55 protein-coding genes (1 of these 55 only partly in view) are annotated in these 56,784 nt (G+C 71.7%); 38 read left to right on the top strand and 17 right to left on the bottom strand.

Annotation, left to right across the window (positions count from 1 at the left end):
* The 5 genes from H9623_RS13780 to H9623_RS13760 form a co-directional block, all read left to right on the top strand.
* Positions 1-253: the 3' portion of a non-heme iron oxygenase ferredoxin subunit gene (locus H9623_RS13780; protein WP_030152220.1), read on the top strand. 89 nt of this gene lie to the left of the window's left edge; 253 of the gene's 342 nt are visible here — the last part of the coding sequence; its start codon lies beyond the left edge, outside the window; it ends in the stop codon at positions 251-253.
* 35 nt (positions 254-288) lie between these two features.
* Complete coding sequence (gene sufC, locus H9623_RS13775) at positions 289-1,053, top strand: Fe-S cluster assembly ATPase SufC (RefSeq protein WP_193720610.1); 765 nt, start codon at positions 289-291, stop codon at positions 1,051-1,053.
* Positions 1,054-1,111: 58 nt separating this feature from the next.
* On the top strand, positions 1,112-2,410 hold the full coding sequence (locus tag H9623_RS13770; protein WP_193720609.1) for a cysteine desulfurase: 1,299 nt from the start codon (positions 1,112-1,114) through the stop codon (positions 2,408-2,410).
* A 77-nt stretch (positions 2,411-2,487) separates the two neighbouring features.
* The gene (sufU, locus tag H9623_RS13765; protein ID WP_193720608.1) at positions 2,488-3,033 is read left to right on the top strand and encodes a Fe-S cluster assembly sulfur transfer protein SufU; all 546 of its coding nucleotides are present in this window, start codon (positions 2,488-2,490) and stop codon (positions 3,031-3,033) included.
* The gene (locus H9623_RS13760) at positions 3,030-3,377 is read left to right on the top strand and encodes a metal-sulfur cluster assembly factor (protein WP_056647167.1); all 348 of its coding nucleotides are present in this window, start codon (positions 3,030-3,032) and stop codon (positions 3,375-3,377) included. The genes sufU and H9623_RS13760 overlap by 4 nt, the downstream gene beginning before the upstream one ends.
* A gap of 93 nt (positions 3,378-3,470) precedes the next feature.
* Here H9623_RS13760 and H9623_RS13755 read toward each other — a convergent pair whose 3' ends face one another.
* Entirely contained in the window at positions 3,471-4,130 is a 660-nt protein-coding gene (locus H9623_RS13755; RefSeq protein ID WP_193720607.1) for a Rid family hydrolase, read from the bottom strand.
* Between the two features lie 339 nt (positions 4,131-4,469).
* Here H9623_RS13755 and H9623_RS13750 point away from each other — a divergent pair, with 339 nt between their 5' ends.
* Positions 4,470-6,083, top strand: coding sequence for a flavin monoamine oxidase family protein (locus tag H9623_RS13750; protein WP_193720606.1), 1,614 nt, complete (start codon positions 4,470-4,472; stop codon positions 6,081-6,083).
* A 127-nt stretch (positions 6,084-6,210) separates the two neighbouring features.
* On the opposite strand, the gene H9623_RS13745 is transcribed toward H9623_RS13750, so the two are convergent.
* Positions 6,211-6,819, bottom strand: a complete 609-nt coding sequence (locus tag H9623_RS13745; protein WP_193720605.1) for a dihydrofolate reductase family protein — start codon at positions 6,817-6,819, stop codon at positions 6,211-6,213.
* A 121-nt stretch (positions 6,820-6,940) separates the two neighbouring features.
* Entirely contained in the window at positions 6,941-7,843 is a 903-nt protein-coding gene (gene ypfJ, locus H9623_RS13740; protein ID WP_193720604.1) for a KPN_02809 family neutral zinc metallopeptidase, read from the bottom strand.
* 372 nt (positions 7,844-8,215) lie between these two features.
* Here ypfJ and H9623_RS13735 point away from each other — a divergent pair, with 372 nt between their 5' ends.
* Positions 8,216-9,814: an ABC-F family ATP-binding cassette domain-containing protein gene (locus H9623_RS13735; protein WP_193720603.1), complete on the top strand. Its 1,599-nt coding sequence runs from the start codon at positions 8,216-8,218 to the stop codon at positions 9,812-9,814.
* 114 nt (positions 9,815-9,928) lie between these two features.
* Here the strand turns inward: H9623_RS13735 and H9623_RS13730 are convergent, their stop codons facing one another.
* Genes H9623_RS13730 through H9623_RS13720 form a run of 3 tightly spaced genes read right to left on the bottom strand, consistent with a single transcriptional unit; the run spans position 9,929 to position 11,641 of the window.
* A complete protein-coding gene (locus H9623_RS13730; protein ID WP_321575442.1) occupies positions 9,929-10,945 on the bottom strand; it encodes an SURF1 family cytochrome oxidase biogenesis protein in 1,017 nt (338 codons plus the stop codon).
* Positions 10,942-11,190: a hypothetical protein gene (locus tag H9623_RS13725; protein ID WP_138824645.1), complete on the bottom strand. Its 249-nt coding sequence runs from the start codon at positions 11,188-11,190 to the stop codon at positions 10,942-10,944. The genes H9623_RS13730 and H9623_RS13725 overlap by 4 nt, the downstream gene beginning before the upstream one ends.
* A complete protein-coding gene (locus H9623_RS13720; protein ID WP_321575441.1) occupies positions 11,183-11,641 on the bottom strand; it encodes a DUF3099 domain-containing protein in 459 nt (152 codons plus the stop codon). Before H9623_RS13720 ends, H9623_RS13725 begins: the two co-directional genes overlap by 8 nt.
* 171 nt (positions 11,642-11,812) lie before the next feature.
* Between H9623_RS13720 and fabG the strand changes: the two genes are divergently transcribed.
* From fabG to H9623_RS13705, 3 genes are all read left to right on the top strand, one after another.
* Positions 11,813-12,541 carry a beta-ketoacyl-ACP reductase gene (gene fabG, locus H9623_RS13715; RefSeq protein ID WP_321575440.1) on the top strand — a complete coding sequence of 243 codons (729 nt, stop codon included), beginning with the start codon at positions 11,813-11,815 and terminating at the stop codon, positions 12,539-12,541.
* Between the two features lie 151 nt (positions 12,542-12,692).
* Positions 12,693-13,460: an enoyl-ACP reductase FabI gene (fabI, locus tag H9623_RS13710; RefSeq protein WP_193720602.1), complete on the top strand. Its 768-nt coding sequence runs from the start codon at positions 12,693-12,695 to the stop codon at positions 13,458-13,460.
* An 86-nt stretch (positions 13,461-13,546) separates the two neighbouring features.
* Positions 13,547-14,044 carry a SixA phosphatase family protein gene (locus tag H9623_RS13705; RefSeq protein ID WP_321575439.1) on the top strand — a complete coding sequence of 166 codons (498 nt, stop codon included), beginning with the start codon at positions 13,547-13,549 and terminating at the stop codon, positions 14,042-14,044.
* 116 nt (positions 14,045-14,160) lie between these two features.
* Here the strand turns inward: H9623_RS13705 and H9623_RS13700 are convergent, their stop codons facing one another.
* From H9623_RS13700 to H9623_RS13680, 5 genes are all read right to left on the bottom strand, one after another.
* On the bottom strand, positions 14,161-14,772 hold the full coding sequence (locus H9623_RS13700; RefSeq protein WP_193720601.1) for a cadmium resistance transporter: 612 nt from the start codon (positions 14,770-14,772) through the stop codon (positions 14,161-14,163).
* Entirely contained in the window at positions 14,766-15,137 is a 372-nt protein-coding gene (locus H9623_RS13695) for an ArsR/SmtB family transcription factor (RefSeq protein ID WP_193720600.1), read from the bottom strand. The genes H9623_RS13700 and H9623_RS13695 overlap by 7 nt, the downstream gene beginning before the upstream one ends.
* Positions 15,138-15,164: 27 nt before the next feature.
* The gene (locus H9623_RS13690) at positions 15,165-16,295 is read right to left on the bottom strand and encodes an IS30 family transposase (RefSeq protein ID WP_407671930.1); all 1,131 of its coding nucleotides are present in this window, start codon (positions 16,293-16,295) and stop codon (positions 15,165-15,167) included.
* Positions 16,296-16,463: 168 nt separating this feature from the next.
* Positions 16,464-17,129: a phosphoserine phosphatase SerB gene (serB, locus tag H9623_RS13685; RefSeq protein ID WP_193720599.1), complete on the bottom strand. Its 666-nt coding sequence runs from the start codon at positions 17,127-17,129 to the stop codon at positions 16,464-16,466.
* Between the two features lie 4 nt (positions 17,130-17,133).
* Positions 17,134-18,372 carry a glucose-1-phosphate adenylyltransferase gene (locus H9623_RS13680; protein WP_193720598.1) on the bottom strand — a complete coding sequence of 413 codons (1,239 nt, stop codon included), beginning with the start codon at positions 18,370-18,372 and terminating at the stop codon, positions 17,134-17,136.
* 183 nt (positions 18,373-18,555) lie between these two features.
* On the opposite strand from H9623_RS13680, the gene glgA reads away from it, so the two are divergent.
* Entirely contained in the window at positions 18,556-19,776 is a 1,221-nt protein-coding gene (glgA, locus tag H9623_RS13675; RefSeq protein ID WP_193720597.1) for a glycogen synthase, read from the top strand.
* Here the strand turns inward: glgA and H9623_RS13670 are convergent.
* Positions 19,740-20,570, bottom strand: coding sequence for a hypothetical protein (locus tag H9623_RS13670; protein WP_193720596.1), 831 nt, complete (start codon positions 20,568-20,570; stop codon positions 19,740-19,742). The genes glgA and H9623_RS13670 overlap by 37 nt on opposite strands.
* A 27-nt stretch (positions 20,571-20,597) precedes the next feature.
* On the opposite strand from H9623_RS13670, the gene H9623_RS13665 reads away from it, so the two are divergent.
* From H9623_RS13665 to H9623_RS13640, 6 genes are all read left to right on the top strand, one after another.
* Entirely contained in the window at positions 20,598-21,383 is a 786-nt protein-coding gene (locus tag H9623_RS13665; protein WP_193720595.1) for an ABC transporter ATP-binding protein, read from the top strand.
* A gap of 143 nt (positions 21,384-21,526) precedes the next feature.
* Positions 21,527-21,976 carry an NfeD family protein gene (locus H9623_RS13660; protein ID WP_193720594.1) on the top strand — a complete coding sequence of 150 codons (450 nt, stop codon included), beginning with the start codon at positions 21,527-21,529 and terminating at the stop codon, positions 21,974-21,976.
* 89 nt (positions 21,977-22,065) lie between these two features.
* A complete protein-coding gene (locus H9623_RS13655) occupies positions 22,066-23,292 on the top strand; it encodes an SPFH domain-containing protein (RefSeq protein WP_193720593.1) in 1,227 nt (408 codons plus the stop codon).
* A 260-nt stretch (positions 23,293-23,552) separates the two neighbouring features.
* Positions 23,553-24,251 carry a TetR/AcrR family transcriptional regulator gene (locus H9623_RS13650; protein ID WP_193720592.1) on the top strand — a complete coding sequence of 233 codons (699 nt, stop codon included), beginning with the start codon at positions 23,553-23,555 and terminating at the stop codon, positions 24,249-24,251.
* Positions 24,252-24,400: 149 nt separating this feature from the next.
* Positions 24,401-26,140, top strand: a complete 1,740-nt coding sequence (locus H9623_RS13645; protein ID WP_193720591.1) for an ABC transporter ATP-binding protein — start codon at positions 24,401-24,403, stop codon at positions 26,138-26,140.
* Entirely contained in the window at positions 26,137-28,254 is a 2,118-nt protein-coding gene (locus tag H9623_RS13640) for an ABC transporter ATP-binding protein (RefSeq protein WP_407671924.1), read from the top strand. Before H9623_RS13645 ends, H9623_RS13640 begins: the two co-directional genes overlap by 4 nt.
* Before the next feature lie 141 nt (positions 28,255-28,395).
* On the opposite strand, the gene H9623_RS13635 is transcribed toward H9623_RS13640, so the two are convergent.
* Complete coding sequence (locus H9623_RS13635) at positions 28,396-28,842, bottom strand: hypothetical protein (protein WP_193720590.1); 447 nt, start codon at positions 28,840-28,842, stop codon at positions 28,396-28,398.
* Positions 28,843-29,045: 203 nt separating this feature from the next.
* On the opposite strand from H9623_RS13635, the gene H9623_RS13630 reads away from it, so the two are divergent.
* From H9623_RS13630 to H9623_RS13610, 5 genes are all read left to right on the top strand, one after another.
* Entirely contained in the window at positions 29,046-30,137 is a 1,092-nt protein-coding gene (locus tag H9623_RS13630; protein ID WP_193720589.1) for a phosphodiester glycosidase family protein, read from the top strand.
* A 6-nt stretch (positions 30,138-30,143) separates the two neighbouring features.
* Complete coding sequence (locus H9623_RS13625) at positions 30,144-31,292, top strand: glycosyltransferase family 2 protein (protein WP_193720588.1); 1,149 nt, start codon at positions 30,144-30,146, stop codon at positions 31,290-31,292.
* Positions 31,293-31,386: 94 nt separating this feature from the next.
* Positions 31,387-32,244 (top strand): TrmH family RNA methyltransferase, encoded by an 858-nt coding sequence (locus tag H9623_RS13620; RefSeq protein WP_227748664.1) that lies wholly within the window; start codon positions 31,387-31,389, stop codon positions 32,242-32,244.
* Between the two features lie 47 nt (positions 32,245-32,291).
* Positions 32,292-32,870 (top strand): hypothetical protein, encoded by a 579-nt coding sequence (locus tag H9623_RS13615; RefSeq protein ID WP_193720586.1) that lies wholly within the window; start codon positions 32,292-32,294, stop codon positions 32,868-32,870.
* A gap of 538 nt (positions 32,871-33,408) precedes the next feature.
* Complete coding sequence (locus tag H9623_RS13610; protein WP_193720585.1) at positions 33,409-34,713, top strand: MFS transporter; 1,305 nt, start codon at positions 33,409-33,411, stop codon at positions 34,711-34,713.
* A 47-nt stretch (positions 34,714-34,760) separates the two neighbouring features.
* On the opposite strand, the gene H9623_RS13605 is transcribed toward H9623_RS13610, so the two are convergent.
* On the bottom strand, positions 34,761-35,591 hold the full coding sequence (locus H9623_RS13605) for a helix-turn-helix transcriptional regulator (RefSeq protein WP_193720584.1): 831 nt from the start codon (positions 35,589-35,591) through the stop codon (positions 34,761-34,763).
* Between the two features lie 128 nt (positions 35,592-35,719).
* On the opposite strand from H9623_RS13605, the gene H9623_RS13600 reads away from it, so the two are divergent.
* The 8 genes from H9623_RS13600 (at position 35,720) to H9623_RS13565 (ending at position 44,819) form a co-directional block, all read left to right on the top strand.
* The gene (locus tag H9623_RS13600; RefSeq protein ID WP_193720583.1) at positions 35,720-39,484 is read left to right on the top strand and encodes a nitrate reductase subunit alpha; all 3,765 of its coding nucleotides are present in this window, start codon (positions 35,720-35,722) and stop codon (positions 39,482-39,484) included.
* A 1-nt stretch (position 39,485) separates the two neighbouring features.
* Positions 39,486-41,012 (top strand): nitrate reductase subunit beta, encoded by a 1,527-nt coding sequence (gene narH / locus H9623_RS13595; protein WP_193720582.1) that lies wholly within the window; start codon positions 39,486-39,488, stop codon positions 41,010-41,012.
* The gene (gene narJ / locus H9623_RS13590) at positions 41,009-41,767 is read left to right on the top strand and encodes a nitrate reductase molybdenum cofactor assembly chaperone (protein WP_193720581.1); all 759 of its coding nucleotides are present in this window, start codon (positions 41,009-41,011) and stop codon (positions 41,765-41,767) included. Before narH ends, narJ begins: the two co-directional genes overlap by 4 nt.
* A 3-nt stretch (positions 41,768-41,770) precedes the next feature.
* Positions 41,771-42,487 carry a respiratory nitrate reductase subunit gamma gene (gene narI, locus H9623_RS13585; RefSeq protein ID WP_193720580.1) on the top strand — a complete coding sequence of 239 codons (717 nt, stop codon included), beginning with the start codon at positions 41,771-41,773 and terminating at the stop codon, positions 42,485-42,487.
* Entirely contained in the window at positions 42,484-42,924 is a 441-nt protein-coding gene (locus tag H9623_RS13580; RefSeq protein WP_193720579.1) for a molybdenum cofactor biosynthesis protein MoaE, read from the top strand. The genes narI and H9623_RS13580 overlap by 4 nt, the downstream gene beginning before the upstream one ends.
* Before the next feature lie 119 nt (positions 42,925-43,043).
* The gene (gene moaA, locus H9623_RS13575) at positions 43,044-44,066 is read left to right on the top strand and encodes a GTP 3',8-cyclase MoaA (protein WP_193720630.1); all 1,023 of its coding nucleotides are present in this window, start codon (positions 43,044-43,046) and stop codon (positions 44,064-44,066) included.
* Positions 44,067-44,142: 76 nt separating this feature from the next.
* Complete coding sequence (locus tag H9623_RS13570; RefSeq protein ID WP_193720578.1) at positions 44,143-44,397, top strand: MoaD/ThiS family protein; 255 nt, start codon at positions 44,143-44,145, stop codon at positions 44,395-44,397.
* Positions 44,398-44,399: 2 nt separating this feature from the next.
* Positions 44,400-44,819, top strand: coding sequence for a hypothetical protein (locus tag H9623_RS13565; protein ID WP_193720577.1), 420 nt, complete (start codon positions 44,400-44,402; stop codon positions 44,817-44,819).
* A gap of 130 nt (positions 44,820-44,949) precedes the next feature.
* On the opposite strand, the gene H9623_RS13560 is transcribed toward H9623_RS13565, so the two are convergent.
* Positions 44,950-45,843, bottom strand: coding sequence for a ketopantoate reductase family protein (locus H9623_RS13560; RefSeq protein ID WP_193720576.1), 894 nt, complete (start codon positions 45,841-45,843; stop codon positions 44,950-44,952).
* Positions 45,844-46,029: 186 nt separating this feature from the next.
* On the opposite strand from H9623_RS13560, the gene H9623_RS13555 reads away from it, so the two are divergent.
* Positions 46,030-46,686 carry a hypothetical protein gene (locus tag H9623_RS13555; protein ID WP_193720575.1) on the top strand — a complete coding sequence of 219 codons (657 nt, stop codon included), beginning with the start codon at positions 46,030-46,032 and terminating at the stop codon, positions 46,684-46,686.
* Positions 46,687-46,723: 37 nt separating this feature from the next.
* Here H9623_RS13555 and H9623_RS13550 read toward each other — a convergent pair whose 3' ends face one another.
* A complete protein-coding gene (locus H9623_RS13550; RefSeq protein WP_193720574.1) occupies positions 46,724-47,317 on the bottom strand; it encodes a DUF4240 domain-containing protein in 594 nt (197 codons plus the stop codon).
* A 100-nt stretch (positions 47,318-47,417) separates the two neighbouring features.
* Between H9623_RS13550 and H9623_RS13545 the strand changes: the two genes are divergently transcribed.
* The gene (locus H9623_RS13545; RefSeq protein WP_193720573.1) at positions 47,418-48,314 is read left to right on the top strand and encodes a glycosyltransferase family 2 protein; all 897 of its coding nucleotides are present in this window, start codon (positions 47,418-47,420) and stop codon (positions 48,312-48,314) included.
* Positions 48,315-48,326: 12 nt separating this feature from the next.
* Here H9623_RS13545 and H9623_RS13540 read toward each other — a convergent pair whose 3' ends face one another.
* Complete coding sequence (locus tag H9623_RS13540; RefSeq protein WP_193720572.1) at positions 48,327-49,931, bottom strand: ABC-F family ATP-binding cassette domain-containing protein; 1,605 nt, start codon at positions 49,929-49,931, stop codon at positions 48,327-48,329.
* 225 nt (positions 49,932-50,156) lie between these two features.
* Here H9623_RS13540 and H9623_RS13535 point away from each other — a divergent pair, with 225 nt between their 5' ends.
* From H9623_RS13535 to H9623_RS13510, 6 genes are read left to right on the top strand one after another with little or no spacing between them, the layout of a single operon-like run.
* On the top strand, positions 50,157-52,442 hold the full coding sequence (locus tag H9623_RS13535) for a carbon starvation CstA family protein (protein WP_193720571.1): 2,286 nt from the start codon (positions 50,157-50,159) through the stop codon (positions 52,440-52,442).
* Positions 52,443-52,453: 11 nt separating this feature from the next.
* Positions 52,454-52,651, top strand: a complete 198-nt coding sequence (locus H9623_RS13530) for a YbdD/YjiX family protein (RefSeq protein ID WP_407671920.1) — start codon at positions 52,454-52,456, stop codon at positions 52,649-52,651.
* Positions 52,652-52,698: 47 nt separating this feature from the next.
* A complete protein-coding gene (locus H9623_RS13525; protein WP_193720569.1) occupies positions 52,699-53,889 on the top strand; it encodes a sensor histidine kinase in 1,191 nt (396 codons plus the stop codon).
* Positions 53,886-54,713 carry a LytR/AlgR family response regulator transcription factor gene (locus H9623_RS13520; protein WP_193720568.1) on the top strand — a complete coding sequence of 276 codons (828 nt, stop codon included), beginning with the start codon at positions 53,886-53,888 and terminating at the stop codon, positions 54,711-54,713. The genes H9623_RS13525 and H9623_RS13520 overlap by 4 nt, the downstream gene beginning before the upstream one ends.
* Positions 54,710-55,159: a heavy metal transporter gene (locus H9623_RS13515; protein ID WP_193720567.1), complete on the top strand. Its 450-nt coding sequence runs from the start codon at positions 54,710-54,712 to the stop codon at positions 55,157-55,159. The genes H9623_RS13520 and H9623_RS13515 overlap by 4 nt, the downstream gene beginning before the upstream one ends.
* Before the next feature lie 29 nt (positions 55,160-55,188).
* On the top strand, positions 55,189-56,625 hold the full coding sequence (locus H9623_RS13510; protein WP_225220491.1) for a sodium/solute symporter: 1,437 nt from the start codon (positions 55,189-55,191) through the stop codon (positions 56,623-56,625).
* Positions 56,626-56,784: the final 159 nt, after the last annotated feature.

Genomic DNA, 56,784 nt, shown 5'->3' with positions numbered 1-56,784 from the left:
GGTCGCGGTCGTCCGCGACGGCGACGGGAACTGGCACGCCATCTCGGACATCTGCTCCCACGGTGCGGTCTCGCTGTCCGACGGCGAGGTCGAGGGCTGCTTCATCGAGTGCTGGCTGCACGGCTCGCAGTTCGACCTGCGGACCGGCATGCCCACCGCGCTGCCCGCGATGCGCCCCGTGCCCGTCTACCCGGTCACGATCGACGGCGAGCGCGTGCTCGTCGACATCGACCAGACCGTCTCCCCGTCCTGACCCCTGAACTTTTCTCGAATACTGGAGAACACCACATGTCCACTCTGGAGATCCGCGACCTGCACGTCAGCGTCGAGACCAAGGAAGGGCCGAAGCCGATCCTGCGCGGCGTCGACCTGACCATCAACAGCGGCGAGACGCACGCGATCATGGGCCCCAACGGCTCGGGCAAGTCGACCCTCGCGTACTCGATCGCCGGGCACCCCAAGTACACGATCACGGGCGGCACCGTGACGCTCGACGGCGAGGACGTCCTCGCGATGACGGTCGACGAGCGCGCCCGCGCCGGCATGTTCCTCGCCATGCAGTACCCGGTCGAGGTCCCCGGCGTGTCCGTCTCGAACTTCCTGCGCACCGCGAAGACCGCGATCGACGGCGAGGCCCCCGCGCTGCGCACGTGGGTCAAGGACGTCAAGGGCGCCATGGAGAACCTGCGCATGGACTCGTCCTTCGCCGAGCGCTCGGTCAACGAGGGCTTCTCCGGCGGTGAGAAGAAGCGCCACGAGATCCTGCAGATGGAGCTGCTCAAGCCGCGCATCGCGATCCTCGACGAGACCGACTCGGGCCTCGACGTCGACGCGCTGCGCATCGTCTCCGAGGGCGTCAACCGCGCCAAGGAGTCCACGGACGTCGGCGTGCTGCTCATCACGCACTACACGCGCATCCTGCGCTACATCAAGCCGGACTTCGTGCACGTGTTCGTCGACGGCCGCATCGCCGAGGAGGGCGGCCCCGAGCTCGCCGAGCGCCTCGAGAACGAGGGCTACGACCGCTTCCTGACGGGTGCGGCCACGGCCTGACCCGTCCAGCCGTCCGCCGGTCCGCCGGCGGGCACCTGACAACCCGAGGAGACTTGCGATGACCACCACCGACACCGTGCGGGCAGGGCTGAGCGCCACCGAGCTCGCCGCCGTGCGAGCCGACTTCCCGCTGCTCGCCCGCACGGTGCGGGGTGGCCGTCCGCTCGTCTACCTCGACTCGGGCGCGACCTCGCAGAAGCCGCAGGTCGTCCTCGACACCGAGGTCGACTTCTACGAGGAGCGCAACGCCGCGGTGCACCGCGGTGCGCACCAGCTCGCGGAGGAGGCGACCGAGGCGTTCGAGGACGCCCGGGCGGCGGTCGCACGCTTCGTGGGGGCCGACACGGACGAGATCGTGTGGACCTCCGGGGCCACGGCCGCGATCAACCTCGTCACCTACGCGCTGTCCAACGCGAGCATCGGCCGCGGGGGAGAGGCGGCCCGTCGCTTCGCCCTGGCGCCGGGCGACGAGATCGTCCTCACGGAGGCCGAGCACCACGCCAACCTCGTGCCGTGGCAGGAGCTCGCCGCGCGCACCGGGGCGGTGCTGCGCTGGTTCGGGGTGGACGACGAGGGGCGCGTCCGCGTCGACGAGGCCGACTCGGTCATCACCGAGCGCACGCGCGTCGTCGCGTTCACGCACGCCTCGAACGTGACGGGCGCGATCACGCCCGTCGCGCCGATCGTGGCGCGGGCCCGGGAGGTCGGGGCCCTCACGGTCCTCGACGCCTGCCAGTCGGTCCCGCACCTGCCCGTCGACCTGCACGCGCTCGACGTCGACTTCGCGGCGTTCTCCGGGCACAAGATGCTCGGGCCCACGGGCGTCGGCGCGCTCTACGGGCGCCGCGAGCTGCTCGAGGCGCTGCCCCCGGTCACGACGGGCGGCTCCATGATCGAGGTCGTCACGATGACCGAGGCGACGTACATGCCGCCGCCGCAGCGCTTCGAGGCCGGCACGCAGGCCGTCGCGCAGATCGTCGGGCTCGGCGTCGCCGCGCAGTACCTCGACGAGCTGGGCATGGCGAACGTCGCCGCCCACGAGCACGACCTCGCGGTCGAGCTGCTCAAGATCGCGGACGTCCCCGGCGTGCGGATCATCGGCCCCACCACCCCCGAGGACCGCCTCGCGGTCGTCTCGTTCGTCGTCGACGGCGTCCACGCCCACGACGTGGGCCAGGTGCTCGACGCCGCCGGGATCGCGGTGCGGGTCGGTCACCACTGCGCGCAGCCCCTGCACCGCCGGTTCGGGATCGCCGCCACGGCGCGCGCCTCGGCCTCGGTGTACACGACGTCCGAGGACGTCACGGCGTTCCGGGAAGGTTTGGCGGGGGTCCGGGCGTTCTTCTCAGTGGACTGAGAACCCGCACGTCCCACACTTGTTTCGCGCGGTCCCCACGGCCCCGCAGGATGTACCGAAGGAGCACGACCCCCGCCATGAGCAGCTCGTTGGAGCAGATGTACCAGCAGGTCATCCTCGACCACGCGAAGTCCCCCCACGGGCGAGGCTTCGTGGAACTCTCCGAGGGGCACCTGCACGGTGAGTCGCACCAGATCAACCCCACGTGCGGCGACGAGGTCACGATGCGCGTCGAGTTCGACACCGCCGACCCGAAGGCCCCGACCATCTCGAGCGTGAGCTGGGAGGGGCAGGGCTGCAGCATCTCGCAGGCCTCGCTGTCCGTGCTCACGGACCTCGTGACGGGCGCGCCCGTCGCCGAGTCGGAGCACCTGGGCGACGTCTTCCGCCAGCTCATGCAGTCGCGCGGCAAGGGCCTCGATGACGACCTCGAGGACCAGCTCGGCGACGCCACGGCCTTCACCGGGGTCGCGCAGTTCCCGGCCCGCATCAAGTGCGCGCTGCTCGGCTGGGCAGCCCTGCGTGACACCCTGGCGACGTCCGGGGTCCTCGCGGACGCCCACGCCACCCAGCCCGAGCTCGACCAGACCACGTCCACTCAGTCACCTCAGGAGAACCGATGACGACCGAGACCCCCGCCGCCTCTGCGGCGCCGACCCCGCCGACCGCGGCCGACGTCGAGGAGGCCATGCGCGACGTCATCGACCCCGAGCTCGGCATCAACGTCGTCGACCTCGGCCTGGTCTACGGCATCCAGGTCGACCAGAACAACCACGCCGTGATCGACATGACGCTCACGTCGGCGGCCTGCCCGCTCACGGACGTCATCGAGGACCAGACGGCGCAGTCCCTCGACGGTCTGATCGACGGCTTCCGGGTCAACTGGGTCTGGATGCCGCCGTGGGGCCCCGAGAAGATCACGCAGGACGGCAAGGACCAGCTGCGCGCGCTGGGCTTCAACGTCTGACCTGGATCCTGGACGAGGGCTCTCACCTGATCTGCTGATCGGGTGAGAGCCCTCGGGCGTGCGGGGGACGGCGGCCGGTCGTCCCGCGGCACGCTACTTCGAGTGCTTGTGGTCCGTCCCCGGGTAGACGGCGTCGACCTCGACCTCGACCAGCCAGCCGTTGACGGGCAGGTTCTCGATCTCCAGCGCGAAGCGCGAGGGACGGGTCTCGTTGACGACCATGGGCTTGGTGGTGGCGGAACCGAGCTGGACGTCGAGGGTCGCGCCGGTGGCCAGGTTCGTGTTGGCGAAGAACTGCCGGTAGGCACGGTTCCAGCCGTCGAAGTCCATCTTCTCGGCGCCCTGGGGGTTCTGCAGGAAGACCCGCATCGAGATGACGTCCTCGTAGGAGAGCCCGGCCTTCGTCAGGTTCTCGCCGATGCGCATGAGGACGTTGATGCCCTGGGCCTCGGTGATGGTCACACCGGCCGGGAGCTGGCCGCCCGGGAAGACGTCGGTCGGGATGTAGCGCGCTTCGGCCGACACCCCTGGCGCGGTGTTCATCGCGGACGGGCCGAGCCCCGACGACTTGTACCAGGAGACGTTCTTGCCGATCGCGACGCCGTTGGCGATCGACGGGGTGTCGCCCGTGACGAGTGCGACGGCCTCGGTCGGGTGCGGCGCGAAGAGCCTGTCCTTCGCGTAGGCGGTTCCCGGGATCGCGACGGCCGCGGTCACGACGACCGCGGTGAGGATCTTGACGCTGTTCTTCATGAGGGCCTCCGGGGGACGGTGCGGGCGAGATGACGCCGGTGGGTGCCGGTCCGTCGAGAACCGGTTGGCCAGGAACGTATCCAGGAGTCGTTTCCGGTCGGTGAACGTCCGGAGGCGTTCTGAAGTCCGTCCCGCCAGCCGACCATCCGTTCTCGCCCCCTGCCTGCGACCTAGAGCAACGGGTCGAAACGGACTCGTTACCGCGGGCAACTACGACGAAACGCCCAGGACCTCTCCAGGAGACGAGGCGGCCCTAGCGTCACCCTCGGTGCTGACGGCGGCCCCGCGCTCGCGGTCGAGGACGTCGCCCGTCAGACCTCAGACGAGAGGTAGGGCATCGTGGTCTCAGAGAACGACTCCTCCGGCGTCTCACGCCGAAGCTTCCTCCAGGCGGTCGGCGTGGGTTCGAGCGCCGGCGTCATGTTCGCGACGATGGGAGCCGTCGGCCTCGCCCCGACGGCTGCGGCCCAGCCCCGGAACGAGTCCTGGACCCCTCCCCGGGGGAGCGACTTCTCCCTGACCGGGCGCTCGGCCAAGAAGGTCGTCGTGGTCGGGGCCGGCCCGGCGGGTCTGGCGTCGGCGTACGAGCTGCAGAAGGCGGGCTACAAGGTCACGGTGCTCGAGGCACGCCACCGGGCCGGTGGGCGCACCCTGACGATCCGGGGCGGCGACTCCGAGACGGACGTCAACGGCGTCATGCAGACGGCGCGCTTCGCCGACGGCCTGTACATGAACGCCGGCGCCGGTCGCATCGCGCAGTGGATGGTCACCATGGACTACCTGCGCGAGCTGGGAGTGCCGTACGAGGTCTTCACCAACGCGAACGCCGACGCCTACCTCTACAACGAGCGTTCGGGCGCCACCCCGGGCAACCCGGTCCGCTACCGCACGGCCAAGGCGGACGTGTTCGGGTACACCTCCGAGCTTCTCGGCTACGCGACGGACCAGGGGGCCCTGGACCAGAAGCTGACCGCTGCGGACAAGGAGAACCTGCGTTCCTTCCTGCGCAGCTGGGGGTCGCTCACGGCCGACGGGAAGTACCAGGGCGGGAGCAACCGCGGGTACTCGGTCTACCCGTCGGCCTGGAACGAGCACGGCACACCGCTGCCCGGCCCTGGCACGGTCTCGGAGGTGCTCGCCTCGAAGGTGGGCCAGTACTTCCCGTTCGAGATCAACTGGGAGCAGTCGATGCTCATGTTCCAGCCCAAGGGCGGCATGGACACGACGTACGAGTACTTCGTGCGCGCGATCGGCAAGCAGAACGTGCACTTCAGCTCACCGGTGACCGGGGTCGAGAACACGAGCCGTGGAGTCAAGGTCAGCTACACGGCGGCGAACGGCAAGGCACGGCAGGTCGAGGCGGACTTCGCGATCGTGTCCGCGCCGGCGGGTCTCATGCGTCGCTGGACCACCAACTGGGGCCCCGACATCGACGCCGCGCTGGGTGAGTTCGCGGTCGGCTCTCCGGCGGGCAAGATCGGCCTGCAGTACCGGTCGCGCTTCTGGGAGGACGACCACCGCATCTTCGGCGGGATCACCGAGACCGACATGGACCTGGCCCACATCTGGTACCCCTCGTACGGGTACGGCGAGAAGAAGGGCCTCGTCGTCGGGTACTACAACACGGGTGCGAACGCGCGAGCCTACGCCGACATGACTCCGCGGCAACGACAGATGCGCGCGGTCGAGCAGGGCGTCAAGATCCATGGCGAGAAGTACCGCACGGAGCTGGAGAGCTCGTTCTCGATCGCCTGGCACAAGGTCCCCTACATCGAGGGTGCGTGGGCCTACCCGAACACCGCGTCGCCACGGTTCAAGCAGCTTCAGCAGGGCGTGGGCAACACGTACTTCGCGGGGGACTGGATGTCGGAGATCTCCGCGTGGCAGCACGGTGCCTTCTGGTCGGCACGGTACGCGGTGCAGAACCTCCACCAGCGCGTCATGGCGAGCTGACGCGGTGAACGCGTCCGGGTTCCTCGGTCCGAGGAACCCGGACCGGCGGCACCGGGTCGGTCGTCGGTGCCCGGGTGCCGGGGGCCCGGGCGCCGTGACGCCTGAGCCTCGTCCGCCCCGGCCGCCTTCACCCGTCGGCTGCCGCCAGGGGCGGGCCCTCCAGGACGCGCGGGCGGTACTCGACGATCTGGATGCCGGTGTCAAAGGTGCGGTGGTCGGTCATCTCGAGCACGACGTCGGGGTAGCCGTCGTAGATCCGCTCAGATCCAGTCGCGCCGGTGATGACGGGGAACATCCCCACCCGGAACCGGTCGACGAGCCCGGCCCGCAGCAGCGCTCGTGCCAGGCTGAGGCTGCCGATCGTGCTGAGGATCCCGTCCTCGGTGTCCTTCAGGGCGCGGACCGCCTCCACCGCGTCGCCGCGCACCAGCGTGGAGCTCGGCCACGTCAAGGGCTCGGGGAGCGTGCTGGAGAAGACGACCTTCCGAGCCGCCGTGAGCTCGTCGACCGACGCCTCCTCGTCGGCCGTGAACTCGTCCGTCCCCTCGGGCACCTGACCGGCCGCGAAGCCCGACATGAGCCGGTAGGTGTTCGCGCCCATCAGGTACGTGACCTCGGGCTGCTCCTGCAGCCACCCGAGGTACTCGGGGCCCTCGAGCCCCCAGAACCCGGGCCAGCCCTCGCCCGACGCGTAGCCGTCGAGCGAGGTGATGAAGTCGACGAGCAGCTCTGCCATGGGTCCGTCCCCGTCCGTGTCGTTCCCCTGCCGTGGCGCCGCCTGGCGGCGGCCTGGTCTCACCACTGAGACGGTGGGACGGCCGTGAACTCATCGGTCCGGCGGTAGCGGCGCTTCAGGCTCAGAGCGTCGACGCCTCGAGCGCGTTGCAGTCCTGGAACGTCCCGCCGTCGTAGCCCGTCATGAACCAGCGCTGGCGCTGCTCGCTCGACCCGTGCGTCCAGGCCTCGGGGTTCACCGAGCCGGTCGCGGACTGCTGGATGCGGTCGTCGCCCACTGCCGAGGCTGCGGAAAGGGCGTCCTTCAGGTCGGTGGGTGTGATCTCCTGCATGAACGGTACGCCGCGCTTGTCGTCGATGTTCGTCGCCGCGTTCCCGGCCCACATGCCGGCGAGGCAGTCGGCCATGAGCTCGATGCGCACCGAGTCGGACTCGGGCCCGGTCCCGGAGCGGTCGGCGGACGACATGGCCCCCGAGAGCTGTTCGATGTGGTGCCCGAACTCGTGCGCGACGACGTACTCCTCGGCGAGCGGTCCACCCGACGAACCGAAGCGGTCGCGCAGCTCGTCGAAGAACGACACGTCGATGTACACGGTCTGGTCGGGCGGGCAGTAGAAGGGGCCGACAGCGCTCGTCGCGGACCCGCACCCGGTCGCGGTCGCCGCCTCGAAGCTCACGACGTCGGGCACGACGTAGTCGACACCGACCTGGTCGGGCAGCGCCTCCGACCAGTAGTCGTCGAGCGAGAGCGCCGTGGCGGACAGCCGGCACTCGCGCTCGGTGTTGGCCTGCTCGACCGTGCACTCCTCGACGTACTGCTGCTGCGCGGTGTCCTCGGCCCCGGCGGGCTGGACCTGCTCGCTCACCGTCCCGAGCACGCTGCCCAGGTCGCCGCCGTTGAGGAGCGCGACCACGACCGCCACGAGCACGGCCGCGATGCCGCCGCCCGCGATCACGGGTCCCTTGCCGCGCCCGCCCTTGCGGACCCGGCCACCCTCGAATGAACCACCCTCGTTGAACGTCACGGGGCCAACGCTACTCGTCGTCGCAGGTCACGGCGTCCTGCGGTGCCATCTCGGGCGACGACGGTGCGTCGGTGGTAGGACCCGACGGCGTCACGCCCCTGCGGTGCCGTCGCGCCCGGGCGCGGCTCGCCCCGGGAGGTGAGCGACGCCGTCGGGCCTGCGGGCGGGCCGCGGACGGACCTGAGGTCGTCGAGGTCCCCAGCGCGGCCACCACCCCGTTCTCGGCGGCTCGCGGCCGACTGTGACGGACCAGCCCGCGAAATCCCGTTCCGCCTGCGGCCGCACGGCACTAGAATCGGTGGCGTTTGTGTCTCGCGCACAGCGCGTCGCACCCACCCCCTGCCCCCTGACTCCCCACCGGAGGAACTCTCTGTGATCACTGCCCACGCCGTCGAGCTGCGCGTCGGCGCCCGCGTCCTGCTGGACGAGGCGTCCTTCCGCATCGCAGCCGGAGACCGGATCGGCCTGGTGGGTCGCAACGGAGCGGGCAAGACCACCCTGACGAAGACCCTCGCGGGGGAGACCCTGCCGACGGCGGGGCAGATCGTGCGGACGGGTGAGGTCGGCTACCTGCCGCAGGACCCGCGCACGGGCGACCTGGACGTGATCGCGATGGACCGTGTGCTCTCGGCCCGCGGCCTCGACGTGCTCGTGCGCAAGATGCGCGAGACCGAGGGCGAGATGGCGAGCGCCGACGAGGAGACGCACCTCGCCGCGATGGAGCGCTACCCCAAGCTCGAGGAGCGCTTCACGGCCGCCGGCGGGTACGCCGCGGAGAGCGAGGCGCAGCGCATCACGTCGAACCTGGGGCTCGACGACCGCATCCTCGCGCAGCCCCTCAAGACCCTCTCCGGCGGTCAGCGCCGACGCATCGAGCTCGCGCGCATCCTGTTCTCGGGTGTCGAGACGCTGCTGCTCGACGAGCCGACCAACCACCTCGACGCCGACTCGATCCTGTGGCTGCGCGACTACCTGAAGAACTACTCGGGCGGGTTCGTGGTTATCAGCCACGACGTCGAGCTGCTCTCGGCGACCGTCAACAAGGTCTTCTACCTCGACGCGACGCGCGGTGTCCTCGACCAGTACAACCTGGGCTACCGGGCGTACCTCGAGCAGCGCGAGACCGACGAGCGCCGTCGTCGCCGCGAGCGCGCCAACGCCGAGAAGAAGGCCGGCACGCTCCTCGCGCAGGCCGAGAAGATGCGCGCCAAGGCCACCAAGGCCGTGGCTGCGCAGAACATGATCAAGCGCGCCGAGCGCATGCTCTCAGGCCTTGAGGGCGAGCGCGTGAGCGACAAGGTCGCCAAGCTGCGCTTCCCGACCCCGGCGCCGTGCGGCCGCACGCCCATCACGGCCGAGGGCCTGTCCAAGTCGTACGGCTCGCAGGAGATCTTCGCGGGCGTGGACCTGGCGATCGACCGCGGCAGCCGCGTCGTGGTCCTCGGGCTCAACGGTGCGGGCAAGACGACCCTGCTGCGCATCCTGGCAGGCGTCGAGAAGCCGGACACGGGTGAGGTCATCGCCGGGCACGGGCTCAAGCTGGGCTACTACGCCCAGGAGCACGACACCCTGGACATGGACGTGACCGTGGTCGAGAACCTGCGCCACGCCGCGCCGGACCTCACCGACACGCAGGTCCGCTCGGTGCTCGGCTCGTTCCTGTTCTCCGGGGACGACGCGAACAAGCCCACGAACGTGCTGTCCGGCGGCGAGAAGACGCGCCTCGCGCTTGCGACCATCGTGGTCTCGGGCGCGAACGTGCTGCTCCTCGACGAGCCCACCAACAACCTGGACCCGGCCTCGCGCGCCGAGATCCTCGACGCCCTCAAGAACTACGAGGGGGCCGTCGTCATGGTCACCCACGACGACGGCGCGGTCGAGGCGCTCTCGCCCGAGCGCGTCCTGCTGCTGCCCGACGGCGACGAGGACCTGTGGAACGACTCCTACGCGGAGCTCATCTCCCTGGCCTGACGGCGCGCAGGCCCCCGGCAGGGAGCCGACGGACGTGCCCGGCGTGGGAAGCACGAACGGCCCGCCCGCTCCTCGGAGCAGGCGGGCCGTCGTCGTACCTGGTCTCTCGCGCCGTCAGGGGCGAGGCTCGGGGAGCTGCGCGTCGATGAGCGCGTCCTCCTCCTCCTCGGCCGTGGGACCGCGCTTGCGGCGGGGCGGGGTCTCGCCCGGTGCCCGGCCGGACGCCCGCTCCTCGCCGAGCAGGTCGCCCGCGGTCACGGTCTCGCGCTTCTCGCGGCGGATCAGGATGAGGAACCCGCCGATCGCCCCCGCCGCGAACACGAACCACTGGAACGTGTACGACAGGTGCGAGCCCGGGTCGGTGTCCGGCACGGGGAGCGCTCGCAGCGCCGTGGCGGGGGCGGGGACCTCTGCCCGGAGCGAGCCGTACGCGCCCACGGTCGCCCCCTCGGCCCACGCGGCGCCGTCGGGCCCCTCGGCGAGGACCTGGGCCGTGTTGATGGCCTGGACCTGGCCTGCCGGGGCGTCACGGCTCGACGCCGGCTCGTCCGCGCGCAGGCTGACCGTCACCTCGACCGTGCCCGCCGGGGGAGCGGGCACCTCGTCCGGGGCGCTCGCGTCGGCGCCGAGAGGCACGAACCCGCGGTCGACGACCATGACGACCTGCTCGCCGTCGTCGGTCGGGGTGGTCACGAACGGCACCAGGACGTGGAACCCCGCCTTGCCGCCCGCGGGCCGGTTGCGCAGCAGGACCGTGGCGTCCTCGACGTAGGTCCCCTCGAGCGTCACCCGCTGCCACACGTCCTGGGGGTCCAGGACCGCCCCGGGCCCCGCCAGGACGTCCGTCAGGGGGACGGGGGCCGCGTCGTAGTTCGACTCGATGATCTCGATCTGCGCCGAGCGCGACTCGTAGCGGTGCCACTGCCACCGGCCCGCGAGCACGCACAGCGCCGCCACGAGCAGGACCCCGAGGGCCAGGGTGACCCACTGGCGCAGCGTCCGGGGCTCGGCCTTCGCGTCGCGCGAGACGTCGTGCGCGAGCTGGGCCGCGTCGGGCCGGCGAGCGCCCCCCGGGGCAGAGGTCTCGTGCGAGCCGCCCGGGAGGTCGGCGCCGGGGGAAGGGTGGGTCACAGCTCGGGCCGACGCTCGAGGTCCGCCACGGGGACCGTCTGCTTCCAGAAGTCACGCGCCCCGAGGAACGTCTCGAGGTGCTCGCGGTGGTCGTCGCACGCGAGCCAGACCTTGCGGCGCTCGGGCGTGTGCAGCTTGGGGTTGTTCCAGAGCAGCCCCCAGACGGCCTCGGCGCGGCAGCCCTTGCCGCTGCAGATCAGCTCGCCCTCGTCGACGGGGTCGGCAAGGTGGAGGAGGTCAACCATCGTGCGGCTCCTGGTCGGTGGTTCGGTCGGTGGTTCGGTCGGTGGTCCGGTGGGGCGTGCGGTCGCGGGGCGTCTCGTGGGCATCGGCGGGCGGCGCACCGGCGGCGGTGCCCTGGACGTCGTCGCGGACCTGGCCCTCGTCGTCGAGCTCGACGACCCGCCCGAGGCTCGGGTGGTCGGGCGCGGCGTCGACCTGGAGCCGTTCCATGGGGGAGACGTCGTAGGTCTTCTGGTCCCGACCCGCGTTGACGAGCAGCACCGCGACGTACGGCAGCACGATCGCAGCGCCGATCAGGACGAACGAGAACCACCCGTGGACGACCACCGCGGCGAGGAAGCACACGAGCCGGATCCCCATCTGGATGAGGTAGCGCCTGGTGCGCCGCGCCTGGTCCTCCGCGAGCGACTCCGGTGCGTTCGAGATGCTCGGCACCTGGTTGTTGCTGCTCACCTCTCCATCCTACGTTTGTCGGAACTCGACAAAGGACCCCGGCCGCCTGTGATGGTCCCTGCGCGCACGGGGTCCGGGCCGCGCGGTACGGTCGTTGCGGCGATCAGCCGGCCGCGCGGGACCCCTCCCGCCGCGGGCGTCGCCTCCCACACCACTGAACGAGGAGATGTCGTGTCCGAAGCACCCGCTTCCCCCAGCCCGCGCACCGTGGTCGTCACGGGTGCCAACCGGGGCATCGGTCGCTCGATCGCCGAGCGCTTCGTCGCGAACGGCGACCGCGTCGCGACCATCTACCGCAGCGGCGACCTGCCCGACGGCGTCTTCGGCGTCGTGGGCGACATCACCGACACCGACGCCGTCGACGCGGCCTTCACCGCGATCGAGGCCGAGCTCGGCCCGGTCGAGGTCCTCGTCGCGAACGCGGGCGTGACCCGCGACCAGCTCCTCATGCGCATGACCGACGACGAGTTCGAGTCCGTCATCGACGTGAACCTGACCGGGACGTTCCGCTGCGTGCGTCGCGTCTCCAAGGGCATGATCCGGCTGCGACGCGGGCGCATCGTCCTCATCTCGTCGGTCGTGGGCCTCTACGGCGGCCCCGGCCAGGTCAACTACGCGGCGTCCAAGGCGGCCCTGGTCGGCATGGCCCGCTCGATCACGCGCGAGCTGGGCGGGCGGGGCATCACGGCCAACGTCGTCGCCCCGGGCTTCATCGAGACGGCCATGACCGCCGAGCTGCCCGAGGAGCGTCAGAAGCAGTACAAGGCCAACATCCCCGCCGGGCGCTTCGCCCAGCCCGACGAGGTCGCGGGAGTCGTGCAGTTCCTCGCGTCGCCCGAGGCGGGCTACATCAGCGGCGCCGTGATCCCCGTCGACGGCGGCCTCGGCATGGGGCACTGACCCGGTCGTCGGGCCGTCGACCACCACCTCGAACCTCCCGGGGAGCGCAGCGTGCTCCTCGACACACCGCGCGACCCCTCCAGAACTACCCGGGCGGGTCGTCCATGAGTACGCTCAAGCAGCGCACGACGAAAGAACGGAAGAAGAACTGATGGGTCTGCTCGAAGGCAAGAAGCTCCTGGTCACCGGTGTCCTCACCGACTCCTCGATCGCGTTCCACGCGGCCCGGCTCGCGCAGGAGGAGGGGGCCACCGTCGTGCTCTCCTCGTTCGGTCGCCAGATGAAGCTCACGCAGGCGTTCGCGAAGCGCCTGCCCGTCGAGGCGCCCGTCGTGCAGCTCGACGTGACGGACGACGAGGACCTCGCCGGGCTGGCCGACGCCGTCCGCGAGCACGTCGACACGCTCGACGGCGTCGTCCACTCGATCGGGTTCGCGCCGCAGAGCGTCATGGGCGGCAACTTCCTGTCCGCGAGCTGGGAGGACGTCGCGACCGCTCTGCAGGTCTCGACCTTCTCCTACAAGTCCCTCGCCGTGGCCGCGAAGCCGCTCATGACGAACGGCGGCGCCGTCGTCGGGCTGACGTTCGACGCGCAGTTCGCGTGGCCCGTGTACGACTGGATGGGCGTCGCGAAGGCCGGGCTCGAGTCCGCGAACCGTTACCTCGCACGCGACCTCGGCCCCGAGGGCATCCGCGCCAACCTCGTCTCGGCGGGCCCGATCCGCACGACCGCCGCGAAGTCCATCCCGGGCTTCGAGAAGATGGAGGGCGGCTGGCCCGAGCGCGCACCCCTCGGCTGGGACCAGATGACCGCCGAGCCCGCCGCACGCGCGGTCGTCGCACTCCTGTCAGACTGGTTCCCCGCGACCACGGGGGAGATCGTGCACGTCGACGGCGGCGTGCACGCCATGGGTCTGTGACGAGAGGGACGAACGTGCGAGATGGCCGATCGGCGGCGTCCTTCGACGCCGCCGGGCCCGGGAACCCGGGCCGTACCCACCGGCTGGTGCTGCTCCGGCACGCCAAGGCCGAGCCCGCGGGGGGCGTCGACGACGTCCTGCGTCCGCTCGCGCTCAACGGCCGGCGTCAGGCCGGTCGGGTCGGTGCCGCCCTCGCCCACTCCGCGCTCGTCCCCGAGCTCGTCCTGTGCTCGTCGGCCCTGCGTACGCGCCAGACCTGGGAGCTGCTCGCGGCCAACCTCGGCGACGTCGCCCCCGCTGTCGTCGTGACGGACACCCTGTACGCCGCGGGGGTCAAGGACGTCGTGGACCTGGTCCACGGCGCCGACTCCCGGGTGCGCACCGTCCTGGTGATCGGGCACGAGCCGACCATGGCGGCGACCGCGGCCCAGCTCGCCTCGCCGTCCTCGGACTCGGGTGCGCTGGCCCAGGTCCGCGTCGGTGTCCCGACCGCGACGTACAGCGTGCTGGAGTCCGACACGCCGTGGAGCGAGTGGCGCGACGGCGTCGCGAACCTCACGTACGTCGGGCGCCCCTCGAGCTGAGGTCCCGCCGCCACGACGAAGGCCCCTTCCCCGCGCGGCGGATTCCAGCGGTGGTCGCAACACGTTCGGCGTTGATGGTACGGGCCCGGCCGCTCTAGCGGCCGGGCCCGTACTGTTCACAGGAGTGATGCGATGTGGGCGAGGGTGCCGGACTCGATGAGGATGAACAGGCCGAGACCTATGAAGACCACGGGCACGAGCCAGTGCTCGACCTTCTCCAGTGCTTCGGTCACCTTCTCGTTGCTGCCGATGGCGCGCGCGAGCAGGCACCATCCGGCGAGCAGGACGAGGAACACCGCGATCGTGACCAGGGCGTCGGTGGTCGAGATGGTGCGGAACACCGGGGTGTAGATCGCGATGTTGTCCCCGCCGTTGGCGATCGTGATGCCTGCGACGCCGAGCAGCCCGACGGTCTTGAGGGCAGACTCGGCCTCATCGTCGTCGGCCTTGCCGCGCAACGTGCGCACCAGGGCCAGCACACCGATCGCGAGCGGGATCAGGCCCAGCAGGCCTACCCACTCGTCCGGCACGATCGTCAGGCCCAGCGCAGCCAGGAAGCTGACCGCGATAAGCGTGATCAGGCCCAGGTACTGCCCGGCCACGATCTGCCACCCGCGCAGCCGCGACGTCCCCCGCGCGGCGACCGCGAACAGGACCGTCAGGACCACGATGTCGTCCAGGTTGGTTGCGACGAACAACCCGACTGCGCCCGCGATCGTGCTCAGCACGCCGACACCTGCCCGTCCGCGCCGTAGGTCGGGCAGAGCGCGACTGCGCTGCCCGTCGCTGCGAGCAGCGTCTCAGCGGCCGCGAGCACGTCCAGCAGCTCCGAGCGTGCCAACGAGTAGAACACCCGCCGGCCCTCCATGCGGCCCACCACCAGGCCGCAGTCCTTCAAGCACGCCACGTGCGAGGACACCGTTGACTGCGCCAGACCCAGATCCGCCGTGAGCTCCGCGACCCGTGCCTCTCCGGCCGCGAGCCGGCGAACGATCGCCAACCTCGCTGGGTCGCCCAACGACCGGAACAACGCGACCGCAGGCTCAACATCAGCCGTGGTTGCTGTACATACCTCGGATTCTATGATCGACATAGACCGATAATAGCCGATGACTGTCGATCATTCGGTCCTGAGAAGTTGCGTGAGCCGCTGGGTGGGCGTGACCCACCCCAGTGTCTTACGGGGCCGCGTGTTGAGCTGATGAGCGACGGCGTCCAGGTGCGCGCGGTCGTGGCGGCGCAGGTCCGTGCCCTTCGGGAAGTACTGACGCAGGAGGCCGTTGGTGTTCTCGTTCGATCCGCGTTGCCAGGGTGAGGCGGGGTCGCAGAAGTAGACCGGGATGCTCGTGGCGAGGGTGAACTCGTGGTGGCGGCCCATCTCCGAGCCCTGGTCCCAGGTGACCGAGCGGCGCAGCGCGACCGGCAAGGTCACCATGGTCTGTACGAGTGCGTCACGGAACGTCACGGCAGACCGGTCCCCGGGAAGGTGTACGAGCACGAGGAATCGGGAGGCTCGCTCGACCAGGGTTCCGATCGCGGACTGCTGGTTCTTGCCGATGATGAGGTCTCCTTCCCAGTGCCCGGGTACGGCTCGGTCAGCTACCTCGAGTGGGCGCTGAGAGATCATGACCATCGGGTGGGAGTAGCGGGGCTGGCGCTGCTGGGCCTGGCGGCGGGGCTTGCGCCGGGCGCGTCCGGTGCGCAGCGCGGTCACGGCCTCGCGCCGTAGCCCGCCGCGCGCCTGGACGTAGATCGCTTGGTAAATCGTCTCGGTGCTCACGTTCATCTCCGCCCGACCGGGGTGGCGGGATCGGAGCGCGACGCTGATCTGTTCCGGGCTCCACCGCAGGTCCAGGTGCTTCTGGACGAAGTCTCGCAGGGGCGCGTGAGATGCGATCTTCGCGGGCTTGGGGCGGGGCCGGCGTCCGTCGGCACGCAGTTGAGCAGCGTGCGGACGGTACTGCCCGTTCGCCGGGTGCCGATTACGTGTGACCTCCCGGCTGATCGTGGAGACCGACCGCCCGAGCTCGGCGGCGATCGACCGCAACGACTTCCTCTCCCGCAGCAGGTCCGCGATCACGAGTCGGTCCGAGAGCGAAAGGAACCTGCCCGAAGACTGCGAGAAGGCCCGCGCGACCCCCACCGACTGTGGGAGTCCCGCGGGCCGACTTCCTGCTGGAGATCCGTTGCGCCACCGCTTGCCCGTGCGCCGGTTGATCCCGACGATCCTGCAAGCCTCGTTACTGCTCATGCCCTGGGCCATGAGCAGGAAGTATGCCTCGCGCTCGCGCTCGAGCTTCCGCCTGCCCTGCGGTGCTCGCAGGGGTCTGATCTCAAAGTCCATCGCATCCCCGAAGGTCGGGTGTTGCGACGACTGCTAGAACTCAAGGCGGGGGAAGGGGCCTTCGTCGTGGAGGCGTCAGTCGGTGTGAGGCTGCGCGTCGATGATCTCCAGCACCGCGTCGAGGCGCGGACCGGGCACCGAGTACGGCGCCTGGGCGACCACGACCGGCTTGGCCGCGAACGCGATCCCGATCCCGGCGGCCCCGATCATGTCGAGGTCGTTGGCTCCGTCACCGATCGCGACGGTGTCCGCCATGTCGACGCCCTCGGCGGCCGCGAGCTCGCGCAGCGTGGCCTCCTTGGTGGCACGGTCGACCACGGGCCCGGTCGTGCGCCCCGTGAGGACTCCGTCGGCGACCTCGAGACGGTTCGCCCGGAAGTGCGTGATCCCCAGGCGTGCGGCCAGGGGAGCGACGATCTCCTCGAAGCCGCCCGACACCAGTGCCACGGTCCACCCGCGGCGCTGGAGCTCCGCGACGAGCTCCGGGGCGCCCGGCGTGAGCGTGACCCGGCCGAGCACGTCCTCGAACGCCGAGACGGGGACCCCCGCCAGCGTCGCGACGCGTTCGCGCAGCGACTCCGCGAAGTCGATCTCCCCGCGCATCGCGCGCTCGGTGACGTCCGTGACGAGCGCGCGGGTCCCGGCGTGGTCGGCGAGGAGCTCGACGACCTCCTGGGTGATGAGCGTGGAGTCCACGTCCATCACCACGAGCCGGCGGGTCGAGACGGGGCGGTGGGTCATGGTGCTATTCAACGATGGTTCCCTTGGGGACGACGGTGATGCCCGAGTCGGTGACCGTGAAGCCCCGTGCGCGGTCCTGCGCGGGGTCCAGCCCGATCCGGGCGCGTTCGGTGACGATCACGTTCTTGTCGAGGATCGCGCGGTGGACCTGGGCGTGCCGCTCGACCTGGACGCCGTCCATGAGGACCGAGTCCGAGACGGACGACCAGGAGTGCAGGTAGACGCCGGGGGACAGGACCGAGCCCACGACGGTCGCGCCGGAGATGATGACACCGGGGGACACGAGCGAGTCGGCGGCGTGGCCCAGGCGACCCTGCCCCGAGTGGACGAACTTCGCGGGCGGCAGGCCCACGTACCCGGTGTGCAGGGGCCACTCGTCGTTGTACAGGTTGAAGACGGGCGTGATCGAGATGAGGTCCTTGTTCGCGTCGTAGTACGCGTCGAGGGTCCCGACGTCGCGCCAGTAGTCGCGGTCGCGGTCCGTGGAGCCGGGGACGTCGTTGCGGATGAAGTCGTAGACGCCCGCGGTGCCGCGCTCGACGAACGCAGGGACGATGTCGCCGCCCATGTCGTGACGGGAGTCGGGGTCGCTCGCGTCGGCCGTCACGGCGGCGACGAGGGCGTCGGCGTTGATGACGTAGTTGCCCATGGACGCGAGGATCTCGCGCGGGGAGTCGGCCAGGCCGACGGGGTCGGTCGGCTTCTCGAGGAATGCGCGGATCTTGGTGGGGTCCTCGGGGTCGGTGTCGATGACGCCGAACTGGTCGGCCATGGAGATGGGCTGGCGGATGCCGGCGACCGTGAGCTCGGCGCCCGAGGCGATGTGCGCGTCGACCATCTGGGAGAAGTCCATGCGGTACACGTGGTCCGCACCGACGACCACGACGATGTCGGGGCGTTCGTCCTCGATGATGTTGAGGCACTGGTAGATCGCGTCGGCGCTGCCGAGGTACCAGTGCTTGCCCACCCGCTGCTGTGCCGGCACCGGCGCGACGAAGTTCCCGAGCAACGACGACATGCGCCACGTCTTGGTGATGTGGCGGTCGAGGCTGTGGGACTTGTACTGCGTCAGCACGACGATGTGCAGGTAGTGCGAGTTCACCAGGTTCGACAGCGCGAAGTCGACCAGGCGGTAGATACCGCCGAAGGGGACGGCCGGCTTGGCGCGGTGGGCGGTGAGCGGCATGAGCCGGTTGCCCTCGCCACCGGCGAGGACGATTGCAAGGACACGTGGGGCGGCCATGGGCAAAACCATAAGGCCACGAGCGTGGTTCGCCGTGCCCGAACCGCAGGGTGGTCGCCGGTCGTCCCACGGCCGGACCGGTCGGGTCCCCCGACGGGGCGCACCGGTCCGCGCGGACCCCGACGCGCCCGGTCGGGCGGGGCGGTGCGCACGAGCCGCGCGGTCCGCGCTAGCGTGTGCCGCGTGAGAGTCGACCTGCTGACCCGTGAGTACCCGCCCCACGTCTACGGGGGTGCCGGCGTCCACGTCGCCGAGCTGTCCCGCGTGCTGCGCGCGCGCATCGACGTGCGCGTGCGCGCGTTCGACGGACCGCGCAGCGAGGAGGGGGTCACGGGCTACTCCGTCCCGGGCTCGCTCGCGTCGGCGAACCCGGTCCTGGGGACGTTCGGCGTGGACCTGGCGATGGCCGACGACGTCGCGGGCGCCGACCTCGTCCACTCGCACACCTGGTACGCGAACCTCGGCGGGCACCTGGCGTCGCTCCTGCACGGGATCCCGCACGTCCTCAGCGCGCACTCGCTCGAGCCCCTGCGGCCGTGGAAGGCCGAGCAGCTCGGCGGAGGCTACGCGCTGTCGGGCTGGGCCGAGAAGACGGCCTACGAGGCGGCCGCGGGCATCATCGCGGTCTCGGCGGGCATGCGCGCGGACATCCTGCGCTGCTACCCCGACGTCGACCCGGCCAGGGTCCACGTGGTCCACAACGGGATCGACCTCGACGGGTGGCGTCGCCCCGGGTCCGAGGCGCAGGTCGCCGCGGCCGACCGCGTGGTCCGCGACCTGGGGATCGACCCCGAGCGCCCGGCCGTGGTCTTCGTGGGGCGCATCACGCGGCAGAAGGGACTGCCGTACCTGCTGCGCGCGGCCGAGCAGCTCCCGCCCGAGGTCCAGCTGGTCCTGTGCGCCGGTGCCCCCGACACCCCGGAGATCGCGGCCGAGGTGAGCGACGCCGTCGGGCGCCTCGCCGAGCAGCGCACGGGGGTCGTGTGGATCGAGCAGATGCTCCCGCGCGAGGAGCTCGTGGCGGTCCTCGCGGCCTCGACCGTGTTCGTCTGCCCCTCGGTCTACGAGCCCCTGGGCATCGTCAACCTCGAGGCCATGGCCGTGGGCCTCCCCGTCGTCGGTTCTGCGACCGGCGGGATCCCCGAGGTGATCGACGACGGCGTCACGGGGCTCCTCGTCCCGATCGAGCAGGTCGACGACGGGACGGGCACACCCGTGGACCCGGAGAGGTTCGTCGCGGACCTCGCCGCGGCGCTCGTCGCGGTCGTGTCCGACCCCGAGCGTGCCCGGGAGATGGGTCGCGCGGCCCGCACGCGCGTCGAGGAGCACTTCGCGTGGGACGCGATCGCGGACCGCACGCTCGAGGTCTACCGCAGCGTGCTCGGGTCCGGTCCCGTCGCGTAGCGGGCGGTCGCGGCGGACAGGGCGCGCCGCGCGGCCCGGTCGACCTCGCGCAGCGCGGTCGAGCGCTGGTCCGCCTGCCAGAGGTTGACCGCGCCGCCGTCGTCGGCCGTGGCCAGGTCCACGATGGCCCGCAGCCGCGCGGCCTGGGCGAGCACGCGCACCCGACGCGCCTCGGCCTCCCCGCGCACCGCGGGCAGCGGCCAGTCCGGGGGAGTCGTGGAGCGGAGCGACGCGATGGTCTCGGCCGCGTCCTCGCGCCAGCGCGCGACGTCCAGGGACGCCAGGGCCTCGGTCGCGGTCAGCAGGGCCACGCGCAGGTCGCGCTCGGCGTCCGCGAGCGGCCCGACGGCGGCGAGCACCTGGGTGCGCCACGTCGGCACGGGTGTCATGCGCCACGTGACGAGGTGGCCGGTCTCGTACACGCTCCCGAACTCCGTGACCTCGGGCACGAGCGCCCACGCGCCGGTCGCGGACTGCACGAGCAGGCACTCCTGCGCGTCGGTCGCGTCCGCGCTCACCGCGGCGGGCACGCCGAGGACGTCGCCCGGCGCGGGCAGCACGGCGCACACCTCGACGGGCGTGCGCGTCCAGCGCGTGAGCAGCTCGAGGAGGGTCGTGGCCTCGTCCGAGCCCTCGACGGTGTGAGGTTCGTCGTCCTGCCGGACGGCCGCGACGGCCCGCCGGAGGAGCGCGTCGTCCGGTGCACCGGTCTCGCCGGGGGACGGTGCCAGCGCCTGCACCCACAGGGCGAGGACGACGGCGCGGGGGAGCGGGAGGGTCGAGTGGGATTCCACGTCAGCCAACCTATAGGGTCGTGTCCCATGAGCTCGGTTCTGGACCTGCAGGCAGTCACGGTGCGCCGTGGCACGAAGACCATCCTCGACTCCGTGGACTGGCAGGTGAACGAGGGCGAGCGGTGGGTGATCCTGGGCCGCAACGGCGCCGGGAAGACGACCCTGCTGCAGATCGCTGCGGCGCGCATGCACCCCACGGCGGGGACCGCGGAGGTCCTGGGCGAGCGCCTCGGGCGCACCGACGTGTTCGGTCTGCGTCCGCGGATCGGGCTCGCGAGCGCCGCGCTCGCCGAGCACATCCCGGCAGCGGAGACCGTGCGCAACGTCGTGCTGACCGCGGCGTACGGGGTCACGGGCCGCTGGACCGAGGCCTACGAGGACTTCGACACCGAGCGTGCCGACGACCTGCTCGCGGCGTTCGACGTCCTGCCGCTCGCCGAGCGCGTGTTCGGGACGCTGAGCGAGGGCGAGCGCAAGCGGGTGCAGATCGCTCGGGCGCTCATGACCGACCCCGAGCTCCTGCTCCTGGACGAGCCCGCCGCGGGGCTGGACCTGGGTGGGCGCGAGGAGCTCGTGGGGGCGCTCTCGGAGCTCGCGAGCGACCCCGCCTCGCCCGTCCTGGTCCTCGTGACGCACCACGTCGAGGAGATCCCGCCGGGCTTCACGCACGTCCTGCTGCTCAAGGACGGTGCCGTGCACCGTGCCGGCCCGCTGACCGAGGTCCTCACGGCGGAGAACCTCAGCGAGGCGTTCGCCCTGCCGCTGATCGTCGCGCACGGCGGCGGTCGCTGGATGGCCCGCGCGGCGCGCTGACGCCTCGCCGCGCGCGGGGTGCCGCGACACGCCCGATAGGTGCGTGGATCTCGTCCTTCCGGTAAAATCTGGGCAAAGAACGCAGGTGGTGTCGGCACGTCGACGACGTGCAGCGAACGAGCCTCACGACGGAAGGAACCGTCATGGACTGGTTGTGGTGGGTCGGAGCGGGCCTCCTCTTCATCCTGATCGAGATCGTCTCCCTCGACCTCGTGCTCATCATGTTCGCGGGCGGGGCGTTCGCCGCGGCCGGGGTCAACGCGGCCGGTGGGCCGCTCTGGTTGCAGATCGTCACGTTCGCCGTGGTGTCGGCCGCCCTGCTGCTCTCGCTGCGCCCCTGGCTGCTGCGTCACCTGCGCCACCGTGTGCCGCTCGCCGAGACCGGCGCCGCCGCCCAGATCGGCCGGACCGCCGTCGTCGTCGACCGTGTGACCGGGCTCAGCGGCCGGGTCAAGCTCCAGGGGGAGATCTGGAGCGCGCGGACGGTCGACGGGTCGCCCGAGCTCCCCGTCGGCACCGAGGTCCGCGTCGTCCACATCGACGGCGCGACCGCGGTCGTCCAGTCGCTCGCCTCGGACAGCCACAGCGTCTGAGCGCTTGACCCGCGCCCCAGGACCCCTGCGCGCGACGACTCTCCGCACGACCCGTCAGCCCACCGAGAACCATCCTCAGGAGAACATCGATGAGTGACCCAGACACCGGAATGATCGCCGTGTACATCGTCCTCGGACTGATCCTGCTGTTCGTGATCGTCGCGCTCGTGAAGGCGGTCCGGATCGTTCCGCAGGCGACCGCGCTGATCATCGAGCGGCTGGGCCGCTACTCGAGCACGCTCGAGCCCGGCCTGCACCTGCTCATCCCCTTCGTGGACCGGGTGCGGGCGGGGGTGGACCTGCGCGAGCAGGTCGTGTCGTTCCCGCCGCAGCCCGTGATCACCTCGGACAACCTGGTCGTGAGCATCGACACGGTCATCTACTTCCAGGTCACCGAGCCCAAGTCCGCGGTCTACGAGATCGCGAACTACATCCAGGGCATCGAGCAGCTCACGGTCACCACGCTGCGCAACGTCGTGGGTTCCATGGACCTCGAGCAGACCCTGACGAGCCGCGACCAGATCAACGGCCAGCTCCGCGGTGTGCTCGACGAGGCGACGGGGCGCTGGGGCGTGCGCGTCAACCGCGTCGAGCTCAAGTCGATCGACCCGCCCGCGAGCGTGCAGGGCTCCATGGAGCAGCAGATGCGTGCCGAGCGTGACCGCCGCGCCACGATCCTGACGGCCGAGGGCATCAAGCAGTCCCAGGTCCTGACGGCCGAGGGCGAGAAGCAGGCCGCGATCCTCCGTGCAGAGGGCAACGCCCAGGCGGCGATCCTGAACGCTGAGGGCGAGGCGCGCGCCATCCTGCAGGTCTTCGACGCGATCCACGAGGGTGACGCGGACCCCAAGCTGCTCGCCTACCAGTACCTGCAGATGCTGCCCAAGATCGCCGACGGCACCGCGAGCAAGCTGTGGGTCATCCCCACCGAGTTCACGGCAGCGCTGGGGTCGATCGCCCAGGGCTTCGGGGGGCTGCCCACGCCGTCCGGCGACGGGGCGGAGGCTTCCGAGACGGCCCGTCGTGAGCGCGACCGCGACCGGGTCAACTTCGGCACCCCCGCGTTGGTCGACCCGGCCGAGGCTCTCGCAGAGGCTCGTCGTCAGGCGGAGGCCGCGACGGCAGACGCCACGAGCGCGGGCACGCACTCGGGCCTGCCGTTCGACCCGGAGGCCGAGCGCGGGCAGCGCCCGGGCGGTCCGGGGCAGCGCCACGTGCCCACGCCCGAGCCCGGCACGGCTGCGCCGCGGCCTCTCGGCACGCCGCCGGTGCAGGACGACGCGACCGACGGCGGTGCTCCGGAGGACCGTCCGTAGCGCCAGCAGGTCGGTGTCGCTGGCGGCACGGCAGAACAGAGGTCCCGGAGGGGCGTCGCGAGAGCGGCGCCCCTCCGGCGTCCGCCCGGTCGCCACGGTGCCGAACCCCGAGCGGGGTCGGGTGACGGCGCCGGTCGCCTGGCCACCCTCGGGTCGGGCGCCTCCGACGAGGGCGTCGGTTGCGCCGGGCAACCTTGACGAGTGAGTGCTCACTCACTTATGGTCGGCGGGTGACCACCTCCTCGGGCAGAGCCCGACCCATGAGCCGCGACGACCGTCGCGCGGCGATCGCCACCGCGACCGTCCCCCTGCTCGCGCGCTACGGCGCGGCCGTCACCACGCGGCAGATCGCGCAGGCCGCGAACGTCGCCGAGGGCACCCTGTTCCGTGCGTTCGAGGACAAGGACGAGCTGATCCATGCGGCCCTGGTCGCGGCCCTCGACCCCGCGCCGCTCGTCCGGTCGATCCACGAGCTCCCCGCCCACGACTCGCTCGAGGCGACCCTCGTGGCGCTGGCCGAGGTCATCCAGGACAGCCAGCGCGCGACCGCGAGGATCGTGCAGGTCGCCCACCAGGTCATGGGGGACCGGCCCGGCGCCGGGGCCCTGCGGGGCCACCCGGGCGGCCTGGGGCCGACAGGCTCGGGCGGCGACGCCCGTGGGCGCCACGGCGAGCACGGCCCCGGATCCCACCACGACGCCCGGATGTCCGCCGTCCAGGACATCGTCTCCGCGATCGAGGCCCGCATCGACCTGCATGCCGGGGAGCTGCGCACCGAGCCGCGCGTCGCCGCGAGCGTGTTCTTCTTCCTCGTGCACGGGCACGCGAGTCCGCTCATCACGCAGGGGCCGCTCGACCCGACCCAGATCGTCGACGTCTTCCTGCACGGCGTCCTGGACGACCCGTGCCAGGGCACCGGTCCGCCGCCCCGCCCCGTCCCGACGGCGTCGCTCGCCTGACCCCGTCGCCCCGCCCTCGCGGTCGTCGCCCCGGCGACGCATGCTGGACCGGTCGGCGAGGTCCCCGAATCCGCTCGACGTGCGCGCCGCCGTCGGGCACCGTCGAGATCCCCGTCCTCCTCTCGCCCCCACCCCTGACAGGACCCCACATGCTTCTTCGTCTACTGAGGACGTACCTGCGTCCCTACCGGACGCCCATCCTGATCCTGCTCGTGCTCCAGCTCGTGCAGACCATCGCGACCCTCTACCTGCCCAGCCTCAACGCCGACATCATCGACCAGGGCGTCACGCAGGGCGACACCGCCTACATCATGCGCACGGGCGGCGTCATGCTCGTCATCAGCCTCGGGCAGGTGATCTGCGCGATCGTCGCGGTGTACTTCGGCGCCAAGGTCGCCATGTCGTTCGGGCGCGACGTGCGCAACGGGCTCTTCACCCGGGTCCAGTCCTTCTCCGCCCAGGAGATGGGCGTGCTCGGAGCCCCCTCGCTCATCACCCGCACCACGAACGACGTCCAGCAGGTCCAGATGGTCGTCCTCATGGCCTTCACCATCATGGTCATGGCGCCCATCATGCTCGTCGGCGGCGTCATCATGGCGCTCCAGGAGGACGTCGAGCTCTCGGGGCTCCTGCTCGTCGTCGTCCCCGTCCTGGGCGTCGTGGTCGGGCTGATCGTCTCCCGCATGGTCCCCTACTTCCGCAAGATGCAGAAGCGGATCGACGCGATCAACGGCGTGCTGCGCGAGCAGATCTCCGGCATCCGCGTCATCCGCGCGTTCGTGCGCGAGCGTCGCGAGGAGGAGCGGTTCGCGGTCGCCAACGACCGGCTCTACGACACGTCGCTGCGTGTCGGCAAGCTCATGGCGCTCATGTTCCCGACCGTCATGCTCGTCATGAACGCGACCAGCGTCGCGGTCCTGTGGTTCGGCGCCTATCGCGTCGAGAACGGCATGCAGATCGGGGCGCTGACCGCGTTCCTCAGCTACATCATGTACATCCTCATGGCCGTGATGATGTCGACCATGATCTTCATGATGGTCCCGCGTGCCGCGGTCTCGGCCGAGCGCATCGGCGAGGTCCTCGACACCGAGACCACCGTCGTCGAGGCCGCGTCGCCCGTGCACCTCGCACCGCGCGCCGACCGCACCGGGGTCATCACGTTCGAGGACGTCGACTTCCGGTACCCCGGTGCCGAGGACCCCGTGCTCCACGACCTCACGTTCACGGCCCGCCCCGGCGGCACGACCGCGATCATCGGGTCCACGGGATCCGGCAAGACGACCCTGCTCCAGCTCGTGCCGCGGCTGTTCGACGCGACGGCCGGCTCGGTGAGGATCGACGGCACCGACGTCCGTGACGTCGCGCTCCAGGACCTGTGGTCGATGATCGGCTACGTGCCGCAGAAGGCCTACCTGTTCTCCGGCACCGTCGGGGACAACGTCCGCTACGGCAAGGAGGACGCGACCGACGAGGAGGTGTGGGAGGCGCTCGAGGTCGCGCAGGCGCGCGAGTTCGTCGAACAGCTCGACGGGCAGCTCGACGCCCCCGTGTCCCAGGGCGGCACCAACTTCTCGGGCGGTCAGCGCCAACGGCTCGCGATCGCCCGCGCGATCGTCCGCAAGCCCAGCGTCTACCTGTTCGACGACTCGTTCTCGGCCCTCGACTACGCGACCGACGCCGCCCTGCGGCTCGCCCTCGCGCCCCGCACCCGCGAGGCCACGGTCCTCCTGGTCGCCCAGCGCGTCGCGACCATCCGGCACGCCGAGCAGATCGTCGTGCTCGACCACGGCCGCATCGTCGGCACCGGCACCCACGACGAGCTCCTGGAGACGTGCGAGACGTACCAGGAGATCGTGTACTCGCAGCTCTCGGCGCAGGAGGCAGCATGAGCACCCAGACCCCCCGCCCGAGCGACAACCCGGGCGACAAGAACGCCGAGACGCACGTGACGCCGTCGGGCGCCGGGGCGCCCGTGACGGATGCACCCGAGACGCACGGCACGGGCGACAAGCCCGACCTGTCCGCGACGCGGCTCAAGGGCCGCCCCCAGGGCGGCGGCCACGGCCCCATGGGCGGCATGGGCATGCCCACCGAGAAGGCCATGGACTTCACCGGCTCGCTCAAGCGGTTCGCGGGCTACCTGCGCGTCGAGCGCCTGGCCGTCGCCGTCATCACGGTCCTGTCGATCCTGTCCGTGACGCTCGCCGTGCTGGGACCCAAGCTCCTCGGCAACGGCACCAACGTCATCTTCGAGGGCGTGATCGGCTCCCAGATGCCGGCTGGCGTCAGCAAGGAGCAGGCCGTCGCGGCCCTGCGCGCCGACGGTCAGGGCACGCAGGCCGACATGCTCGCAGCCATGGACGTCGTGCCCGGCCAGGGCATCGACTTCACGGCCCTGCGCGTGATCCTGCTGTGGGTCCTCGCGATCTACGTCGGTTCCTTCCTGTTCGGGTGGATCCAGGGACGCGTGACCACGTCCGTGGTCCAGCGCACCGTGCGCCGGCTGCGCGCCGAGGTCGAGGCCAAGCTCGGACGCCTGCCCCTGTCCTACTTCGACCGGCAGAAGAAGGGCGAGGTGCTCAGCCGCGTCACCAACGACATCGACAACGTCGCCCAGACGCTCCAGCAGACGCTTTCGCAGCTCGTGACCTCGGTCCTGACCGTGGTCGGCGTGCTCGCCATGATGTTCTGGATCTCGCCCCTGCTCGCCGTCATCGCGCTCGTGACCGTGCCCCTGTCGGTGCTCGTCACGGCCATGATCGCCAAGCGCTCGCAGCCGCAGTTCATCAAGCAGTGGGCCGCGACCGGGCGCCTCAACGCGCACGTCGAGGAGATGTACACGGGCCACGCGCTCGTCAAGGTCTACGGCCACCAGCAGACGGCCGTCGACACGTTCACGGACGAGAACGCCGAGCTCTACGAGGCGAGCTTCAAGGCGCAGTTCATCTCCGGGATCATCCAGCCCGCGATGGGCTTCGTCGCGAACCTCAACTACGTGATCGTCGCCGTCGTCGGTGGCCTGCGCGTCGCGTCCGGCACGCTCTCGCTCGGTGACGTCCAGGCGTTCATCCAGTACTCGCGCCAGTTCACCCAGCCCATCACGCAGATCGCCTCGATGATGAACCTCCTGCAGTCGGGCGTCGCCTCCGCGGAGCGCGTGTTCGAGCTGCTCGACGCCGAGGAGCAGTCCCCGGACCCGTCGCCCGCGGCCGTGCTCACCAACGTGCAGGGCCGGGTCACGTTCGAGGACGTCTCGTTCCGGTACGTGCCCGACCGCCCCCTCATCGACGACCTGTCGATCGTCGCCGAGCCCGGCCAGACCGTCGCGATCGTCGGCCCCACGGGCGCGGGCAAGACGACCCTCGTCAACCTCATCATGCGGTTCTACGAGGTCGACGGCGGGCGCATCACGCTCGACGGCGTCGACACCCGGACCATGACGCGCGACGGTCTGCGGTCCAACATCGGCATGGTCCTGCAGGACACCTGGCTCTTCAAGGGCACCATCGAGGAGAACCTGCGCTACGGCGTGCCCGACGGCGTCGAGGTCACCGAGGAGCAGTTCCTCGAGGCCACGCGGGCCACGCACGTGGACCCGTTCGTGCGCACGCTGCCCGACGGCTACGCGACCGTGATCGACGACGAGGGCTCGGGCGTGAGCGCGGGGGAGAAGCAGCTCCTGACGATCGCGCGCGCGTTCCTCGCCGACCCGGCGATCCTCATCCTCGACGAGGCGACCAGCTCGGTCGACACCCGCACCGAGGTGCTCGTGCAGCAGGCCATGAACGCCCTGCGCGCCGGGCGGACCTCGTTCGTGATCGCGCACCGCCTGTCGACCATCCGCGACGCCGACGTCATCCTCGTCATGGAGGACGGCGCGATCGTGGAGATGGGCAACCACGAGGTGCTCATCGAGAAGGGCGGCGCGTACGCACGGCTCTACGAGAGCCAGTTCGCCGCGGCCGCGGTCGAGGAGATCGCCGAGGGGGAGATGACGCGCTGAGCACGCGGGCGGGCCGGCCCTGAGCAGGCCCGCCCGACACCCCAGGACGACGAGAGCCGGTCCCGCCTTCTGGGCGGTACCGGCTCTCGGGGCTTCGTCCGGGATGGGGACGAGTTCAGTGCTGGATGATGGAGCTGCTGATCAGGAAGCGGTGTAGCCCGCGGTCTCGCAGATCGCCTCGAGCTCGGCCACGGCCTCGGCAGCGCCGGTCGTGTCGATCGAGGTGCCGGTCCCGGCGACGAGGTCGTCAGCCATCTGGAACGGCGTCTTGATCTTGCTGATGACGAGGTTGGTGTCCTCGGGCCCGGCGAGGCGCAGGATCGCCTCGAGCTGGATGTTCGTGCTGCGCATCGCGTTCGACTGGTCGTCCGTGAGCGCCTCCATGTCGTACTCGAGCTCCTCCGAGACGCGCTCGGCGACCGACGGCAGGTCGCTCGGCTCGAAGTACTTCTCGCACACCTGCATGTTGGTCGCGCCCGCAGGGGTCTCGTCGGTGGAGGAGCCGCTGTCGGTCGTCGTCTCGGTGCCGCACGCGCTCAGGAGCGCGATCGCGCCCACGGCAGCGAGTGCCATCATCTGCTTCTTCATGCATCCATGAAATCACGCAGGAACCGTGCGGAAAGTATGCATTTACCGTCGAGGGGCGCAAGAGTGAGCGACGTCTCACTCGCAGGTCCGCCGGGAGCGTGTCCTCGTGACGGCGATCACGCGCACCTGTCAGGACGCACCTCACAGGACACCCTCAGGCAGCACCTGTGCCGGGCACACGCGCGCTGCGTAGACCTGGGGGCATGACACGAGACGACCAGCAGACAGGAAGCCTGCCCACCCGCTCGGACGACCCGTCGCCCGCCGAGGCGCTCGGTCACGACGACGCGGCCGTCCCTGACGCCGGGACCGTCCCCGACCGCTCGGCGGGAGCGGCTCCACCCGTGGCGGCCCGCCGCAGACGCCCGCACCGTGCGCTCGTCGCGGGCGGTCTCACGCTGACCCTCGCGCTCGGCGGGGTCGCCGCGTGGGCCCTGGACCGCTTCGTGGTCGAGCACGTCGAGATCGCCGACGTCGCCGCCTACGAGGCGAGCCAGGTGTCGGCGAGCGGATCCGGGACGGAGGGGACGTCGTCGGGCACCACGGACGCCGGGACGAGCGCGTCCTCCGACGGGACGAGCGTGAGCGTGCGCCAGGTCGTCGAGGGCACGGGCGACGACACCGTGACGTACTACGTCGCGGACGTCGTCCTGGGGGACGCGACCGACCTGCGCTCGGCGTTCGCCCAGAACGCGTTCGGGGAGAACATCACCGAGAAGACCTCCGACATCGCGGCCGACAACGACGCCCTCTTCGCGATCAACGGCGACTACTACGGGTTCCGGTCCACGGGGATCGTGATCCGCAACGGCGTCGTCTACCGCGACGAGGGCGCCCGGGACGGTCTCGCGTTCTACCGCGACGGGACCGTCGAGGTCTACGACGAGACCGCCACGACCGCCCAGGAGCTCGTCGACGCGGGCGTGTGGAACACGGTGTCGTTCGGTCCCGCCCTGCTCGAGGACGGCGACGTGATCGACGGGATCGACGAGGTCGAGGTCGACACCAACGTCGGCAACCACTCGATCCAGGGCGAGCAGCCCCGCACCGCCGTGGGGGTGATCGGCGAGAACCACCTCGTCTTCGTCGTGGTCGACGGACGCAGCGCCGGGTACAGCCGCGGCGTGACCATGACCGAGCTCGCCGAGATCATGCAGGACCTCGGCGCGACGACCGCGTACAACCTCGACGGCGGCGGGTCGTCGACCATGTACTACGACGGCGAGCTCGTCAACGACCCCCTGGGTCGCGGCAAGGAGCGCGGCACCTCCGACATCCTCTACGTCGGGGAGTGAGCGGGCATGATCGTGCTGATCCCGGCCTACGAGCCGGACCGGGCGCTCGTGCGGCTCGTCTCCGGGCTGCGTGCCACGGGCGAGGTGCGGGGGATCGTCGTCGTCGACGACGGCAGCGGGCCGGCGTTCCGCCCGGTGTTCGACGACGTCGCCCGCCTCGGAGCGGTCGTCGTCGGGTTCCCGGACAACCGCGGCAAGGGCGCGGCGCTGCGGCGGGGGTTCGCCGAGGTCGCGCGGCGCTGGCCCGGGCAGGACGTGGTGTGCGCCGACGCCGACGGGCAGCACGCCGTCGCCGACGTCCTGCGGGTCGGGGAGCGGGTGTCCGAGCGTGACGCGGCCGTGGTCCTCGGAGCGCGGGCGTTCGTCGGGGACGTTCCCGTGCGCAGCCGGCTGGGGAACAGCGTCACCCGGTGGCTGTTCCGGGCCGCGACCGGGCTGCGGGTCCACGACACCCAGACCGGCCTGCGCGGCTACCCCGCCTCGATGATCGGATGGCTGCTCGCCGTGCGCGGCGACCGGTACGAGTACGAGCTCAACGTGCTGCTGACCGCGGCGCGCGAAGGGCGACCCGTGGTCGAGGTCCGGATCGAGACGATCTACCTCGACGGCAACGCCTCCTCGCACTTCCGTCCGCTCGCCGACTCGGCCCGCATCTACGCGCCGCTGCTCGCGTTCTCGCTGTCGTCGCTCCTCGCGTTCGGGATCGACACCGCGGCGCTGCTGGTGCTCGACGCCGTCACGGGGTCGCTGCTCGTGTCCGTGGTCGGTGCGCGCGGGGTCAGCGGGGCCGTGAACTTCCTGGTGAACCGGCGGGTGTTCGGAGCGGGCGCCGGCGCCGGTGCGGCGGCAGACCCGGGGCGCGGGGGTGCGCCCGGCACGGGGCGGCGGGCCGCGCTGCGGTACGCGGCGCTCGCGGTCGGGCTGCTGGTCGCGGGGTACGGGATGCTCTGGGGGCTGACCGGGCTGGGTCTCGCGCTGCTGCCGGCCAAGGTCCTGACCGAGGTGCTGCTGTTCGCGACGAGCTATCAGGTGCAGAGGCGCGTGGTGTTCCGCCCGACGGTACCGACCGGGCAGCGCGAACCGGGCGGGCTCGTCGCTGCTGTGGGGCGCCCGGCCGCCGAGCACGAGGTTCCGCGCGCTCGACCACGAGGTTGAGGTCGCGAATGCCGTCAGAACGACCGCAACCTCGTGCTCGGCACCGGGGCGGGCAGGGGCCCGCTGCGGACCCCCGCCGTGGGTGCGGGAGAATCTGAGCGTGCAGATCATCCACGTGACCGACCCGGCCGACCCGCGCCTCGCCGACTACACCAACCTCACGGACGTCGAGCTCCGCTCGAAGAACGAGCCGGAGAAGGGCATGTACATCGCTGAGAGCACCACGGTGATCCACCGTGCGCTCCGTGCCGGGCACCGGCCGCGGTCGTTCCTCATGGCCGAGAAGTGGCTCCCCGGCCTCGAGGAGGCGATCTCCGCCGTCGGGCTGGACGACGGGCCCGGCGGCACGGGCGAGCCCGTGCCCGTGTACGTCGCCGAACCCGCCGTCCTGGAGTCGATCACCGGGTTCAACCTGCACCGCGGCGCACTGTCCGCGATGCACCGCCCGGTCCTGCCGAGCGTGCACGAGCTGCTCACCACAGCCCGCGACGGGCAGGGGGCGCGGCGTGTGGCCGTGCTCGAGGACATCGTCGACCACACCAACGTGGGCGCGATCTTCCGGGGCGCGGCGGGCCTGGGCGTGGACGCCGTGCTGGTGTCGCCGCGGTGCTCGGACCCGCTGTACCGGCGCAGCGTCCGCGTCTCGATGGGGACGGTGTTCCAGGTGCCGTGGACGCGGCTCGAGTCGTGGCCGGGCGGCGTCGAGGAGCTGCGCGAGCACGGGTTCACGGTCGCGGCGCTCGCGCTGTCGGACGACTCGCTGACGCTCGACGAGTACGTCGCACGGGGGGACGAGAGGTCGGCGTTCGTGTTCGGGACCGAGGGGCACGGGCTCCAACGCTCGACGCTGGCGGCCGTCGACCACGTCGTGAAGATCCCGATGGCCGGGGGAGTGGACTCGCTCAACGTCGCGGCGAGCGCCGCGGTGGTGTTCTGGGCGACACGGGCCTGAGATCCTGGGCCTGGCCTCGCGTGCCGCGGTTAGGCCAGGATGGCACCGTGACGACTCCCCGGGTGGTTTCCCTCGTTGTTCTGTCCCTCCTCGTCCTGGGAGGGTGCGCTTCGACGGAGGCTGGCGACGTGCCTGGACCGGCGTCGTCGTCGGCGGGAGAGTCGCCGGGCGAGGCAGCCGGCCCCATGCCCGACGGGGCTGACCTCCCACCCGCCCCCACCCCCGAGGAAGCGGCTCCAGAAGAGGATCCTGCCCCGGTCGAACCCGAGCCGGAGCCGATGACCTTCGACGAGTCGATGGTGCGTTCCGTGGCGGTCGACAAGGAAGCCAAGGGCGGCCAGGCGAATGTCGCGGTGGTCGCTGAGTCGACGGATGTCCAGGTGCTCCAGGAGGTGGGTCTCGGATGCGTCGACCACTACCTCCAGGAGCAGAAGGCCGCGTTCTGCCACGTCTGGGGCAGCGAGCTGGACTACGCGGCCCGGGATCCGCAGGGGATCGGGGACCTCATGTGCTGGGTCTACTTCATCGGAGTCCCGCTCGCCGGGGGCGAGCCGATCGTGACGGAGGGTGGAGCGGTGGGGTACACCGTGTCGGCATGTCCCGGTGGAGTGCTCCCGTACGTCTAGCTGCGCGCTCACACGACCGGCACGTCGACACCAGACTCCATGACCTGCCGGGGCCTCGGGACCTCGCTCGGCGACGGCGAGCGCACCGCCTGACGTGAGCGGCGCCGTCGGGCAAGCGGTACCCGCGCGGGCGCCGCGCCCGCCTCCTGACCTCGGACGACGTCGATTGTGACGAAAAGCACAAAGTCCGGGGACCGACGTGCCGCGCACCGCCATCGACCCGTTCTTCGGGCGAAACCCGCCGCCCCCGCCGCCGCCCGCACGCCTCGGACGGCCCGCCGTCGGGCGCCACCGGGCCACGGGGGACGAGCACGCCCGAGTTGATCCGAAACAACTCCCCGGGCCCGCAAAGGAGCAGGTCAGAGCCCCTCGAGGGCCGGTGTCCCGGTTCGGGACCAAGGGCGCTCCGGCGGGACCTAGGTCCCGGTACGCACGAGTGATCTCGTCCATATGTTGTGGGTGCCCCAACACCCCCCCACCTCTCGGACGGAGACACCCGGTGGTCACAGCCGACGTAGCCCCCAGACCAGCACACCAGGTGAGCACCGACGCGCGCCGCGACCTGATCGACTGGGACCCCAACGACCCCCAGCGCTGGGACTCGAAGGTCGCCTGGAGCACGCTCTGGGTCACGACGTTCAACCTCATGCTCGCGTTCATCATCTGGTACCTGCCCGGGGCCCTCATCCCCACGCTCGGCACGGTCACCGGATGGGACCTGAGCGAGAGCCAGTCCTACTGGCTGCTCGCCATGCCCGGCCTGACGGGCGGTCTGCTGCGCATCGTCTGGATGATGCTCCCGCCCATGCTCGGCACCCGCAAGATGCTGACGCTGTCCGCGCTCCTCATGATCATCCCGTTCGTCGGGTGGACCTGGGTCGTGATGCTCCCGACGCAGCCCTCCTACGCGCTGCTCGTCGCGCTCGCCCTCGCCGCCGGGCTCGGTGGTGGCGTGTTCTCGGGCTACATGCCCTCGACGTCGTACTTCTTCCCCAAGAGCAAGCAGGGCACGGCGCTGGGCCTGCAGGCCGGGATCGGGAACTTCGGCGTCTCGGTCGTCCAGTTCGTCGTGCCGTGGGCCATCGGGTTCGGGATGTTCGGCCTCGCCGGACAGCTCGCGCACCCGCAGAACGCCGAGCCGCGCCAGGTGTGGCTGCAGAACCCCGGACTCATCTTCATCCCGTTCGCGGTCGTCGGCGTCGTGCTCGCGTGGACCCTGCTCAAGTCGGTGCCCGTCAAGGCCAACCTCAAGCAGCAGTTCGACATCTTCCAGAACAAGCACACCTGGCTCATGACCATGGAGTACGTCCTGACCTTCGGGATCTTCTCCGGGCTCGCCGGCACGTTCGGCATGCTCCTCAAGCAGCAGTTCGGCCCCGAGTACCTGACGTGGGTCTTCCTCGGTGCGCTCGTCGGCTCGCTCGCCCGCATGTGCTGGGGGCCGCTCTGCGACCGCTTCGGCGGCGGCGTGTGGACCGTGGTGTCCGGGATCGGCGTCGCGGCCTCGGCCGGGCTCGTCCTGTTCGGCCAGGTCACGGTCGCGGACGGCCAGATTCCGAGCCTCCCGATCTTCATGACCGGGATGGTCCTGATCTTCTTCTTCTGCGGGGTCGGCAACGCCGCGACGTTCAAGCAGATGCCCATGATCTTCCCGGCCCGCCAGGCAGGCGGCGTGATCGGCTGGACGGCCGCGATCGCGGCGTTCGGACCGTTCCTGTTCTCCATGCTGTTCAACTACCTGCCGAGGACGGCGGTGTTCGGCGGGATCATCGCCTACGCCCTGCTGTGCGCGGGCATCGCCTGGCACTTCTACGCACGCCCCGGCGCCGAGGCCAAGAGCTGATCGTGCGACCCCCCGCAGCACACCCCCGCGGACCCGCAGCCCGACGCTCAGCAGGCGTCGGGCGCGGGCCTCGCGGCAGCAGGCCCGGCGGCGCCGGGACCCCCTGCACCCCCGGTCACGAGGATCGGGATCGGGACGGTCTCGTCGTGGCGCCCCGGCGTCACGGTCTCGAGCCGTGCGACGCAGTGGTGCTCGCCGAAGTGCGGCACGAGGGCCGTCGCGCGCAGCTCCGAGCCGAGCTCGGCCAGGGTGCCGTTGATGAACCCCGCGTGCAGCGAGCACACGACCTGCGGGGTGCTGCGGGCGGTCGCCACGAACGGACAGTTGTTGAGCACGAGCGCGTCCATGCCCTTGCCGGGCGCGGAGACGTGCGCGGACGGCTCACCCCGCGGGGTGGGCGCGAACCACAGCGCGTCGAGCTTGGACACGAGCCGGGCCGAGACCTCGTCCTCGCTGTACGCCTCGCCCGGGTCGGGAGTCTCCGTGAGGCTCCTGCCCCAGCTGCGGCCCACCGAGTACGTGACCGTCGCGGCCTCCGGCACGTTGGCGGCGACCGCGGTCGTCAGGGCCTCGGCCAGGAGCCGGTACGCCTGCGCGCGCTCGTGCGTCTGGTTGGGCAGCGTGCCCCGGTAGAGCACCTTGGGCCGACCCGGTGTCGTCCTGGCCTGCTGGGTGCGCTCGGCCAGCCCGGCGTCGACGAGCGCCTCGAGGTGGAACCGCGCGGTGTTCTGGTGGATGCCGACCTCCTGGGCGATGTCCTGGACGGACACCGGCGCCCTGGAGTCGCGCAGCAGCTGGATGACGTGCGTCCGTCTCCCACCGTGGTCGCTGCGACCGGTCGTGCCGTCGAAACCACCGTTGACGTGCTGTCTGGGCACGTGCTCGCCCCACTTCCTCCCGCTCACCGATCACTGACGTCGAGACGTCCGGCTGCCCCCGGCCGACGTGCTCACCACGACAACCATCGCACGAACGCCCCCCACGCTGTCCCCGAGGAGTACCCGTCATGACGATCGACGACCCGGCGACCATGTCGCCCCTGATGAAGAAGCTGCTGAAGACGCGCAGCCACTTCCCGCAGACCGAGGTGTTCGACTCGGCGCACGCCATGATCGAGACGGACCCCTCGGAGTGGGACCGGTTCTACCGTGACCGCTGGGCGCACGACAAGGTGGTGCGCTCGACCCACGGCGTGAACTGCACGGGCTCGTGCGCGTGGGACGTCTACGTCAAGGACGGTCTCATCACCTGGGAGCACCAGGGCACCGACTACCCGACGACGGGCCTCGACAGCCCCGAGTACGAGCCGCGCGGCTGTCCTCGTGGCGCGTCGTTCTCCTGGTACACGTACTCGCCGTCGCGCGTGCGGTATCCCTACGTGCGCGGCGTCCTGCTCGACATGTACCTCGACGCGCGCTGCCGCCTGGGAGACCCCGTGCTCGCGTGGGCCGAGGTCGTCGAGAGCCCGCTCAAGGCCACGCTCTACAAGAAGGCCCGCGGAAAGGGCGGCCTCGTCCGTGCGGACTGGGAGCTCGCGACCGAGATCATGGCCGCGGCCCACGTCTACACGATCAAGGCGTACGGGCCGGACCGCTGCGTGGGATTCACCCCGATCCCGGCCATGTCGATGGCGAGCTTCGGCGTCGGGACGCGCTTCCTGTCGATGATCGGCGGGACGCTGCTGAGCTTCTACGACTGGTACGCGGACCTGCCGCCCGCGAGCCCGCAGATCTGGGGCGACCAGACCGACGTCCCCGAGTCGGGCGACTGGTGGAACTCGAGCTACATCATGATGTGGGGCTCGAACGTCCCCGTGACGCGCACGCCCGACGCGCACTTCCTGGCCGAGGCCCGCTACAAGGGCACCAAGGTCGTCGCGGTCAGCCCCGACTACGCGGACAACGTGAAGTTCGCGGACGACTGGCTCGCGCCCGCCCCCGGCACGGACGGCGCGCTCGCGCAGGCCATGGGCCACGTGCTGCTCACCGAGTTCTACCGCGACCGCCAGGTCCCGTACTTCGAGGCGTACTCGCGCACGTACACCGACGCGCCCTTCCTGGTCACGCTCGACGAGGCTCCGTCCTCGGCGTCCCCGGACGCCACGGGGCCCGACGGCGCCCCCGCCCCGGTCTTCCGGCCCGCCAAGTTCCTCACGGCGGCCGACCTGGACGGGCTGCCCGTCGCGGGGGCGACGGGCGAGCGCCCCGAGTTCCGCCCGGTCTTCCTCGACACGGCCGCCGACGCGCTCACCGTGCCGAACGGGACGCTGGCCGACCGGTGGACCGAGGACGGCGTGGGCCGCTGGAACCTCGACCTCGAGGACCACGACCCGGCGCTGAGCCTCCTGGGCCTGACGCACGCGGGCACCGAGGCCCGCGGCGTCGTCGTCGAGCTGCCGCGGTTCGACGTGGGGGAGACCGAGGGCGGGACCTCGGTCCTGCGCGGCGTCCCCGCGATCCGCGTGGGCGGACGTCTCGTGACGACCGTCTTCGACCTGCTCATGGCCCAGTACGGGGTGGGTCGCGACGGTCTGCCCGGGTCGTGGCCCACGGGCTACGACGACCCGACGTCGCCCGGGACCCCCGCCTGGCAGGAGTCCCTGACCGGGGTCCCGGCCGAGCAGTGCATCCGGATCGCGCGCGAGTTCACGCGCAACGCCGAGGTGAGCAAGGGCAGGTCGATGATCATCATGGGCGCGGGGACCAACCACTGGTACCACGCGGACACCATCTACCGGACGTTCATCGCGCTCCTGACCCTCACGGGGTGCCAGGGCGTCAACGGCGGCGGCTGGGCGCACTACGTGGGCCAGGAGAAGGCCCGGCCGGTGACGGGTCAGCAGCACATGGGCTTCGCGCTCGACTGGCAGCGGCCGACCCGCCACATGGCGGGGACGGCGTTCTGGTACACCGCCACGGACCAGTGGCGCTACGAGGGCTTCGGGGCCGACGAGCTCGCGTCCCCGACGGGGCCGGGCACCCTCAAGAACCGCAGCATGATGGACTGCCTGACGCAGGCGGCCCGCATGGGCTGGACGCCCTCGCACCCGGGCTTCGACCGCAACCCGCTCGACCTGTGCGACGAGGCCGCAGCCGCTGGCGTGCCCGTGGCCGACCACGTGGTCTCCGAGCTGCGCAGCGGGAACCTCAAGTTCGCGGTCGAGGACCCGGACGCCCCGCAGAACTTCCCACGCGTCCTGACGGTCTGGCGCGCCAACCTCATCGGCAACTCGGCCAAGGGCAACGAGTACTTCATCAAGCACCTGCTCGGCGCCGACTCGTCCCTGCGGGCGCACGAGACCCCGCCCGAGCGTCGCCCGGAGGAGGTCGTCTGGCGGGACGAGGCCCCCGAGGGCAAGCTCGACCTGCTGACCAACATCGACTTCCGCATGACCTCGACGTCGCTCTTCGCAGACGTCGTGCTGCCGGCGGCCACCTGGTACGAGAAGCAAGACATCTCGACCACGGACATGCACCCGTTCGTGCACGCGCTCAACGCCGCGATCGCACCCCCGTGGCAGGCCCGGACCGACTACGACGCGTTCCTCGGGCTCGCCGACAAGGTCTCCGAGCTCGCCAAGACCCACCTGGGCACCCGCACCGACGTCATCGCGGCGCCGCTCACGCACGACACCCCCGACGAGATGGCCCAGCCGGGCGGCGTCGTCCTCGACTGGCGCAAGGGCGAGTGCGAGCCCGTGCCGGGCGTGACGATGCCGCGCCTCGTGGTGGTCGAGCGCGACTACACCCAGATCGCGGAGAAGATGCGCGCCGTCGGGCCGCTGATCTCGAAGGTCGGCACCACGACCAAGGGCGTCACGGTGGTCCCCGAGCAGGCCGTCGAGTTCCTCGCGAAGGCCAACGGCGTGCGCAAGGACGGCGTCGCGAAGGGCCGCCCCTCGCTCGAGACCGCCGCGCACTTCTGCGAGGCGATCCTCGCGCTGTCGGGCACGACCAACGGAGCGGTCTCGGTCGCGGGCTTCAAGGCCCTCGAGAAGCGGGTCGGCAAGCCGCTCGCGGACCTCGCCGAGGAGAACCACGACCGCCAGGTCACGTTCGCCCAGACCCTCACGGGCCCGCAGAACGTCTTCACGAGCTACGAGTGGTCGGGCTCCGAGCAGGGCGGACGACGCTACTCGCCGTTCGTCGTCAACGTCGAGAGGCTCAAGCCGTGGCACACGCTCACGGGCCGCCAGCACTTCTTCGTCGACCACGACTGGATGACCGAGCTCGGGGAGCAGCTCCCGGTGTACCGGCCGCCGCTCGACATGGCCCGGCACTTCGGGCACCAGGGCTTCAGCGAGCCCGGCTCGACCGAGGTCACGGTGCGCTACCTGACCCCGCACTCCAAGTGGTCCATGCACTCGCAGTTCCAGGACAACCCGTACATGCTCGCGCTCTCGCGCGGGGGCCCCACGATCTGGATCTCGGAGGAGGACGCGCGGACCGCGGGCATCGCGGACAACGACTGGATCGAGGCGGTCAACCGCAACGGCGTGGTCGTGGCGAGGGCCGTGGTCTCGCACCGCATGCCCACGGGCACGGTCTACATGTACCACTCGAAGGACCGCAACATCGACGTCCCCAAGGCCGAGGCGTCGGGCAAACGAGGGGGCATCCACAACGCGCTGACGATGATCATGATGAAGCCCACGCACCTCCTGGGCGGCTACGGCCAGCTCACCTACGCCTTCAACTACTACGGGCCGACCGGCAACCAGCGCGACGAGTACACGGTCATCCGTCGGCGCAACCAGGAAGTGGAGTACTGAGATGCGGGTCATGTCGCAGGTAGCGATGGTCATGAACCTCGACAAGTGCATCGGGTGCCACACGTGCTCGGTCACGTGCAAGCAGACGTGGACCAACCGCGACGGCGTCGAGTACGTCTGGTTCAACAACGTCGAGACCAAGCCCGGGACGGGGTACCCGCGCGGGTACGAGGACCAGGACCGGTGGCACGGCGGGTGGGAGCTCGACCGCAAGGGGCGGCTCCGGCTCCGCTCGGGCGGCCGGCTGCGGCGCCTCGCGTCGATCTTCGCGAACCCGGACCTCCCGGGGCTCGACGACTACTACGAGCCGGCGACGTACGACTTCGACCAGCTCATCTCCGCCCCGGCGAACTCGCCGCACATCCCGGTCGCGCGGCCCAAGAGCGCGATCACGGGCAAGGACATGAAGATCACCTGGGGTCCCAACTGGGACGACGACCTGGGCGGATCGCCGCAGATCGCGTCGAAGGACCCCAACCTCGCGTCGATGGTCGACAAGGTCCAGCTCTCGTTCGAGCAGACGTTCATGTTCCACCTGCCCCGGATCTGCGAGCACTGCCTCAACCCGGCGTGCGTCTCGGCCTGCCCGTCGTCGGCCATGTACAAGCGCGTCGAGGACGGGATCGTGCTCGTCGACCAGGACGCGTGCCGCGGTTGGCGCATGTGCGTCTCGGCGTGCCCCTACAAGAAGGTCTACGTCAACCACCAGACGGGCAAGGCCGAGAAGTGCACGTTCTGCTTCCCGCGCATCGAGGCGGGGCAGCCCACGGTGTGCGCCGAGACGTGCGTGGGCCGCCTGCGGTACATCGGCCTGGTGCTCTACGACGCCGACGCGGTCGAGGCCGCGGCGTCCGTCGAGGACCCGAAGGACCTGCTCGACGCCCAGCGCGACGTGTTCCTCGACCCCACCGACCCCGAGGTCGTCGCCGCGGCCCGGGCCGCGGGCATCGCCGAGGACTGGATCGACGCCGCCCGGCGCTCGCCCATCTGGAAGCTCATCCAGAAGTTCAAGGTCGCCCTGCCGCTGCACCTCGAGTACCGGACCATGCCCATGGTCTGGTACGTGCCGCCGCTCTCACCCGTCCTGGACGTCACGACCGAGCTCGGCAAGGACGACGCCGACGCCGACGACGTGTTCCACACGATCGCGTCGCTGCGCATCCCGCTCGAGTACCTCGCGAGCCTGTTCTCGGCCGGGGACGTCGACGTCGTCGCGGGAGTCCTCATGAAGCTCGCCGCGATGCGCAGCCACATGCGCCGCCGCACGCTCGACGGCGACGTGGACCAGGCCCTGCTCGACCAGGTCGGGTACACGGCCGAGGACGTCGAGGAGCTCTACCGGCTCCTGGCCATCGCCAAGATGGAGGACCGGTACGTCATCCCCGCGGCGCACAAGGAGGACGCGGCCGAGATGGCGTCGTGGGCCTCGGGCTGCTCGCTCGACAACCCGGGCGGGCCCGGCATGAGCGCCGCCTCCACGCGCGGCGGGCCCGTGTCCGTACCCCTGCAGGTCCGGAGGCCGTCATGACGACCCAGGCTCCGCCGTCGGGCAGGCGCGCGATCATCCCGCTCCTGCGGCGCTCGCGGCGCAAGGACCTCGTCGAGGTCCCCGCCCGGGCAGACGTCCTGGCCCTGGCCAGCATCCTGCTGGCCTACCCCGACGACGCCTGGTACGCCGACGCCGACCAGCTCGGCGCGGCCGTCGCGGCCCTGCCCGCCTCGGCCCCCGCGGCGCACCTGCAGGCGTTCTGGGACGAGCACGCGCAGCTCGAGCCGCGCGCCGCACGGGCCCACTACGTCGAGACGTTCGACCTGCGCCGCAAGTCGTCGCTGTTCCTCAGCTACTACCTGCACGGCGACACCCGCCAGCGCGGCATGGCGCTCCTCGCGCTCAAGCAGCGCTACCGCGCGTGCGGGTTCGCGCCCGACGACGCCGAGCTGCCCGACTACCTGCCCATGGTGCTCGAGTTCGCGTCGCGCGCCGGGACCGGGGCGGGCGAGGCACCGCTGCGGACCCACCGCGGCGGGATCGAGCTCATCCGCCGCTCGCTCGCCGACCGCGGCTCGCACTACCGCGAGATCCTCGAGGCGATCGGCGACCTGCTGGGCCCCGTGACGGACCGCCAGCGCGGCGAGGTCGACCAGCTCGCGCTCAGCGGACCACCCACCGACGACGCCGGCCTCGAGATCGCCTCGATGCCCTACGGCGGCGCGAGCTGGACCGACACCCCCGGCGCGCCCTTCGGGCCCCCGGAATTCACCTGCGCCCCGGAAGGACGCTGACCCATGGACACCCTCCTCTTCGTGGTGCTGCCGTACGTCTGCCTCGCGATCTTCGTCGTGGGGCACGTCTGGAGGTACCGCAGCGACCAGTTCGGCTGGACGACCCGCACGAGCCAGGTGCTCGAGAAGCGCTGGCTCGCGTGGGGCTCGCCCCTGTTCCACTTCGGGGCGCTGTTCGCGATCCTCGGGCACGCCGCGGGGCTCCTGATCCCGACCTCCTGGACCCAGGCCCTCGGGATCTCCGACCACGCCTACCACGTGGTCGCGGTCGCGGCCGGGACCGTCGCGGGCGTCCTGCTGTGCGCGGGCCTCGTGATCCTGCTGCTGCGCCGGTTCTACGTCTCGGACCGCATCCGCGTCGTCACGACCCCCATGGACCGCGTCCTGTACCTGCTGCTCACGGTCGAGATCGGGGTGGGCATGTGGCAGACCGTCGCGATCAACGTGTTCGGCTCGGGGTACGAGTACCGCGGCACCGTCTCCGTCTGGTTCCGACAGCTCTTCCTCCTCCAGCCCGACCCGTCGCTCATCTCCTCCGCACCCGCGGTCTACGGCTGGCACGCCGTCCTCGCGTGCCTGCTCCTCGCGATCTGGCCCTTCACGCGGCTCGTGCACGTGTGGTCCGTGCCCGTGGCGTACCTCGCCCGGCCGTACGTGGTCTACCGGCAGCGCAGCGCGCCGCGCCCCGGCGCGCCCGCCCGGCCCACGGTGCGCTCATGAGCGGTGAGGCCGCGTCGCGCGTGGCGCTCGCGGACGTGGGAGAGGCCGTGCTCGACGTCGCCGCGCACGAGCGCGCCGTGACCACCGCGCACGGGGGAGCCGTCGTGACCTTCGCGGGCGTCGTGCGCGACCACGACGCCAGCCGGTCGGTCGCGGCCCTCAGGTACGAGGCGCACCCCGACGCACGCCGGATCATCGGCGAGATCGCGGCGCGCGTCGCCGCGGAGTCCGACGGTGATGTCCGCGTGGCCGTGACGCACCGCGTCGGCGACCTCACGATCGGGGACGTCGCGCTCGTCGCGGCCGTGGCCTCGGCGCACCGCGCCCAGGCGTTCACGACGTGCGCCGCCCTCGTCGAGGAGATCAAGGTCGCCCTGCCCGTGTGGAAGCGGCAGGTCTTCGTCGACGGCAGCCACGAGTGGGTCGGGTCGCTGTGAGCCTCACGTCGACGGTCGAGCGCGGAGCCACCCGCCCCCTGCCCGACGGCGCCGCGCACGCCGGGCACGTCCCGTCCGGTCACGCGCTCCCCGGGCGGGCGACGCCGCCGGACGCTCTCCTGCCAGGCCGCACGGCGCCGTCGGGCCGCGCGGCCGTTCCCGGGCTCGTCGACGGGTTCGGCAGGCGACACCGCGACCTGCGGATCTCGCTGACAGACCGGTGCTCCCTCCGGTGCACCTACTGCATGCCCGCCGAGGGGATGCCCTGGCTCCCGTCGGACGACCTCCTGACGGTCGCCGAGATGACGAGGGTCGCGGCCGTCGCGGTGCGCCACGGCGTCGAGGAGATCCGCCTCACGGGCGGCGAACCCCTCCTGCGCCCCGACATCGTCGAGATCGTGTCCGGGCTCGCGTCCCTCCCCGGCGCCCCCGAGGTCTCGATGACCACCAACGGGCTGCGCCTCGCGGCGCTCGCGGACCCGCTCCGGGAGGCGGGGCTGCGACGGCTCAACGTCTCGCTCGACACGCTGCGCCGCGAGCGGTACACCCTCCTCACGCGGCGTGACCGCCTGGGCCAGGCCCTCGACGGCCTCGCGGCCGCCGACCGGGCCGGGTTCACCGGCACCAAGCTCAACGCGGTCCTCGTGCGAGGGGTCAACGACGACGAGCCCGCCGAGCTCCTGCGGTTCGCGCTCGACCGCGGCTACGAGCTGCGCTTCATCGAGCAGATGCCGCTCGACGCGGGCCGGACCTGGACCCGCGAGGGCATGGTCACGGCCGACGAGGTGCTCGCCTCGCTCACCGGGGCCTTCGACCTGGTCCCGGTCCCGACCCGCGGCGCCGCTCCCGCCGAACGGTGGACGGTCGACGGGACCGACGCCGTCGTCGGGATCGTCGCCTCCGTGACACGGCCCTTCTGCGGCGCGTGCGACCGGATCCGCCTCACGGCCGACGGTCAGCTCCGCAACTGCCTGTTCGCGCGCGACGAGACGGACCTGCGCACGCTCCTGCGCGCAGGGTCCGACGACGAGCGGATCGCGCAGGCCCTCGGCCTCGCCGTCCGGACCAAGGCCGCGGGCCACACGGTCGGCAGCCCCGGGTTCCGGCAGCCCGATCGCGGCATGTCCGCGATCGGCGGCTGAGGCCTGCGCCGCCCGGCACGTCACCACCCGAGAGCACCCGAGACCACCCGAGACCACCCGAGAGAGGAACGACGAGATGCCCGCCATCACCCTGCGCTACTACGCCGCGGCCCGTGCCGCGGCGAACGGCCTCGACGAGGAGGTGATCGAGACCGAGAGCCCCGCGTCGGCGCTCCGCGTCAGCGCACGCCGCCACGGCGAGCCCATGCGCCGCGTGCAGGTCGTGTGCTCGTTCCTGCAGGACGGACGCGCGCTGCGCCCCGAGGCCGCGGACGCCCCCGTCGCCGGTCCCGTGACCATCGACGTGCTCCCACCGTTCGCGGGAGGGTGACCGTGCGGCCGACGCCAGAGCTCTACCCGCCGCTCGACGCCGAGCAGGCGACCCTGGTCCCGTGCTGGCACCGGCGAGCCGGGCTGCACGGACCCGTCACCAGCGGGTGGCCGCTCGTGGCGAGCGTGAGCCAGCTCGCCACGGTCATCGTGATCCTGTGGTGCGGGCTGCGTGCCTACCCCGTGATGACGACGCCCGTGGCCGTGCTCCTCGTGGGGGCGGCTCTCGTGACCCCCTGGCTGACCTCGGTCGTGGTCTTCGCCGTCGGACGTGCGCGGTTCCGGCAGCTCGAACGTCGGTACGTCGCCTGGCTCGACGGGCTGACCCCCGAGCAGCGTGCGCAGCACGGTCGGCGCGCCCAGGCCAGGCTCCACGAGCACCGGTCGGCGCCCCGGCACTGGGTCGTGCCCGCCGACTGGTAGGTGGGCACGAACCGCGCCGCCCTCCGGCCGCCTCCCGCGCCCGGCTGGCCTCCCGTGCCCGGCTGGCCTCCCGCGCCCGGCGGCCGGGCGGGGGACGGGGAGCCGGGCGGGGAGGGTGAGCCGGTCGGGCCTAGGAGAGGTCGGCGACGAGCCGGGCCGTGAGCGGTGCCGCGACCCCGTGACGCTCTGCGGCACGGACCACGGCGCCGCCGATCGCGTCGACCTCGAGCGGTCTGCCGGCCTCGGCGTCGCGCTCCATCGAGGACCGGGCCCCCGCAGGGAAGCGGTCGTAGAGGGCCAGGGCGGCGGCGGGGTCCGACGCCGCACCCGAGGCCGCCGCGACGGCCGCGACCTCCGCGACGAGCGTCTCGAGCTCGGACCGGTGGGCCGTGCGCACCTCACCGACGGTCGCGCGGTGGCGCGTCGTGAGCAGGGCCAGCGGCGCCAGGAACGACAGCTTGGCCCACACGAGCGCTGCCTCGTCGGCCCGGACCGTCGTCGTGATCCCCGCACCTGCGAGGAGGGTGCGCACCGCCTCGACCTTCTCCGCGGCCACGTCCCCCGGAGCGAGGTCGATCTCGACGAACGGGCTGCCGTGCACGATCTCGCCCGGTGCGACGCGGGTCGCCTCGACCCGGATCACGGCGGGCAGGACGCGCGCGGAGCCGTACCGGGCGCGCAGCAGGTCGAGGTGCTCGACGCCGTTGAGCAGCGGGACCACCACCCCGTCGGCGAGGGCCTCGGGCGCGACCAGGTCCAGGGCGTCGGCCAGTCCGGTCTGCTTGACGGCGACGAGGAGCACGTCGACGGGGGAGTCGAGGTGCGTCGTCGCCCGGACAGCGACGTCGAGGTCGCCGAGCTGGGCGCTGCGGACGTGCAGCCCGTCCCGGTCCAGGGCCTCGGCGGTGGCGCCCCGCGCCACGAACGTCACGTCGCTGCCCGCTCGGACGAGCAGCGCGCCGACGAGCCCGCCGACCCCTCCCGCACCCAGCACGGCGATCTCCCGCGGCTCGTCGTGTCCCATCATGGTCTCCTTCGTCCTGGCGTTCACCGCCCCAGGAGACCACACGGGCGCGCCGGGGCGTCCTGCGTCGGCAGGGTGCCGGGGCGTGATCGTCGTCACGCGCGACCCTCCGGCCGGTCGTGCCGAGCGCGCACCCGGGCGAAGGAACGAACCGGGCAGGTGCCTCGTTGGTGCTCACGACAGCCCGTGAACGCACCGGCGGACCAGGCCGGTGGCGTCCAGGGACGGACGAACGTGCGGACGCCGCACAGCAGGGACGACGAGATGCCGGTGCAGCCGACCGAGACCACCCGCCCATGGACTTTCGACGCCCGCGCTGGTGTCGTCAACGGGTTGACGACCGCCGCCTGGTACACCGTGCCCGACCTCGTCGAGCGCCGCAGCACCCGGGCTCTGCTGAAGACCGTCTGCGGGGTCGCAGGCTGCGTGGTGCTCCTGCGGACGGTCGACGGGCGCCAGGCGATCGACGGCGTCCGCAAGGTCCGCGACGCGGTGCGGGACGCGGGGAGGGAGCCCGACCCTGCGGGCGTCGGGCCGTACGACGGGTTCGCCGCCGACGTCGACCGTGCGCACGTCGATCCCGGTGCCTCCGACGGCACGGCCCCCGACCTGACCCCTGTCGGGATCACCACGACCGGGAAGGTCGCGATCGCGGTCGGCGCAGCCGTGGTCGTCGGGGCGACCGCAGCGCTCGGCGTCGTCGGGGAGAAGGCCGCGTACCGCTGGGGCGAGCGGATGCGGGCCCGCGGCGTCCGCGCCCCGCACCTGCGGGTCGGGCTGGTCCTCGGGGCGGCGTCGGCCCTGCTGGGTGGGCTGAACCCGCCGCCTCTCGAGGACGACTGAGAGGCGGGCACGCCCGCAGGCCGGTGCGGGGGAGCGGTCAGCCGAAGAGCGCCGTGAGCCGCGGGAGCCGACGGCGGTTCTCGTCCTCGTCGTCGAAGTCCCAGCTCTCGCCGCTCGGGTCGGCGGAGGGGCCCGCCTCGTTGCCGTGCCCGGAGGAAGACGCTCCCGCCGCCCGCGCCGCGTAGTACGACTCGTCGTCGCGGCCCGTCGACTGCGCCCAGGCCCGTCGCACGAGCGAGCCGAGCGACTCGTACCCGAACCAGCCGGCGTCGTCGCCGGACATGCCGGAGACGACGGGGTGGTCCGCGAGCGAGTCCGGGGCCGCGACCGCCCGGGTGAACACCTCTCGCCCCGCGAGGACCAGGCCGTCGCGGAAGTCCATGAACCCGTCGTCGCTGCAGCCGCCCTCGATGAGGTAGGCCGCGCCCCAGACCGGCCAGGTGTAGGCCTCGGCGCCCACGTCGTCGGCAACGTCCGCGAACGCGAGGATCTCCTCGGGCTGCAACCGTTCGACGAGCAGGGAGGTCAGGGTGCGGGGGAGCGGGTCGTCCGGGGCGCCGCGGTCGTCGGCCCCCCGCCCGGCGCGGGCACGGGCGTCGTCGAGGATCTGCCAGAAGGTGTCGTGGTCCATGCCGGGAAAGGTAGGGACCGCCACCCACACGACGCTCCGCACCGGACGACCGGGACGACCCGGGCGCGGTCGGCCGCCGCGGCGCCGCTAGCATCGTCGCGTGCGAGCAACCGTGGGCGTGGTCGTGACCGGGTTCGACCAGGGAGACCTGGTGCGAGAGGCCGTCGGGTCGGTGCTGCGGCAGACCCGAGCACCCGACCAGGTCGTCGTGGTCGACGACGGCTCGACCGACGTGCGGTCGCTCGCGGTCCTCGACGTGTTGGCGGCCGACGGTGGCGTGCAGGTCCTGCGCCAGGAGAACGCGGGGGTGAGCGCGGCGCGCAACGCCGGCCTGTCCGCGTTGGGCACCGACCTCGCGGTCGTGCTCGACGGCGACGACCGCCTCGCCGAGACCTTCGTGGAGCGGACCGCGGCTCTCCTCGAGGAGGACGCCGACGTCGTCGGCGCCTCGTCCTGGCTGCGCATGCACGGCGTCGCCCACGCGATCGTCCGTCCCGCCGGGGGAGCGGCGGTCGACTTCCTCCACCGCAACGCCTCGCCGGCCACCGTGATGCTGCGCCGTGACCGCTGGCGCGCGGCCGGGGGCTACGACGAGCGCATGCGGGACGGCTTCGAGGACTGGGACTTCTTCCTCGCGCTGCTCGCGGCGGGCGGGCGGATCGAGATCGTGCCCGAGCCGCTGATCGAGTACCGCACGTCACCGACCTCGGCCAACGTGCGGAGCATGGACAGGCGTCTCGAGCTCTACGGCCGCCTGGTCGACCGGCACCGCCCCCTGTTCGAGGAGCACCTGCGTGCGGTGCTCCTGGCCCAGGAAGCGGCGTCGATCGCGCGGCTCGACGCCTGGGAGCAGCTGGTGCTCGACCATCCGGAGGTCCCGCTCGACGACGCCACGTACGGGGACGGTGGGATGGCCGCGGTCGTGCGGGTCGCGACCGCCCGTGCCGAGGCCGCCACGCCACCGGCCCGGGCCGTCGTCCCCGTCCCGCAGGACTGAGTCAGCCCCGAGTCAGAGGGCGCCGGTCGCGGCGGTCTCGACCACGTTCCCCGCGCCGTCGAACGTCAGGAGCCGGTCGGCGACCTTGTCGATGAAGTAGCGGTCGTGGCTCACGACGACCACGGCACCGGGGAAGTGCGCGAGCGCGCGCTCCATGACCTGGGCGCTCGTGAGGTCGAGGTGGTTGGTCGGCTCGTCGAGCACGATCACCGAGGCGCCCGACAGCAGGCACTGCGCGATCGCGACGCGGGCGCGCTGACCGCCCGAGAGCGTGCCGATCTTCTGCTTGAGCTCCATCTCGGAGAACTGCAGCATGGTCAGGAACCGGTTGACGTTCTTCTTGGTCGCCGAGTAGGCGAGCGTGCCGGGCGCCGCGCTGACGGCGTGCGCGACCGTGTCCTCCAGGTCGAGGTCGGCCACGACCTGGTTGTAGGAGACGAACGTCGAGTTCTTCTTCCACATGATCTGCCCGGCGTCCGGCGGGGTGACCTCGGTGAGCACGTCGAGCAGCGTCGACTTGCCGGACCCGTTCGCGCCGACGACGGCCACGCGGTCCCCGCGGTGCAGCGAGAAGGTCAGGTCGCTGAACAGCGGAGCGCCGCCGAACCCCTTGGCCAGCCCCTCGACCTCGACGAGGCGGTCGCTCACGTGCAGGTCCGCGTAGATCGTCGTGATGATCTGGTCGACCGGGCGCGGAGCCTGACGCTTCTTGATGTCGGCGAGCTTGCGCCTGAGGCCGCGGCTCTTGTCCTTCGCGGCCTGCTTGCGGGCGTCGCTCGCCTCGACCTCGTACGCGAGCAGCTCCTCCTCGTGCGCGAACTGCCGCTCGATGGTCTTGAGGCGCGACTGCTTGGCGTGCACGTAGTCGGAGTACCCGCCCTCGTACTCGTGCAGGCGGCGGTTCTCGATCTCGACGATCCGGTTGACGGCGCCGTCGAGGAACTGTCGGTCGTGGGAGACCACGAGCACGGCGCCCGGGTAGGTCTGGAGCCAGTTCTCGATCCAGCGCACGCCGTCGAGGTCGAGGAAGTTCGTGGGCTCGTCGAGCAGCAGCACGTCGGGGCGCTGCACCAGGATCCGTGCGAGCGCGGCGCGGTTGCGCCAGCCGCCCGAGAGCTGGTCGACGGGCAGCTCGCGGCGCTCGGCGTCGAACCCGAGGCGCGTGAGGACGGTGTCGATCGTGTTCTCGTACGACCACCCGTCGAGCGCGTCCATGCGCTCGAACAGGTCGGCCTGCTCGGTCAGGAGGCGGGTCATCTCGTCGCCGCCGTCGTCCATGAGGTCGGGCTCGGCGAGGCGCTCGCCGATCGCGTCGAGGCGCGCCTGCGTCGAGTGGACGTCGGCGAACAGCTCGCTGAGCTCCTCGGCCGCGCTGCGGTGGCCCGCGAGCTCCGAGAACTGCGAGAAGTAGCCGATGCTGACCCCGAGGTTGACGTCGACCGTCCCGGCCGTGGGTTCCTTGCGGCCCAGGATCAGCTCGAGGAACGTCGTCTTGCCCGTGCCGTTGCGGCCCACGAGCCCCACGCGCTCGCCCTCGCGGAGCTTGAGGTAGGCGTCGCGCAGCACGACCTTGTCGTCGAACTGCATGCTCACGGCGTTCAGGCGGATCAGGCTCACGAAGGTCCTCTCGGGCACCGTGCCGGACGTCGGCACGACCCCGAACACTACGCGGGCCGCCTGTCCGCACCCGTGCCGGCAGCCGTCCGGCGACCGTTCGTCGCACGGCGCCTACCGCTCGTCGCACACCTCGACCGCCCGTCGACGTGACGTGGATCACGGGCCCACCGGGTCCCTAGCCTGGCCGCGTCGGACGCAACGACGCGACCTGAGGAGAGAGAACTGATGACGACGACCACCCGATCGACGGCGGAGGACGCCCGGGACGACGGGCTCGCGCCCGATCCGACCCTCCCGCCCACCGCGGTCCCCGAGTCCGCGCTCAAGCCCCGCTGGACCTGGCAGAAGGTGGTCCTCTGGACCGGCATCGCGCTGCTCGGCGGCGTCGCCTGGGTCATGCTCGCGCTCGTGCGCGGCGAGACCGTCAACGCCATCTGGTTCGTGTTCGCCGCGGTGTGCAGCTACCTGATCGGCTACCGCTTCTACTCCAAGGTCATCGAGCGGTACCTCACGCGCCCCGACGACCGCCGCGCGACCCCGGCGGAGGTCCGCTCGGACGGCAAGGACTACGTCCCGACCGACCGCCGCGTGCTGTTCGGGCACCACTTCGCCGCGATCGCGGGAGCCGGCCCCCTCGTCGGCCCCGTCCTCGCCGCGCAGATGGGCTACCTGCCCGGCACGGTGTGGATCATCGTCGGCGTCATCCTGGCCGGTGCCGTGCAGGACTACCTCGTCCTGTTCTTCTCGATGCGTCGCGGCGGGCGCACGATCGGCCAGATGGCCCGCCAGGAGCTGGGGCGCATCGGCGGCACGGCCGCGATCGTCGCGTCGCTGCTCATCATGCTGATCATCGTCGCGATCCTCGCGCTCGTCGTCGTGAACTCCCTGGGCGAGAGCCCGTGGGGCGTCTTCAGCGTCTCGATGACCATCCCGATCGCGCTCTTCATGGGCGTGTACCTGCGCTACCTGCGCCCCGGTCGCATCACCGAGGTCTCGATCATCGGCTTCGTGCTGCTCATGGCCGCGATCGTGGGCGGCGGCTGGGTCGCGAACACCACGTGGGGCGCGGACCTGTTCCACCTCGACCGCACGACCATCGCGATCGGCATCATCATCTACGGCTTCATCGCGGCGGTCCTGCCCGTGTGGCTGCTCCTCGCCCCGCGCGACTACCTCTCGACGTTCATGAAGATCGGCGTCATCGTGATGCTCGCGGGCGCGATCGTGATCGTGCGCCCCGAGATCTCGGTGCCCGCGGTCAGCGAGTTCGCGAGCGGCGAGACGGGGCCGGTGTTCTCCGGCTCGCTCTTCCCGTTCCTGTTCGTGACGATCGCGTGCGGCGCCCTGTCCGGCTTCCACGCCCTCATCGCCTCGGGCACGACGCCCAAGCTGCTCGAGAAGGAGCGCCAGGCGCGCTTCATCGGGTACGGCGGCATGCTCATGGAGTCGTTCGTCGCGATCATGGCGCTCGTCGCCGCGATCTCGCTCGACCGCGGCATCTACTTCGCGATGAACGCCTCGGCCGCCGCGACGGGCGGGACCATCGAGGGGGCCGTCGCGTTCGTCAACTCGCTCGGCCTGGCCGGCGTGAACCTCACGCCCGACATGCTGTCCTCGACCGCCGCGGCGGTCGGCGAGGAGTCGATCGTGTCCCGCACGGGTGGCGCGCCCACGCTGGCCCTGGGGCTCGCGCACATCATGCAGCAGCTGTTCGGCGGCGCCGCGATGATGGGCTTCTGGTACCACTTCGCGATCATGTTCGAGGCCCTGTTCATCCTCACGGCCGTCGACGCCGGGACGCGCGTCGCGCGGTTCATGCTGCAGGACTCGGTGGGCAACGTCGTGCCCCGCTTCCGGGACGTCACGTGGCGGCCGGGGGTGTGGCTCTGCACCCTGGTCATGGTCGCGGGGTGGGGCAGCATCCTGTACCTCGGGGTGACGGACCCCCTCGGCGGGATCAACACGTTCTTCCCGTTGTTCGGCATCGCCAACCAGCTCCTCGCGGCCATCGCGCTCGCGGTCGTCCTGGCGATCGTCGCCAAGCGCGGTCGCTCGTACGTCCGCTGGCTCTGGATCGTCGCGGTGCCGTTGGCCTTCACCGCGGTCGTGACCATCACGGCATCGTTCGAGAAGATCTTCTCGCCCGTGCCGGCGGTCGGCTACTGGGCCAACCACAACGCGTTCAAGGACGCGCTCGCCGCGGGCGAGACGTCGTTCGGCACGGCTCCCTCGGTCGAGGCCATGGAGGCGGTCGTGCGGAACACGTTCGTGCAGGGCACGCTGTCGATCATCTTCGTGGTCCTCGCGATCGTCGTCATGGTCGCGGCCCTCGTGACGACCGTGAAGGCGATCCGTGCCGGGGGCGGTGAGAACCACGAGGACGAGCCCGTGGCCTCGCGCCGCTTCGCCCCGGCAGGCCTCCTCCCGACCGCGGCCGAGAAGGAGATCGAGGCCGCGTGGGCCCAGCTCCCGCCCGAGAAGCAGCCGGTGTCCTCGGGCGGGGGGCACTGATCGTGGGGCCCGTGCGCGACGCGCTCGCCCGAGCGGCGAGGGGTGCGGCCTGGTACGTCCGCCAGCTCATGGGCGACGACGCGTACCGGGTGTACGTGGAGCACCGCCGCGCCGCGCACGGGCCCGACGTCCCGGTCCTGGACGAGCGCCAGTTCTGGCGCCAGCGCATGGACGACCAGGACCGCAACCCCGGTGCCCGCTGCTGCTGAGGCGGCGAGCGGTCATCCACCGGGGCGGACCGGAATAGGATCTCGGCATGTCCGGACCCGTGTTCACCGGGGCCGTCGTCGGCCTGGTCGTCGGCGTCCTGCTCACCGCCGCACTGGTCCTCGCGTGGCGGCTCGCACGCGGCACGCGCGAGCTCGGCAGCGACTCGGAGCGGGCGACCTTCAGCACCCTGCACCTCGCGTCGCGTGCGGCCAAGCACCTGCGTGACGGCCTCGACGGGGACGACGTCGGCCGCGCGGCCCGGCACCTGCGCACGTTGCTCGGCTGCGACGCGCTCGCTGTCGTGACGCCCGACGGGGTCGTCGCCCTCGACGGCCCGGCCGCCCTGCGGTCCGAGGCTCGGCGCGTGGGCGCCCGGACGATCGAGACCGGGAGGCGACAGGTCTACACGAGCGGCGAGCCGTCGTCGGGCACGCCGGAGGCCGTGGGGGCACCCGTGCTCGCCGACGGCGTCGTCGCGGGGGCCGTCGTCGCGTTCGCGACGCGCGTGCGCCCGCCGCTCGTGCGCGCCACGGGCGAGGTCGCGCAGTGGTGCGCCGCCCAGCTCGAGCTCGGCGAGCTCGAGGCCTCGCGCACGGCGCTCGCACAGGCCGAGCTGCGGGCCCTGCGTGCACAGATCAGCCCGCACTTCATCTACAACTCGCTCGGCGCGATCGCCTCCTTCATCAGCACCGACCCCGAGCGTGCACGGGACCTCGTGCTCGACTTCGCGGACTTCACGCGCTACTCGTTCCGGGGGCGCGGCGACTTCACGACGCTCGCCGACGAGCTCGGCAGCGTGCACTCGTACGTCGAGCTCGAGCGCGCAAGGTTCGGCGACCGTCTCACCGTGACGCTCCAGATCGCGCCCGAGTCGTTGTCGACCGTCATCCCGTTCCTCAGCGTACAGCCGCTCGTCGAGAACGCCGTCCGGCACGGCCTCGAACCGCGCGAGCGCGGCGGACGCATCGTCATCAGCGCACGCGACGAGGGCACCCAGACCGAGATCACGGTCGAGGACGACGGCGTCGGCATGTCCCCCGAGACGCTGCGGACCCTGCTCGCGACCGGCTCGCGCGCGACCAACGTCGGGCTGCGCAACGTCGACACGCGCGTGCGCCAGCTCTACGGCGACCAGCACGCGCTCGAGATCGAGACGGAGGAGGGCGCGGGTACCCTCGTCCGGATGCGCGTCCCGAAGTCCCAGCCCCAGCACGAGACCGAGGTGAGCAGGAGATGAGCCACGACGAGACCCCCGCCCGGCCCGGCACCTCGACCGGCAGCCCCGGCGGTGCGGGCCTGCCCGGCGGCGTCGACGTCCTCGTGGCCGACGACGAGCGCCCCGTGCTCGACGAGCTCGTCCACCTCCTGCGCAGCGACCCGCACGTGCGGTCGGTGCACGGCGTCGCATCGGGGGCCGAGGCGCTGCGCCGCCTGTCCGAGCACCCCGTGCACGTGGCCTTCCTCGACATCCACATGCCCGGCCTGTCCGGGCTCGACCTGGCCCGGGCGTTGTCGTGCTTCTCGGTCCGGCCCGCGGTGGTGTTCGTGACGGCCGACGAGGCCCGGGCCATCGAGGCCTTCGACGTCGAGGCCGTCGACTACGTCCTCAAGCCCGTGCGCCGCGAGCGGCTGGCCCGGGCAGTGGAGCGCGCGGTCGCGGGGCACGTCGCAGCGGGACGTGCGCCGGGCACCGATCGAGGGGCGCCCGACCGCACCCCGGCCGACGAGACCATCGCCGTCACCGTCGGGACCACGACGCGCGTCGTGCTGCGCTCGGCCGTGCGGTGGGTCCAGGCGCAGGGCGACTACTCGCGCCTGGTCACGGACACCGACAGCTGTCTGGTGCGCGAACCCCTGTCCGACCTCGAGGAGCGCTGGGCCCCCGCGGGCTTCCTGCGCGTGCACCGCTCGTACCTCGTCGACCGGTCCGCCGTGACCGCGGTCCGGCTGGGCGGATCGCACCCCGTCGTCGTCCTCGCGGGGCACGAGGTCCCCGTGAGCCGGCGCATGGCCCCGGCGGTGCGCGACGCGCTCCTGGGCCGCACGGGTGGCCGTCCGTGAGCTCGGGCGCGCGGCCCCCGCGGGTCGTCGTCCGCTCGACCGACCCGACGACCCCCGTCCGGACCGACGCCCCGGACGCCGCGTGGGCCGGGGCGGGAGGGACGCCGTCGGGCAGGGCGAGCGCGGGCAGGGCGCCCGGGAGCGCGGACGCGCCCGGGCCCGACGACGCGAGCGAACCCGCGGCCGTGTACGCCCGCAGCCTCGCGCGGGCGCAGCTGCGGCTCGCGCTCGCGTGCGTCGTGTCGTTCCTGGCGGTGGTCACGCTGCTCACGGTCACCATGAGCGCCGTGCCCACGCTGGGCGACGTGCACGTGCTGGGCGTGCCGCTCCCGTGGCTCCTGCACGCCTACGGGTTCTACCCCGTCATCGCGGCGTTCGCGCTCGTGTTCGCGCTCGCCGCGGCGCGCAACGAACGACGCTTCCGCGCCCTCGTGGAGGACGAGTGACCTCGGCGCTGCCGCTCGTCGCCGTCGGGATGCTCCTGCTCGCGACCGGGCTCATCGGGTTCTACGGGTTGCGGATCTCGCGGACCACGAGCGACTTCTTCGTCGCCTCGCGCACCGTGCAACCCGTGTGGAACGCCTCGGCCATCAGCGGTGAGTACCTGTCGGCCGGGACGTTCCTGGGCCTGTCCGGGCTCGTGCTGCTCTCGGGGGCCGAGGCCTTCTGGTTCCCCGTCGGGTACGCCGCGGGCTACCTGCTCGTGCTGCTGTTCGTCGCCGGGCCGTTGCGTCGCAGCGGGGCCTACACGATCCCCGACTTCGTCCAGGCGCGGCTCGACTCGCTCGCTGCCCGGCGCGTCACGAGCGTCCTGGTGCTCGTCATCGGGTGGCTGTACGTCGTCCCGCAGCTCCACGGGGCCGCGCTCGTCATCACGACCGTGGCCCCCGTGCCGCCGTGGGTCGGGTCGGTCGGGGTCGCCGCGGTCGTGAGCGCCGTGGTCGCCGCGGGCGGCATGCGCTCGGTCACGTTCGTCCAGGCCTTCCAGTTCTGGGTCAAGCTCACGGCCCTCGCGATCCCCGTGGTCTTCCTGCTGGTCGTCCTCGGCGGGCAGGACCTGGCGCTCGACCCGGCCCAGGTCTTCCCGCCCGAGGCCGGGCCGCGCTCCTACGACACCTACACGACGGCCTCGCTGCTGCTCGCTCTCCTGCTCGGCACGATCGGCCTGCCGCACGTCCTCGTGCGCTTCTACACGAGCCCCGACGGGGTCTCGGCGCGGTGGACCACGGTCGTGGTGATCGGCATGATCAGCGTCTTCTACATGGTCTCGAGCACCATGGGGCTCGTCGCCCGCGTCGTCGCGCCCGACCTCGCCGCGCCCGGTGTCGCCGACACGGTGGCGCTCGTGCTGCCCGCGCGCCTGGTGCCCGGCCTGGGCGGTGAGCTGCTCTCCGCTCTCGTGATCGCGGGGGCGTTCGCCGCGTTCCTCGGGACCTCGTCCGGGCTCGTGGTCTCGCTCGCGGGCGTCGTGAGCCAAGACCTGTTCGGCGGCACGGTCCGCTCGTTCCGGTGGTCCGCGGTCGCGTGCACGCTCGTGCCGCTCGCGTTCGCGCTCGTGACGATCCCGCAGGGGCTCGTGACGAGCGTCGGGACGGTGTTCGTGTTCGCGGCCTCGGCGCTGTCCCCGACCATCCTGCTGGGCGTGTGGTGGCGTCGGCTCACCGCGCGCGGCGCGATCGCGGGCATGGTCGTCGGGAGCGCGCTGTGCGCCGGTGCGCTGCTCGTGACCTCGGCGCTCGGTCCGGGTGACGGCCTCGCGCGCAGCCTCCTGGCCCAGCCCGCGGCCTGGACGATCCCGCTCGCGACCGCCACGACCGTCGTCGTGTCCCTGCGCGACCGGCGCGGACCGCAGCCTCGCACCGACCGTTTCCTGCGGCGGCTGCACGTGCCGGAGCGGGCTCCCGAGCGGTGAGTGCGTGGTGCGGCCGCGACTCGCCGGGCGTGTCGCGGCCGAACGATGCACTCGACGTCGGGCGGTGGGCTACGGCACTAGCTGTACCCGGCCAGGAGGTTGGTGTCAGTTCCGGTTGTTGAAGGGAGGACCTCCGGGCTTAGTGGAGATGTCGAAGTC

Source organism: Oerskovia douganii (assembly GCF_015142735.1).
In the GTDB taxonomy this organism is placed as follows: Bacteria; Actinomycetota; Actinomycetes; order Actinomycetales; family Cellulomonadaceae; genus Oerskovia; species Oerskovia douganii.
Note: the sequence above shows the minus strand (reverse complement) of the source record. Positions and strands in the feature narration are given on the sequence as shown.

Excerpts from the sequence above, each read along its gene's own strand:
- H9623_RS13745 (WP_193720605.1), bottom strand. The coding sequence starts at position 6,819 with ATGGCAGAGCTGCTCGTCGACTTCATCACCTCGCTCGACGGCTACGCG.
- H9623_RS13535 (WP_193720571.1), top strand. The coding sequence starts at position 50,157 with ATGACGACGACCACCCGATCGACGGCGGAGGACGCCCGGGACGACGGG.
- H9623_RS13570 (WP_193720578.1), top strand. The coding sequence starts at position 44,143 with ATGCCCGCCATCACCCTGCGCTACTACGCCGCGGCCCGTGCCGCGGCG.
- H9623_RS13525 (WP_193720569.1), top strand. The coding sequence starts at position 52,699 with ATGTCCGGACCCGTGTTCACCGGGGCCGTCGTCGGCCTGGTCGTCGGC.
- narH (WP_193720582.1), top strand. The coding sequence starts at position 39,486 with ATGCGGGTCATGTCGCAGGTAGCGATGGTCATGAACCTCGACAAGTGC.
- fabI (WP_193720602.1), top strand. The coding sequence starts at position 12,693 with ATGGGTCTGCTCGAAGGCAAGAAGCTCCTGGTCACCGGTGTCCTCACC.
- H9623_RS13625 (WP_193720588.1), top strand. The coding sequence starts at position 30,144 with ATGATCGTGCTGATCCCGGCCTACGAGCCGGACCGGGCGCTCGTGCGG.
- sufC (WP_193720610.1), top strand. The coding sequence starts at position 289 with ATGTCCACTCTGGAGATCCGCGACCTGCACGTCAGCGTCGAGACCAAG.
- H9623_RS13655 (WP_193720593.1), top strand. The coding sequence starts at position 22,066 with ATGAGTGACCCAGACACCGGAATGATCGCCGTGTACATCGTCCTCGGA.
- H9623_RS13695 (WP_193720600.1), bottom strand. The coding sequence starts at position 15,137 with ATGTCGATCATAGAATCCGAGGTATGTACAGCAACCACGGCTGATGTT.
- H9623_RS13580 (WP_193720579.1), top strand. The coding sequence starts at position 42,484 with ATGAGCGGTGAGGCCGCGTCGCGCGTGGCGCTCGCGGACGTGGGAGAG.
- serB (WP_193720599.1), bottom strand. The coding sequence starts at position 17,129 with ATGACCCACCGCCCCGTCTCGACCCGCCGGCTCGTGGTGATGGACGTG.
- H9623_RS13660 (WP_193720594.1), top strand. The coding sequence starts at position 21,527 with ATGGACTGGTTGTGGTGGGTCGGAGCGGGCCTCCTCTTCATCCTGATC.
- narI (WP_193720580.1), top strand. The coding sequence starts at position 41,771 with ATGGACACCCTCCTCTTCGTGGTGCTGCCGTACGTCTGCCTCGCGATC.
- H9623_RS13520 (WP_193720568.1), top strand. The coding sequence starts at position 53,886 with ATGAGCCACGACGAGACCCCCGCCCGGCCCGGCACCTCGACCGGCAGC.
- H9623_RS13635 (WP_193720590.1), bottom strand. The coding sequence starts at position 28,842 with ATGAAGAAGCAGATGATGGCACTCGCTGCCGTGGGCGCGATCGCGCTC.
- H9623_RS13550 (WP_193720574.1), bottom strand. The coding sequence starts at position 47,317 with ATGGACCACGACACCTTCTGGCAGATCCTCGACGACGCCCGTGCCCGC.
- H9623_RS13665 (WP_193720595.1), top strand. The coding sequence starts at position 20,598 with ATGAGCTCGGTTCTGGACCTGCAGGCAGTCACGGTGCGCCGTGGCACG.
- H9623_RS13645 (WP_193720591.1), top strand. The coding sequence starts at position 24,401 with ATGCTTCTTCGTCTACTGAGGACGTACCTGCGTCCCTACCGGACGCCC.
- H9623_RS13630 (WP_193720589.1), top strand. The coding sequence starts at position 29,046 with ATGACACGAGACGACCAGCAGACAGGAAGCCTGCCCACCCGCTCGGAC.
- sufU (WP_193720608.1), top strand. The coding sequence starts at position 2,488 with ATGAGCAGCTCGTTGGAGCAGATGTACCAGCAGGTCATCCTCGACCAC.
- H9623_RS13560 (WP_193720576.1), bottom strand. The coding sequence starts at position 45,843 with ATGGGACACGACGAGCCGCGGGAGATCGCCGTGCTGGGTGCGGGAGGG.
- H9623_RS13725 (WP_138824645.1), bottom strand. The coding sequence starts at position 11,190 with ATGGTTGACCTCCTCCACCTTGCCGACCCCGTCGACGAGGGCGAGCTG.
- H9623_RS13640 (WP_407671924.1), top strand. The coding sequence starts at position 26,137 with ATGAGCACCCAGACCCCCCGCCCGAGCGACAACCCGGGCGACAAGAAC.
- H9623_RS13770 (WP_193720609.1), top strand. The coding sequence starts at position 1,112 with ATGACCACCACCGACACCGTGCGGGCAGGGCTGAGCGCCACCGAGCTC.
- H9623_RS13650 (WP_193720592.1), top strand. The coding sequence starts at position 23,553 with ATGAGCCGCGACGACCGTCGCGCGGCGATCGCCACCGCGACCGTCCCC.
- H9623_RS13755 (WP_193720607.1), bottom strand. The coding sequence starts at position 4,130 with ATGAAGAACAGCGTCAAGATCCTCACCGCGGTCGTCGTGACCGCGGCC.
- H9623_RS13510 (WP_225220491.1), top strand. The coding sequence starts at position 55,189 with ATGCTCCTGCTCGCGACCGGGCTCATCGGGTTCTACGGGTTGCGGATC.
- H9623_RS13680 (WP_193720598.1), bottom strand. The coding sequence starts at position 18,372 with ATGGCCGCCCCACGTGTCCTTGCAATCGTCCTCGCCGGTGGCGAGGGC.
- narJ (WP_193720581.1), top strand. The coding sequence starts at position 41,009 with ATGACGACCCAGGCTCCGCCGTCGGGCAGGCGCGCGATCATCCCGCTC.
- H9623_RS13690 (WP_407671930.1), bottom strand. The coding sequence starts at position 16,295 with ATGAGCAGTAACGAGGCTTGCAGGATCGTCGGGATCAACCGGCGCACG.
- H9623_RS13600 (WP_193720583.1), top strand. The coding sequence starts at position 35,720 with ATGACGATCGACGACCCGGCGACCATGTCGCCCCTGATGAAGAAGCTG.
- H9623_RS13760 (WP_056647167.1), top strand. The coding sequence starts at position 3,030 with ATGACGACCGAGACCCCCGCCGCCTCTGCGGCGCCGACCCCGCCGACC.